General features: G+C 51.6%; 41 protein-coding genes and 3 pseudogenes. 31 read left to right on the top strand and 13 right to left on the bottom strand.

Translation table 11 applies throughout. From position 1 onward, the window contains the following. Positions 1-267: 267 nt before the first annotated feature. Positions 268-1,407, bottom strand: a complete 1,140-nt coding sequence (gene queG / locus EA14781_RS07970) for a tRNA epoxyqueuosine(34) reductase QueG (protein WP_002459968.1) — start codon at positions 1,405-1,407, stop codon at positions 268-270. On the opposite strand from queG, the gene nnr reads away from it, so the two are divergent. The 16 genes and pseudogenes from nnr to EA14781_RS07890 all read left to right on the top strand — a co-directional run bounded on the left by nnr (position 1,406) and on the right by EA14781_RS07890 (position 19,659). After that, positions 1,406-2,953 carry a bifunctional ADP-dependent NAD(P)H-hydrate dehydratase/NAD(P)H-hydrate epimerase gene (nnr, locus tag EA14781_RS07965; protein ID WP_002459967.1) on the top strand — a complete coding sequence of 516 codons (1,548 nt, stop codon included), beginning with the start codon at positions 1,406-1,408 and terminating at the stop codon, positions 2,951-2,953. The two genes, queG and nnr, sit on opposite strands and share 2 nt — an antisense overlap. Further along, on the top strand, positions 2,925-3,386 hold the full coding sequence (gene tsaE / locus EA14781_RS07960; RefSeq protein ID WP_000981968.1) for a tRNA (adenosine(37)-N6)-threonylcarbamoyltransferase complex ATPase subunit type 1 TsaE: 462 nt from the start codon (positions 2,925-2,927) through the stop codon (positions 3,384-3,386). Before nnr ends, tsaE begins: the two co-directional genes overlap by 29 nt. An 18-nt stretch (positions 3,387-3,404) precedes the next feature. Next, positions 3,405-4,736, top strand: a complete 1,332-nt coding sequence (amiB, locus tag EA14781_RS07955; RefSeq protein ID WP_000990280.1) for an N-acetylmuramoyl-L-alanine amidase AmiB — start codon at positions 3,405-3,407, stop codon at positions 4,734-4,736. Positions 4,737-4,745: 9 nt separating this feature from the next. Then, positions 4,746-6,593: a DNA mismatch repair endonuclease MutL gene (gene mutL / locus EA14781_RS07950; RefSeq protein WP_002459965.1), complete on the top strand. Its 1,848-nt coding sequence runs from the start codon at positions 4,746-4,748 to the stop codon at positions 6,591-6,593. Continuing rightward, a complete protein-coding gene (miaA, locus tag EA14781_RS07945; protein ID WP_001280363.1) occupies positions 6,586-7,536 on the top strand; it encodes a tRNA (adenosine(37)-N6)-dimethylallyltransferase MiaA in 951 nt (316 codons plus the stop codon). Before mutL ends, miaA begins: the two co-directional genes overlap by 8 nt. An 85-nt stretch (positions 7,537-7,621) precedes the next feature. Beyond that, complete coding sequence (hfq, locus tag EA14781_RS07940; protein ID WP_001051882.1) at positions 7,622-7,930, top strand: RNA chaperone Hfq; 309 nt, start codon at positions 7,622-7,624, stop codon at positions 7,928-7,930. A 76-nt stretch (positions 7,931-8,006) separates the two neighbouring features. Then, the gene (gene hflX / locus EA14781_RS07935) at positions 8,007-9,287 is read left to right on the top strand and encodes a ribosome rescue GTPase HflX (protein ID WP_000460357.1); all 1,281 of its coding nucleotides are present in this window, start codon (positions 8,007-8,009) and stop codon (positions 9,285-9,287) included. An 85-nt stretch (positions 9,288-9,372) separates the two neighbouring features. Next, a complete protein-coding gene (hflK, locus tag EA14781_RS07930; protein ID WP_000312491.1) occupies positions 9,373-10,632 on the top strand; it encodes an FtsH protease activity modulator HflK in 1,260 nt (419 codons plus the stop codon). A gap of 2 nt (positions 10,633-10,634) precedes the next feature. Continuing rightward, entirely contained in the window at positions 10,635-11,639 is a 1,005-nt protein-coding gene (gene hflC / locus EA14781_RS07925; RefSeq protein ID WP_001232408.1) for a protease modulator HflC, read from the top strand. 79 nt (positions 11,640-11,718) lie between these two features. Continuing rightward, a complete protein-coding gene (locus EA14781_RS07920; RefSeq protein ID WP_001089300.1) occupies positions 11,719-11,916 on the top strand; it encodes a DUF2065 domain-containing protein in 198 nt (65 codons plus the stop codon). Between the two features lie 103 nt (positions 11,917-12,019). Further along, positions 12,020-13,318, top strand: a complete 1,299-nt coding sequence (gene purA, locus EA14781_RS07915) for an adenylosuccinate synthase (RefSeq protein ID WP_000527967.1) — start codon at positions 12,020-12,022, stop codon at positions 13,316-13,318. A gap of 207 nt (positions 13,319-13,525) precedes the next feature. Then, the gene (nsrR, locus tag EA14781_RS07910) at positions 13,526-13,951 is read left to right on the top strand and encodes a nitric oxide-sensing transcriptional repressor NsrR (protein ID WP_001177634.1); all 426 of its coding nucleotides are present in this window, start codon (positions 13,526-13,528) and stop codon (positions 13,949-13,951) included. A 38-nt stretch (positions 13,952-13,989) separates the two neighbouring features. Then, positions 13,990-16,431: a ribonuclease R gene (gene rnr, locus EA14781_RS07905; RefSeq protein ID WP_000076282.1), complete on the top strand. Its 2,442-nt coding sequence runs from the start codon at positions 13,990-13,992 to the stop codon at positions 16,429-16,431. Between the two features lie 180 nt (positions 16,432-16,611). Next, the gene (gene rlmB, locus EA14781_RS07900) at positions 16,612-17,343 is read left to right on the top strand and encodes a 23S rRNA (guanosine(2251)-2'-O)-methyltransferase RlmB (protein WP_001293271.1); all 732 of its coding nucleotides are present in this window, start codon (positions 16,612-16,614) and stop codon (positions 17,341-17,343) included. A gap of 40 nt (positions 17,344-17,383) precedes the next feature. Beyond that, positions 17,384-17,950, top strand: a pseudogene (locus EA14781_RS07895) (glutathionylspermidine synthase family protein); the annotation flags it as partial. Between the two features lie 83 nt (positions 17,951-18,033). Continuing rightward, entirely contained in the window at positions 18,034-19,659 is a 1,626-nt protein-coding gene (locus tag EA14781_RS07890) for an isovaleryl-CoA dehydrogenase (protein WP_002459963.1), read from the top strand. Between the two features lie 126 nt (positions 19,660-19,785). On the opposite strand, the gene yjfN is transcribed toward EA14781_RS07890, so the two are convergent. Next, positions 19,786-20,061 carry a DUF1471 family protease activator YjfN gene (gene yjfN, locus EA14781_RS07885; protein WP_000811568.1) on the bottom strand — a complete coding sequence of 92 codons (276 nt, stop codon included), beginning with the start codon at positions 20,059-20,061 and terminating at the stop codon, positions 19,786-19,788. Positions 20,062-20,239: 178 nt separating this feature from the next. Further along, positions 20,240-20,539, bottom strand: a pseudogene (gene bsmA, locus EA14781_RS07880) (biofilm peroxide resistance protein BsmA). A gap of 181 nt (positions 20,540-20,720) precedes the next feature. On the opposite strand from bsmA, the gene yjfP reads away from it, so the two are divergent. After that, positions 20,721-21,470, top strand: coding sequence for an esterase (gene yjfP, locus EA14781_RS07875; protein WP_000571040.1), 750 nt, complete (start codon positions 20,721-20,723; stop codon positions 21,468-21,470). Here the strand turns inward: yjfP and ulaR are convergent. Continuing rightward, complete coding sequence (ulaR, locus tag EA14781_RS07870; RefSeq protein WP_000133642.1) at positions 21,467-22,222, bottom strand: HTH-type transcriptional regulator UlaR; 756 nt, start codon at positions 22,220-22,222, stop codon at positions 21,467-21,469. The two genes, yjfP and ulaR, sit on opposite strands and share 4 nt — an antisense overlap. A gap of 98 nt (positions 22,223-22,320) precedes the next feature. Further along, positions 22,321-23,385: an L-ascorbate 6-phosphate lactonase gene (gene ulaG, locus EA14781_RS07865; RefSeq protein ID WP_024164655.1), complete on the bottom strand. Its 1,065-nt coding sequence runs from the start codon at positions 23,383-23,385 to the stop codon at positions 22,321-22,323. A 354-nt stretch (positions 23,386-23,739) separates the two neighbouring features. On the opposite strand from ulaG, the gene ulaA reads away from it, so the two are divergent. The 6 genes from ulaA to ulaF are packed head-to-tail and all read left to right on the top strand — an operon-like array spanning position 23,740 to position 28,146. Further along, positions 23,740-25,137 (top strand): PTS ascorbate transporter subunit IIC, encoded by a 1,398-nt coding sequence (ulaA, locus tag EA14781_RS07860; protein ID WP_000404893.1) that lies wholly within the window; start codon positions 23,740-23,742, stop codon positions 25,135-25,137. Positions 25,138-25,152: 15 nt separating this feature from the next. Beyond that, positions 25,153-25,458, top strand: a complete 306-nt coding sequence (gene ulaB / locus EA14781_RS07855; RefSeq protein ID WP_000218362.1) for a PTS ascorbate transporter subunit IIB — start codon at positions 25,153-25,155, stop codon at positions 25,456-25,458. 9 nt (positions 25,459-25,467) lie between these two features. Continuing rightward, positions 25,468-25,932, top strand: coding sequence for a PTS ascorbate transporter subunit IIA (gene ulaC / locus EA14781_RS07850; protein ID WP_000776518.1), 465 nt, complete (start codon positions 25,468-25,470; stop codon positions 25,930-25,932). Between the two features lie 13 nt (positions 25,933-25,945). Next, complete coding sequence (ulaD, locus tag EA14781_RS07845; RefSeq protein ID WP_000056772.1) at positions 25,946-26,596, top strand: 3-keto-L-gulonate-6-phosphate decarboxylase UlaD; 651 nt, start codon at positions 25,946-25,948, stop codon at positions 26,594-26,596. A gap of 9 nt (positions 26,597-26,605) precedes the next feature. Beyond that, positions 26,606-27,460, top strand: a complete 855-nt coding sequence (gene ulaE, locus EA14781_RS07840; RefSeq protein WP_000949518.1) for an L-ribulose-5-phosphate 3-epimerase UlaE — start codon at positions 26,606-26,608, stop codon at positions 27,458-27,460. After that, entirely contained in the window at positions 27,460-28,146 is a 687-nt protein-coding gene (gene ulaF / locus EA14781_RS07835; RefSeq protein ID WP_001170807.1) for an L-ribulose-5-phosphate 4-epimerase UlaF, read from the top strand. The genes ulaE and ulaF overlap by 1 nt, the downstream gene beginning before the upstream one ends. A gap of 128 nt (positions 28,147-28,274) precedes the next feature. On the opposite strand, the gene yjfY is transcribed toward ulaF, so the two are convergent. Further along, the gene (gene yjfY, locus EA14781_RS07830) at positions 28,275-28,550 is read right to left on the bottom strand and encodes a DUF1471 family protein YjfY (protein WP_000492910.1); all 276 of its coding nucleotides are present in this window, start codon (positions 28,548-28,550) and stop codon (positions 28,275-28,277) included. A 326-nt stretch (positions 28,551-28,876) separates the two neighbouring features. Here yjfY and rpsF point away from each other — a divergent pair, with 326 nt between their 5' ends. From rpsF to rplI, 4 genes are read left to right on the top strand one after another with little or no spacing between them, the layout of a single operon-like run. Next, a complete protein-coding gene (gene rpsF / locus EA14781_RS07820) occupies positions 28,877-29,272 on the top strand; it encodes a 30S ribosomal protein S6 (protein WP_001216676.1) in 396 nt (131 codons plus the stop codon). Positions 29,273-29,278: 6 nt separating this feature from the next. Beyond that, positions 29,279-29,593, top strand: a complete 315-nt coding sequence (gene priB, locus EA14781_RS07815) for a primosomal replication protein N (RefSeq protein ID WP_012134407.1) — start codon at positions 29,279-29,281, stop codon at positions 29,591-29,593. Between the two features lie 4 nt (positions 29,594-29,597). Next, entirely contained in the window at positions 29,598-29,825 is a 228-nt protein-coding gene (gene rpsR, locus EA14781_RS07810; RefSeq protein WP_000135199.1) for a 30S ribosomal protein S18, read from the top strand. Between the two features lie 41 nt (positions 29,826-29,866). Then, positions 29,867-30,316 (top strand): 50S ribosomal protein L9, encoded by a 450-nt coding sequence (rplI, locus tag EA14781_RS07805; protein ID WP_001196062.1) that lies wholly within the window; start codon positions 29,867-29,869, stop codon positions 30,314-30,316. A 101-nt stretch (positions 30,317-30,417) separates the two neighbouring features. Here the strand turns inward: rplI and EA14781_RS07800 are convergent, their stop codons facing one another. From EA14781_RS07800 to EA14781_RS07775, 6 genes are all read right to left on the bottom strand, one after another. Further along, the gene (locus EA14781_RS07800; RefSeq protein WP_001033610.1) at positions 30,418-31,695 is read right to left on the bottom strand and encodes an MFS transporter; all 1,278 of its coding nucleotides are present in this window, start codon (positions 31,693-31,695) and stop codon (positions 30,418-30,420) included. A 92-nt stretch (positions 31,696-31,787) separates the two neighbouring features. Beyond that, the gene (locus EA14781_RS07795) at positions 31,788-33,860 is read right to left on the bottom strand and encodes an FAD-dependent oxidoreductase (RefSeq protein ID WP_000080316.1); all 2,073 of its coding nucleotides are present in this window, start codon (positions 33,858-33,860) and stop codon (positions 31,788-31,790) included. Then, a complete protein-coding gene (locus tag EA14781_RS07790) occupies positions 33,857-35,398 on the bottom strand; it encodes an acyl CoA:acetate/3-ketoacid CoA transferase (RefSeq protein WP_001226885.1) in 1,542 nt (513 codons plus the stop codon). The genes EA14781_RS07795 and EA14781_RS07790 overlap by 4 nt, the downstream gene beginning before the upstream one ends. Positions 35,399-35,407: 9 nt before the next feature. Beyond that, positions 35,408-36,184, bottom strand: a complete 777-nt coding sequence (locus tag EA14781_RS07785; RefSeq protein ID WP_001283551.1) for an enoyl-CoA hydratase/isomerase family protein — start codon at positions 36,182-36,184, stop codon at positions 35,408-35,410. Between the two features lie 9 nt (positions 36,185-36,193). Next, entirely contained in the window at positions 36,194-37,036 is an 843-nt protein-coding gene (locus tag EA14781_RS07780; RefSeq protein WP_001205252.1) for a sugar phosphate isomerase/epimerase family protein, read from the bottom strand. Between the two features lie 9 nt (positions 37,037-37,045). Next, positions 37,046-37,837 carry a 3-ketoacyl-ACP reductase gene (locus tag EA14781_RS07775; RefSeq protein ID WP_000843405.1) on the bottom strand — a complete coding sequence of 264 codons (792 nt, stop codon included), beginning with the start codon at positions 37,835-37,837 and terminating at the stop codon, positions 37,046-37,048. Positions 37,838-38,048: 211 nt separating this feature from the next. On the opposite strand from EA14781_RS07775, the gene EA14781_RS07770 reads away from it, so the two are divergent. Continuing rightward, positions 38,049-38,696 carry a TetR/AcrR family transcriptional regulator gene (locus tag EA14781_RS07770; protein WP_024164654.1) on the top strand — a complete coding sequence of 216 codons (648 nt, stop codon included), beginning with the start codon at positions 38,049-38,051 and terminating at the stop codon, positions 38,694-38,696. On the opposite strand, the gene ytfB is transcribed toward EA14781_RS07770, so the two are convergent. Next, positions 38,680-39,318 (bottom strand): cell division protein YtfB, encoded by a 639-nt coding sequence (gene ytfB, locus EA14781_RS07765; RefSeq protein WP_001119461.1) that lies wholly within the window; start codon positions 39,316-39,318, stop codon positions 38,680-38,682. The genes EA14781_RS07770 and ytfB overlap by 17 nt on opposite strands. Before the next feature lie 217 nt (positions 39,319-39,535). Between ytfB and bamJ the strand changes: the two genes are divergently transcribed. The 3 genes and pseudogenes from bamJ to EA14781_RS07750 form a co-directional block, all read left to right on the top strand. Then, the gene (bamJ, locus tag EA14781_RS07760) at positions 39,536-40,156 is read left to right on the top strand and encodes a BamJ family beta-barrel-assembly machinery protein (protein ID WP_000211232.1); all 621 of its coding nucleotides are present in this window, start codon (positions 39,536-39,538) and stop codon (positions 40,154-40,156) included. Between the two features lie 307 nt (positions 40,157-40,463). Next, a complete protein-coding gene (gene cycA / locus EA14781_RS07755) occupies positions 40,464-41,867 on the top strand; it encodes a D-serine/D-alanine/glycine transporter (RefSeq protein ID WP_000228354.1) in 1,404 nt (467 codons plus the stop codon). Positions 41,868-42,133: 266 nt separating this feature from the next. Further along, positions 42,134-42,799 (top strand): annotated as a pseudogene (locus tag EA14781_RS07750) (hypothetical protein); the annotation flags it as partial.

The following is a 42,799-nucleotide window of genomic DNA, read 5'->3' as shown; positions in this document are numbered from 1 at the left end:
TTCTTATCTCAATAAAATATCCACAGCGACGCGATGCGTTATTGTTGGCTTTTGTTGTTTCTGGAAAACTGTTGTAAACAGAGTTATCCACAGGTTCAGGTTAAAATCTTAATTTTAGAAAAGCTTCGTACGGTGAATGGTATTTTCTTAACTAATTGATATATAACTTAAAAATTAAGATTGTATTTTGTCGTATCGATCACTTGACGATTTTTTCCGGCTTGAATTGCAATGCGTTTTTATTTTTATTCACAAGCTGTGGATGAATCAGGCGTCACGCGGCAACCCCTTTTCAATCACTCTCACCAGACGCTGTTTTTTCGGCAATTGCACTTCGACTACGCACGCATTTCGTCTCTCGATTTGCTGCGCAATCGCCCACGCTATGTGCTCATCAAGAAGTGGGTGCTCACCTTTACGGCTTTCCAGCGCTGTCAAAATCGTTTCATCCCAGGGGGCATTGCCTAATGCTACGGCGATATTACGCAGCCAACGCAGGTGACCTATACGGCGAATCGCCGATCCTTCCGTGACTTTTAAAAACGTCTCTTCGCTCCAGGCGAATAACTCAATGAGTTCCGGTGCGTGTAGCGGCTTACGCGGGCTGAAATCGTCTTCTGTCGTGAGTTGCGAATAGCGATTCCACGGGCAGATAAGCTGGCAGTCATCGCAACCGTAAATACGATTTCCCATTAACGGCCGCAGCTCTTCCGGGATAGCCCCTTCCAGTTCAATCGTCAGATAAGAAATACAACGGCGAGCATCGACAGTATATGGCTCGACGATGGCGCCGGTCGGGCAAATCGTCATGCAGGCCACGCATTTACCGCATCCTTCCTCGACCGGTTGATCCACGGGCAGCGGAATATTGACCAGCAATTCACCTAAAAAGAAGAACGAACCAGCTTCGCGATTGAGGACAAGTGAGTGCTTACCTGTCCAGCCCAGCCCCGCTTTTTCAGCTAACGGGCGCTCGAGAATAGGCGCAGAATCGACAAACGGTCTAAAATTCAGCGAAACACAATGTTGCTGAATCATCTCGCCCAGCTTTTTGAGTCGGTTGCGCAGAAGTTTGTGATAGTCACGACCCAGTGCATAACGGCTAACATAGCCGAGTTTGGGATTTTTCAGCGTGCTGGCAAACGCGGCGTTGGCAGGCAGATAATTCATCCGCACGCTGATCACGCGCAGCGTACCAGGCAATAACTCGTGGGGGCGGGCGCGCAGCATACCGTGACGCGCCATCCAGTCCATTTCGCCGTGGTATTGTTTGTCCAGCCATGCCTGTAGTTTGGGCTCGGACTCGCTGAGATCGGTATCGGTAATACCTACCTGCTGAAAGCCCAGTTCCAGCCCCCATTGTTTAATATTTTGCGCTAACTGATTGAGATCGAGGGGCTCTGACATGACGGACCATACAATGAAGAAAAACCCCGTAAGTATACCACACACCGTCTGGCACGCCGACGATATCCGCCGCGGCGAACGCGAGGCGGCAGATGCGCTGGGGCTCACACTCTATGAGCTGATGCTTCGCGCTGGCGAAGCCGCATTCCAGGTATGTCGTACCGCTTATCCTGACGCCCGCCACTGGCTGGTGCTGTGCGGTTATGGTAATAACGGCGGCGATGGCTACGTGGTCGCGCGGCTGGCCAAAGCGGTCGGCATTGAGGTCACGCTGCTGGCCCTGGAAAGTAGCAAACCGTTACCGGAAGAGGCCGCTCTGGCACGTGAAGCGTGGTTAAACGCGGGAGGCGAGATCCATGCGACGAATATTGTCTGGCCCGAGTCGGTAGATCTGATTGTTGATGCGCTGCTCGGCACCGGATTGCAGCAAGCGCCTCGTGAATCCATTAGTCAGTTAATCGACCACGCTAATACTCACCCTGCGCCGATTGTGGCGGTTGATATCCCTTCCGGGCTGCTGGCTGAAACCGGCGCTACGCCAGGCGCGGTGATCAACGCCGATCACACCATCACTTTCATTGCACTAAAACCAGGCTTGCTCACCGGAAAAGCGCGGGATGTTACTGGACATCTGCATTTTGACTCTCTGGGGCTGGATAGCTGGCTGGCAGGTCAGGAGACGAAAATTCAGCGGTTTTCGGCGGAGCAACTTTCTTACTGGCTAAAACCGCGTCGCCCGACTTCGCATAAAGGCGATCACGGGCGGTTGGTGATTATCGGTGGCGATTACGGTACCGCGGGGGCTATTCGCATGACGGGGGAAGCGGCGCTGCGTGCTGGCGCTGGTTTAGTCAGAGTGCTGACCCGCAGTGAAAACATTGCGCCGCTGCTGACTGCACGACCGGAATTGATGGTGCATGAACTGACGATGGACTCTCTTACCGAAAGCCTGGAATGGGCCGATGTGGTGGTGATTGGTCCTGGTTTGGGCCAGCAAGAGTGGGGGAAAAAAGCCCTGCAAAAAGTTGAGAATTTTCGCAAACCGATGTTGTGGGATGCCGATGCATTGAACCTGCTGGCAATCAATCCCGATAAGCGTCACAATCGCGTGATCACGCCGCATCCTGGCGAGGCCGCACGGCTGTTGGGTTGTTCCGTCGCTGAAATTGAAAGTGACCGCTTACATTACGCGCAACGTCTGGTACAACGTTATGGCGGCGTAGCGGTGCTGAAAGGTGCCGGAACCGTGGTCGCCGCGCATCCTGATGTCTTAGGCATTATTGACGCCGGAAATGCAGGCATGGCTAGCGGCGGCATGGGCGATGTGCTCTCTGGTATTATTGGCGCATTGCTCGGGCAAAAATTGTCGCCATATGATGCGGCGTGCGCGGGCTGTGTCGCACACGGTGCGGCGGCGGATGTTCTGGCGGCGCGTTTGGGGACGCGCGGGATGTTGGCAACCGATCTCTTTTCCACGCTACAGCGTATTGTTAACCCGGAAGTGACTGATAAAAAACATGATGAATCGAGTAATACCGCTCCCTGACGAGCAGGCAACGTTAGACCTGGGCGAGCGGATAGCCAAAGCCTGTGATGGCGCCACCGTAATCTATCTGTATGGCGATTTAGGCGCAGGAAAAACCACTTTCAGCCGGGGCTTTTTACAAGCTCTGGGTCATCAGGGTAATGTCAAAAGCCCTACCTATACGCTGGTCGAACCCTATACGCTCGACAACTTAATGGTTTATCACTTTGATTTGTACCGCCTTGCCGATCCCGAGGAGCTGGAGTTTATGGGGATCCGCGATTATTTTGCCAACGACGCCATCTGCCTGGTGGAGTGGCCGCAACAAGGTACAGGTGTTCTTCCTGACCCGGACGTCGAAATACACATTGATTATCAGGCACAAGGCCGTGAGGCGCGCGTGAGTGCGGTTTCCTCTGCGGGTGAATTGTTGCTGGCGCATTTAGCCGGTTAACCTTTGAAAGGTGGCGGGATGATGTATCGCATCAGAAATTGGTTGGTAGCGACGTTGCTGCTGCTGTGCGCGCAGGCTGGCGCCGCGACGCTCTCTGATATTCAGGTTTCTAATGGCAATCAACAGGCGCGAATAACGTTGAGTTTTATTGGCGATCCTGATTATGCGTTTAGTCATCAAAACAAACGTACTGTGGCGCTGGATATCAAACAAACTGGCGTAATACAGGGGCTGCCGTTGTTGTTTAGCGGCAACAATCTGGTGAAAGCTATTCGTTCCGGCACGCCAAAAGATGCACAAACGTTGCGGCTGGTGGTCGACCTCACCGAAAATGGTAAAACCGAAGCGGTGAAGCGCCAGAATGGTAGCAATTACACCGTTGTCTTTACGATTAATGCCGATGTGCCGCCACCGCCGCCGCCAGTGGTTGCCAAACGTGTTGAAACGCCTGCGGTTGTCGCACCGCGCGTAAGCGAGCCAGCGCGTAATCCGTTTAAAACTGATAGCAACCGGACTACTGGCGTCATCAGTAGTAATACGGTAACGCGTCCGGCAGCCCGCACGACGCCTAACACTGGCGATAAAATTGTTATCGCCATTGATGCCGGGCACGGCGGCCAGGACCCCGGCGCTATTGGCCCAGGCGGTACGCGGGAGAAAAATGTCACTATCGCCATCGCCCGTAAATTGCGCACTTTGCTCAATGACGATCCGATGTTTAAGGGCGTTTTAACCCGTGACGGAGACTACTTTATCTCGGTAATGGGGCGCAGCGACGTCGCACGTAAGCAAAACGCCAATTTCCTGGTGTCGATTCACGCCGATGCCGCACCGAATCGCAGCGCGAGCGGCGCTTCCGTATGGGTGCTCTCTAACCGTCGCGCGAACAGCGAAATGGCAAACTGGCTGGAACAGCATGAGAAACAGTCGGAGCTACTGGGCGGGGCGGGCGATGTGCTGGCGAACAGTCAGTCAGACCCGTATTTAAGCCAGGCGGTGCTGGATTTACAGTTCGGTCATTCTCAGCGGGTAGGGTATGATGTGGCGACCAGTATGATCAGCCAGTTGCAACGCATTGGCGAAATACATAAACGCCGACCAGAGCACGCCAGCCTTGGCGTTCTGCGTTCGCCGGATATCCCATCCGTACTGGTTGAAACCGGTTTTATCAGCAACAACAGTGAAGAACGTTTGCTGGCGAGCGACGGTTACCAACAACAATTGGCCGAAGCCATGTACAGCGGTCTGCGCAATTATTTCCTTGCGCATCCGATGCAGTCTGCGCCACAAGGTGCAACAGCACAAACCGCCAGTACGGCGACGACACCAGATCGCACGCTGCCAAACTAAGGATGATTGATGCCAATTCAGGTCTTACCGCCACAACTGGCGAACCAGATTGCCGCAGGTGAGGTGGTCGAGCGACCTGCGTCGGTAGTCAAAGAACTGGTGGAAAATAGTCTCGATGCGGGTGCGACACGTATCGATATTGATATCGAACGCGGCGGGGCGAAACTTATCCGCATTCGTGATAACGGTTGCGGTATCAAAAAAGACGAGCTGGCGCTGGCGCTGGCTCGCCATGCCACCAGTAAAATCGCCTCTCTGGACGATCTCGAAGCCATTATCAGCCTGGGTTTTCGCGGTGAGGCGCTGGCAAGTATCAGTTCGGTTTCCCGTTTGACGCTCACTTCGCGCACTGCAGAACAGCAGGAAGCCTGGCAGGCTTATGCTGAAGGGCGCGATATGGATGTGACGGTCAAACCTGCCGCCCATCCGGTGGGGACGACGCTGGAAGTGTTGGATCTGTTCTACAACACTCCGGCGCGGCGCAAATTCCTGCGCACTGAGAAAACCGAATTTAACCATATTGATGAAATCATCCGCCGCATTGCGCTGGCACGTTTCGACGTCACTATCAATCTGTCGCATAACGGTAAAATTGTACGCCAGTACCGTGCAGTACCGGAGAATGGGCAAAAAGAACGGCGCTTAGGCGCGATTTGCGGCACCGCTTTTCTCGAACAAGCGCTGGCGATTGCATGGCAGCACGGCGATCTCACGCTACGCGGCTGGGTGGCTGATCCGAATTACACTACGCCCGCGCTGGCAGAAATTCAGTATTGTTATGTGAATGGTCGAATGATGCGCGATCGCCTGATCAATCATGCGATCCGCCAGGCCTGCGAAGACAAACTGGGGGCCGATCAGCAACCGGCGTTTGTGCTGTATCTGGAGATCGACCCACATCAGGTGGACGTCAACGTCCATCCGGCAAAACACGAAGTGCGTTTTCATCAGTCGCGTTTGGTGCATGACTTTATCTATCAGGGCGTGCTGAGCGTGCTACAACAGCAACTGGAAACGCCGCTGCCGCTTGACGATGAACCACAATCTGCACCGCGCGCCATCCCGGAAAACCGCGTGGCGGCAGGGCGTAATCATTTTGCAGAACCGGCAGTTCGTGAGCCTGCAGCTCCGCGCTACTCTCCTGCGCCAGCCGCAGGCAGTCGCCAGGCTGCCACATGGCCGAATGCGCAGCCTGGCTACCAGAAACAGCAAGGTGAAGTGTATCGCCAGCTTTTGCAAACGCCCGCGTCGATGCAAAAACCAAAAGCGCCAGAAGCGCAGGAACCTGCACTTGCAGCGAACAGCCAGAGTTTTGGTCGAGTACTGACTATCGTCCATTCTGACTGTGCATTACTGGATCGAGATGGAAAAATTTCTCTTCTATCTCTGCCTGTGGCGGAGCGCTGGTTGCGTCAGGCGCAACTGACGCCGGGCGAAGTACCGGTTTGCGCCCAGCCGTTGCTCATTCCATTGCGGTTAAAAGTCTCAGGTGAAGAAAAATCGGCATTAGAAAAAGCGCAGTCGGCGCTGGCAGAATTAGGCATCGAATTTCAGTCCGATGCGCAGTATGTGACCATCAGGGCCGTGCCTTTACCCTTACGCCAACAAAATTTACAAATCTTGATTCCTGAACTGATAGGCTACCTGGCGAAGCAGTCCGTATTCGAACCTGGCAATATTGCGCAGTGGATTGCACGAAATCTGATGAGCGAACATGCACAGTGGTCAATGGCGCAGGCCATTACCCTGCTGGCGGACGTCGAACGATTATGTCCGCAGCTTGTGAAAACGCCGCCGGGTGGTCTGTTACAATCTGTTGATTTACATCCGGCGATAAAAGCCCTGAAAGATGAGTGATATCAGTAAGGCGAGCCTGCCTAAGGCGATTTTTTTGATGGGGCCGACGGCCTCCGGTAAAACGGCGTTAGCCATTGAGCTGCGTAAAATTTTACCAGTAGAGTTGATAAGCGTTGATTCTGCCCTTATTTACAAGGGGATGGATATCGGAACGGCGAAGCCGAATGCTGAAGAGTTACTCGTCGCGCCGCACCGATTGCTGGATATTCGCGATCCGTCGCAGGTTTATTCGGCTGCTGATTTTCGCCGCGATGCGTTGGCGGAAATGGCAGATATTACGGCTGCGGGGCGCATCCCACTGTTAGTGGGCGGTACGATGTTGTATTTCAAGGCGTTGCTGGAAGGGTTGTCGCCGCTACCGTCGGCGGACCCGGAAGTGCGGGCCAGAATTGAGCAACAGGCGGCAGAGCAAGGTTGGGAGTCATTGCATCGTCAACTTCAGGAGATTGATCCGGTTGCGGCAGCAAGGATTCATCCAAATGATCCACAAAGGCTTTCCCGGGCACTGGAAGTTTTTTTCATTTCGGGTAAAACTTTAACGGAACTGACGCAAACGTCAGGAGACGCTCTACCGTATCAGGTGCATCAGTTCGCCATCGCCCCGGCGAGCCGTGAACTGCTCCATCAACGAATTGAGCAGCGTTTTCATCAGATGTTGGCTTCAGGTTTTGAAGCAGAAGTCCGGGCGCTTTTTGCCCGAGGAGATTTGCATACGGACTTGCCTTCCATTCGTTGCGTGGGGTATCGCCAGATGTGGTCTTACCTTGAAGGCGAAATCTCATACGATGAAATGGTTTATCGAGGTGTTTGCGCCACGAGACAGTTGGCGAAGCGGCAAATAACCTGGTTGCGTGGTTGGGAAGGGGTTCACTGGCTTGACAGTGAAAAACCAGAACAAGCGCGTGACGAAGTATTACAGGTTGTTGGTGCTATCGCAGGCTGAATGTGTACAATTGAGGCGTATCGTGCGCAATTTTTTCAGAATCGAAAGGTTCAAAGTACAAATAAGCATATAAGGAAAAGAGAGAATGGCTAAGGGGCAATCTTTACAAGATCCGTTCCTGAACGCACTGCGTCGGGAACGTGTTCCAGTTTCTATTTATTTGGTGAATGGTATTAAGCTGCAAGGTCAAATCGAGTCTTTTGATCAGTTCGTGATCCTGTTGAAAAACACGGTCAGCCAGATGGTTTACAAACACGCGATTTCAACTGTTGTCCCGTCTCGCCCGGTTTCTCATCACAGTAACAATGCCGGTGGCGGTACCAGCAGTAACTACCATCACGGTAGCAGCGCGCAGAATGCTTCCGCGCAACAGGACAGCGAAGAAACCGAATAAGGTTTCGGGCTGTTTTTTTTACACGGGGAGCCAGCGATCCTGCGTTCCCCGCTGATCTATTTAGAGGGTTATACGCTTGTTTGACCGTTATGATGCTGGTGAGCAGGCGGTACTGGTACACATCTATTTTACGCAAGACAAAGATATGGAAGACCTCCAGGAGTTCGAATCTCTGGTCTCTTCCGCCGGTGTCGAAGCATTGCAGGTGATTACCGGTAGCCGTAAAGCGCCGCACCCAAAGTATTTTGTTGGTGAAGGTAAAGCCGTTGAAATTGCGGAAGCTGTAAAAGCGACGGGTGCTTCGGTCGTTCTTTTTGACCATGCATTAAGCCCGGCACAGGAGCGTAACCTTGAGCGTTTGTGCGAGTGTCGTGTTATCGACCGCACTGGTCTTATTTTAGATATTTTTGCCCAACGTGCGCGTACCCATGAAGGTAAGTTGCAGGTTGAGCTGGCGCAGCTGCGCCATCTGGCTACGCGCCTGGTGCGTGGCTGGACCCACCTTGAAAGACAGAAAGGCGGGATAGGTTTACGTGGCCCGGGTGAAACCCAGCTCGAAACCGACCGTCGTTTGTTGCGTAATCGCATCGTACAGATACAGTCGCGCCTGGAAAGAGTTGAAAAGCAGCGTGAGCAGGGGCGGCAATCGCGTATCAAAGCCGACGTTCCTACTGTTTCGCTGGTGGGATATACCAACGCCGGTAAATCCACCCTTTTCAATCGCATCACCGAAGCGCGGGTCTACGCGGCAGACCAGTTGTTTGCCACCCTCGACCCGACGTTGCGGCGTATTGACGTCGCGGATGTCGGTGAAACCGTGCTGGCGGATACCGTTGGGTTTATTCGCCATTTGCCTCACGATCTGGTGGCGGCGTTTAAAGCCACGTTGCAAGAGACGCGGCAAGCCACGCTGCTGTTGCATGTGATTGATGCGGCAGATGTGCGTGTACAAGAAAACATCGAAGCGGTGAATACGGTTCTTGAAGAGATCGATGCTCACGAGATCCCAACCCTGCTGGTGATGAACAAGATCGATATGCTGGACGATTTCGAACCGCGTATTGACAGAGATGAAGAAAACAAACCGATCCGTGTCTGGCTTTCCGCGCAGACCGGAGCGGGGATACCACAGCTTTTTCAGGCTTTGACGGAGCGACTTTCCGGTGAGGTGGCGCAGCATACATTGCGTTTGCCGCCGCAGGAAGGGCGTCTGAGAAGTCGTTTTTATCAGCTTCAGGCAATAGAAAAAGAGTGGATGGAGGAAGACGGCAGCGTAAGTCTGCAAGTTCGTATGCCGATCGTTGACTGGCGTCGCCTCTGTAAACAAGAACCGGCGTTGATCGATTACCTGATCTAACCGGCGATCGTCTGAAGCGTGGAGTCATATCCTCTGGCGTCGAAAGACTACAGGGATCACCGCATAACAAATATGGAGCACAAACATGGCGTGGAATCAGCCCGGTAATAACGGACAAGACCGCGACCCGTGGGGAAGCAGCAAACCTGGCGGCAACTCTGAGGGAAATGGAAACAAAGGCGGTCGCGATCAAGGGCCACCTGATTTAGATGATATCTTCCGCAAACTGAGCAAAAAGCTCGGTGGTCTGGGCGGAGGTAAAGGCACTGGATCTGGCGGTGGTAGTTCATCGCAAGGCCCGCGCCCGCAGCTTGGCGGTCGTGTCGTTACCATCGCAGCGGCAGCGATTGTCATTATCTGGGCGGCCAGTGGTTTCTACACCATTAAAGAAGCCGAACGCGGCGTGGTAACACGCTTTGGGAAATTCAGCCATCTGGTTGAGCCTGGTCTGAACTGGAAACCGACGTTTATTGACGAAGTCAAACCGGTGAACGTAGAAGCCGTGCGTGAACTGGCCGCATCCGGTGTGATGCTGACGTCGGACGAAAACGTGGTGCGCGTTGAGATGAACGTGCAGTACCGCGTCACCAATCCAGAAAAATATCTGTATAGCGTGACCAGCCCGGACGACAGCCTGCGTCAGGCTACCGACAGCGCCCTGCGTGGGGTTATCGGTAAATACACCATGGACCGCATTCTGACGGAAGGTCGTACTGTGATTCGTAGCGATACTCAGCGCGAACTGGAAGAGACGATTCGCCCGTATGACATGGGGATCACTCTGCTGGACGTCAACTTCCAGGCAGCTCGTCCGCCGGAAGAAGTTAAAGCCGCGTTTGACGATGCGATTGCCGCGCGTGAAAACGAACAGCAATACATTCGTGAAGCAGAAGCGTATACCAACGAAGTTCAGCCGCGTGCGAACGGTCAGGCGCAGCGTATCCTCGAAGAGGCGCGTGCGTACAAGGCTCAGACCATCCTGGAAGCTCAGGGTGAAGTGGCGCGCTTTGCTAAACTTCTGCCGGAATATAAAGCCGCGCCGGAAATTACTCGCGAGCGTCTGTATATCGAGACGATGGAAAAAGTGTTGGGCAATACCCGCAAAGTGCTGGTTAACGACAAAGGCGGCAACCTGATGGTTCTGCCGTTAGACCAGATGCTGAAAGGCGGTAATGCGCCTGCGGTGAAGAGCGACAACAACGCCAGCAACTTGTTGCGCCTGCCGCCAGCGCCTTCCTCCACGAACAGTGGAGTAAGCAACACATCGTCCACCAGTCAGGGCGATATTATGGACCAACGCCGCGCTAACGCGCAGCGTAATGACTACCAGCGTCAGGGGGAATAACGATGCGTAAGTCAGTTATCGCGATTATCATCATCGTGCTGGTAGTGCTTTACATGTCTGTCTTTGTCGTCAAAGAAGGTGAGCGCGGTATTACACTGCGTTTTGGTAAGGTACTGCGTGACGATGATAACAAACCTTTGGTTTATGAGCCGGGCCTGCATTTCAAGATACCGTTTATTGAAACGGTAAAAATGCTCGACGCGCGTATTCAGACCATGGACAACCAGGCCGATCGCTTTGTGACCAAAGAGAAGAAAGACCTGATCGTCGACTCTTACATCAAATGGCGCATCAGCGATTTCAGCCGTTACTATCTGGCAACGGGCGGCGGCGACATTTCGCAAGCGGAAGTGCTGTTGAAACGTAAGTTCTCTGACCGTTTACGTTCTGAAATCGGTCGTCTGGACGTGAAAGACATCGTCACTGATTCCCGTGGTCGCTTGACCCTGGAAGTGCGTGATGCGCTGAACTCCGGTTCTGCGGGTACCGAAGACGAAGTTACTACTCCAGCAGCGGATAACGCCATTGCCGAAGCGGCAGAGCGCGTAGCCGCTGAAACTAAAGGTAAAGTTGCTGCGATTAACCCGAACAGTATGGCGGCGCTGGGTATTGAAGTTGTCGATGTGCGAATTAAGCAAATCAACCTGCCGACCGAAGTATCTGAAGCGATCTACAACCGTATGCGCGCCGAGCGTGAAGCGGTAGCACGTCGTCACCGTTCACAAGGTCAGGAAGAAGCAGAAAAACTGCGTGCGACTGCCGACTATGAAGTCACCAGAACGCTGGCAGAAGCAGAGCGTCAGGGCCGCATCATGCGCGGTGAGGGCGATGCCGAAGCTGCCAAACTGTTTGCTGATGCATTCAGTCAGGATCCAGACTTCTACGCATTCATCCGTAGCCTGCGAGCTTATGAGAAAAGCTTCTCTGGTAATCAGGACGTGATGGTCATGAGCCCGGACAGCGATTTCTTCCGCTATATGAAGACGCCGAACTCCACGACGCGTTAATATAACGATTGCGGTACAGGTAAAAAGCCACCGCATCCTCAGGGATGTCGGTGGTTTTCTTTTTCTATAAGGATAATGAATGAATTCTACAATCTGGCTGGCGCTTGCCCTTGTTTTGGTGCTGGAAGGTTTAGGGCCGATGCTCTATCCACAGGCATGGAAGAAGATGATCTCCGCGATGACCAATTTACCCGATAATATTTTACGTCGTTTTGGCGGTGGACTTGTGGTTGCGGGCGTTGTGGTCTACTACATGTTGAGGAAAACGATTGGCTGAACAAAAAACAGACTGATCGAGGTCATTTTTGAGTGCAAAAAGTGCTGTAACTCTGAAAAAGCGATGGTAGAATCCATTTTTAAGCAAACGGTGATTTTGAAAAATGGGTAACAACGTCGTCGTACTGGGCACCCAATGGGGTGACGAAGGTAAAGGTAAGATCGTCGATCTTCTGACTGAACGGGCTAAATATGTTGTACGCTACCAGGGCGGTCACAACGCAGGCCATACTCTCGTAATCAACGGTGAAAAAACCGTTCTCCATCTTATCCCATCAGGTATTCTCCGCGAGAATGTAACCAGCATCATCGGTAACGGTGTTGTGCTGTCTCCGGCCGCGCTGATGAAAGAGATGAAAGAGCTGGAAGACCGTGGCATCCCTGTTCGTGAGCGTCTGCTGCTGTCTGAAGCATGTCCGCTGATCCTTGATTATCACGTTGCGCTGGATAACGCGCGTGAGAAAGCGCGCGGCGCGAAAGCGATCGGCACCACGGGGCGTGGTATCGGGCCTGCTTATGAAGATAAAGTGGCACGTCGCGGTCTGCGTGTTGGCGACCTTTTCGACAAAGAAACCTTCGCTGAAAAACTGAAAGAAGTGATGGAATATCACAACTTCCAGTTGGTTAACTACTACAAAGTTGAAGCGGTTGATTACCAGAAAGTTCTGGATGATGTGATGGCCGTTGCCGACATCCTGACTTCCATGGTGGTTGACGTTTCTGACCTGCTTGACCAGGCGCGTCAGCGTGGCGATTTCGTCATGTTTGAAGGTGCGCAGGGTACGCTTCTGGATATCGACCACGGTACTTATCCGTACGTAACCTCTTCCAACACCACTGCGGGCGGCGTGGCGACCGGTTCCGGCCTGGGCCCACGTTATGTTGATTACGTTCTGGGTATCCTCAAAGCTTACTCTACTCGTGTAGGCGCAGGTCCGTTCCCGACTGAACTGTTTGATGAAACTGGCGAGTTCCTCTGCAAGCAGGGTAACGAATTCGGCGCAACGACGGGTCGTCGTCGTCGTACCGGCTGGCTGGATACCGTTGCGGTTCGTCGTGCGGTACAACTGAACTCCCTGTCTGGCTTCTGCCTGACCAAACTGGACGTTCTGGATGGTCTGAAAGAGGTGAAACTCTGCGTGGCTTACCGTATGCCGGATGGTCGCGAAGTGACCACCACTCCGCTGGCAGCAGACGACTGGAAAGGTGTAGAGCCGATTTACGAAACCATGCCGGGTTGGTCTGAATCCACTTTCGGCGTGAAAGATCGTAGCGGTCTGCCGCAGGCTGCGCTGAACTACATCAAGCGAATTGAAGAGCTGACCGGTGTGCCGATCGATATCATCTCTACCGGCCCGGATCGTACTGAAACCATGATTCTGCGCGACCCGTTCGACGCATAATCATGGCACGTCCGGCAGATATTTTGCCTGCCGGGCTAACAATGTGATACATTACTGTGTCGGGTTAGCTAATAGAGCTATCCGGCACAGTGTTAAATCCTCGCTTTTTTCCTTCCCCGAACTGAAATAAATTAGCGACACAGCTTGTGGCTGGTTTATCATCAATACAAGTGTATTTTTCCCGATTTCCCTTTTCTTGAGGTTGATGTGCAGTTAACGAGTTTCACCGATTACGGATTGCGTGCGCTGATCTATATGGCGTCATTACCGGAAGGGCGGATGACCAGTATTTCTGAAGTAACTGATGTCTACGACGTCTCCCGTAATCATATGGTCAAAATAATCAATCAACTTAGTCGTGCCGGCTACGTGACTGCTGTTCGTGGAAAAAATGGCGGCATTCGTCTGGGGAAACCGGCGAGTGCTATACGTATTGGTGATGTGGTGCGTGAGCTGGAACCCTTATCGCTGGTGAATTGCAGCAGTGAGTTTTGCCACATAACACCTGCCTGTCGGTTGAAACAGGCACTTTCTAAGGCCGTGCAAAGTTTTCTGACGGAACTGGATAACTACACGCTTGCCGATTTGGTTGAAGAGAATCAACCGCTTTATAAATTATTGCTGGTGGAGTGACGAAAATCTTCATCAGAGATGACAACGGAGGAACCGAGATGTCACAAGATCCTTTCCAGGAACGCGAAGCTGAAAAATACGCGAATCCCATCCCTAGCCGGGAATTTATCCTCGAACATTTAACCAAACGAGAAAAACCAGCCAGCCGTGATGAGCTGGCAGTAGAACTGCACATCGAAGGCGAAGAGCAACTGGAAGCTTTACGTCGCCGTCTGCGCGCTATGGAGCGCGACGGACAACTGGTCTTCACTCGCCGTCAGTGCTATGCGCTGCCGGAACGCCTCGATCTGGTGAAAGGTACCGTTATTGGTCACCGTGATGGCTACGGCTTTCTGCGGGTTGAAGGGCGTAAAGATGATTTGTATCTCTCCAGCGAGCAGATGAAAACCTGCATTCATGGCGATCAGGTACTGGCGCAGCCGCTGGGCGCCGACCGCAAAGGCCGTCGTGAAGCGCGTATTGTCCGCGTGCTGGTACCCAAAACCAGCCAGATCGTCGGTCGCTACTTTACTGAAGCGGGCGTCGGCTTCGTGGTTCCTGACGACAGTCGTTTGAGCTTCGATATTTTAATCCCGCCCGATCAGATTATGGGCGCGAGGATGGGCTTTGTGGTGGTGGTCGAACTGACCCAACGTCCGACTCGCCGTACCAAAGCGGTGGGTAAAATCGTCGAAGTGCTTGGCGATAATATGGGCACCGGCATGGCGGTCGATATCGCTCTGCGTACCCATGAAATTCCGCACATCTGGCCGCAGGCCGTTGAGCAACAGGTTACCGGGCTGAAAGAAGAAGTACCGGAAGAGGCAAAAGCAGGCCGTGTTGATCTGCGCGATCTACCATTGGTTACCATTGATGGTGAAGATGCTCGTGACTTTGACGATGCGGTTTACTGCGAGAAGAAACGCGGCGGCGGTTGGCGTTTGTGGGTCGCAATTGCCGACGTCAGTTACTATGTGCGTCCGCCAACACCGCTGGACAGAGAAGCGCGTAACCGTGGTACGTCGGTCTACTTCCCGTCGCAGGTTATTCCGATGTTGCCGGAAGTGCTCTCTAACGGCCTGTGCTCGCTCAACCCGCAGGTAGACCGCCTGTGTATGGTGTGCGAAATGACGGTTTCATCGAAAGGGCGATTGACCGGCTATAAATTCTACGAAGCGGTGATGAGTTCTCACGCGCGTCTGACCTACACCAAAGTCTGGCATATTCTGCAAGGCGATCAGGAGCTGCGCGAGCAGTACGCGCCGCTGGTTAAGCATCTCGAAGAGCTGCATAACCTCTATAAAGTGCTGGATAAAGCTCGTGAAGAGCGCGGCGGGATCTCATTTGAAAGCGAAGAAGCGAAGTTTATTTTCAACGCTGAACGTCGTATTGAGCGTATCGAACAGACTCAGCGTAACGATGCACACAAATTAATTGAAGAGTGCATGATTCTGGCGAATATCTCGGCGGCGCGTTTCGTTGAGAAAGCGAAAGAACCGACACTGTTCCGTATTCACGACAAGCCGAGCACTGAAGCGATTACCTCCTTCCGTTCAGTACTGGCGGAGCTGGGGCTGGAACTACCCGGCGGTAACAAGCCGGAACCGCGTGACTACGCTGAGCTGCTGGAGTCGGTGGCCGACCGTCCTGATGCAGAAATGCTGCAAACCATGCTGCTGCGCTCGATGAAACAGGCGATTTATGATCCAGAAAACCGCGGTCACTTCGGTCTGGCATTACAGTCTTATGCGCACTTTACTTCGCCGATTCGTCGTTACCCTGATCTGACGCTGCACCGCGGCATTAAGTATCTGCTGGCGAAAGAGCAGGGGCATCAGGGGAATACCACCGAAACTGGCGGTTATCATTATTCGATGGAAGAGATGCTGCAACTGGGTCAGCACTGTTCGATGGCGGAACGCCGTGCTGATGAAGCGACGCGTGATGTGGCTGACTGGCTGAAGTGTGACTTTATGCTCGACCAGGTTGGCAACGTCTTTAAAGGCGTAATCTCCAGCGTCACCGGATTTGGTTTCTTCGTCCGTCTGGACGAGCTGTTTATTGATGGCCTGGTTCACGTCTCTTCGCTGGACAACGACTACTATCGTTTTGACCAGGTGGGTCAACGTCTGATGGGCGAATCCAGTGGTCAGACTTATCGTCTGGGCGATCGCGTGGAAGTTCGCGTCGAAGCGGTTAATATGGACGAGCGCAAAATCGACTTTAGCCTGATCTCCAGCGAACGCGCGCCGCGTAACGTCGGTAAAACGGCGCGTGAGAAAGCGAAAAAAGGCGATACAGGCAAAAAAGGTGGCAAGCGTCGTCAGGTCGGTAAAAAGGTAAACTTTGAGCCAGACAGCGCCTTCCGCGGTGAGAAAAAAGCGAAGCCGAAAGCGGCGAAGAAAGAGGCGAGAAAAGCGAAAAAGCCCTCGGCTAAAACGCAAAAAATAGCTGCAGCGACCAAAGCGAAGCGTGCGGCGAAGAAAAAAGTGGCAGAGTGATCAATACCCTCTTTAAACAGAAGAGGGTCAGATTGCTGGCAAAATGCGCTTTGTTCATGCCGGATGCGGCGTGAACGCCTTATCCGGTCTACATAATTACGCAAATTCAATATATTGCAGAAATCATGTAGACCTGATAAGCGTAGCGCATCAGGCAAAACGTAAACAACGAGTACATTAATGAGCGAAATGATTTACGGCATCCACGCAGTGCAGGCCCTGCTGGAGCGCGCCCCTGAACGTTTTCAGGAAGTCTTTATTTTAAAAGGCCGTGAAGATAAACGTCTGTTGCCGCTGATTCACGCCCTTGAGTCCCATGGCGTGGTTATCCAGCTGGCAAACCGCCAATATCTCGACGAGAAAAGCGACGGTGGCGTACATCAGGGGATTATCGCCCGCGTTAAGCCGGGACGTCAGTATCAGGAAAATGATCTGCCGGATCTGATCGCTTCGCTCGATCAATCTTTCCTGTTGATCCTCGACGGCGTGACCGATCCGCATAACCTCGGCGCGTGCTTGCGTAGCGCGGATGCCGCAGGTGTTCACGCCGTGATCGTGCCGAAAGATCGCTCCGCACAACTTAACGCCACGGCGAGAAAAGTCGCTTGCGGCGCAGCAGAAAGCGTTCCGCTGATTCGGGTGACTAACCTGGCGCGCACCATGCGTATGCTACAGGAAGAGAATATCTGGATCGTTGGTACGGCGGGTGAAGCAGACCATACTCTCTATCAGAGCAAAATGACCGGACGTCTGGCGCTGGTGATGGGCGCAGAAGGTGAAGGTATGCGTCGCCTGACCCGTGAACATTGCGATGAGTTGATCAGCATCCCAATGGCTGGAAGCGTTTCTTCCCTGAACGTTTCGGTTGCGACCGGAATTTGCTTATTTGAAGCGGTTCGCCAGCGCAGCTAGCTTATCTGAATTATGAAAAGCCATCCAGATTTGGATGGTTTTTTTTCAGTGGCTGGAGGATGCGCGACGCAACGGCATTATTCCGCGTGATGCTGATCAGTATAATGCCATTCAGGAGCGTTTGATTTCGCGCTTTAGCGGTTAGAGTGGATGATGCGTGATGATAACGGTCCGCTGTTGCGTAAGCGCCGTGAGCAATGGGTGGAACCACTATGGAAAAGTATTTTGAGCAACAAAGGATTAATGCCGCTGTTATGGCGTTTTTTCCCTGATCATCCCTAATCTTCTTGCGTCCTGGTTCGATGGCGAAAAACCGCAGATTGCCGCTGGCGAAAGCTATGTACGTAAACCGATCTACTCGCGCGAAGGCGGTAATGTCACCATTTTTGATGGTAAAAATAATGTCATTGACTATGCAGAAGGTGACTACGCCGATGAACCGATGATCTATCAGGCGTTTCAACCGCTACCGCGATTTGGTGATAGCTACACGCTGATTGGTAGCTGGGTTGTCGATGATGAAGCGTGCGGTATGGGGATTCGCGAAGATAACACGCTGATAACCAAAGACACCTCACGTTTTGTCCCACATTACATTGCTGGCTAAGAATGTTTTAGCAATCTCTTTCTGTCAGGAATCCGTGGCAGTGACCATACTTAGGGTGACTGCCATTGATGGAGGGAGACACAGTGCACTGGCAAACTCACACCGTTTTTAATCAACCGATACCATTAAATAACAGCAATTTATATCTGTCAGATGGCGCGCTCTGCGAAGCGGTAACGCGTGAAGGCGCGAGCTGGGATAGCGATTTTCTTGCCAGTATTGGCCAGCAATTAGGGACGGCCGAATCCCTTGAATTGGGGCGGCTGGCGAATGTGAATCCGCCAGAGTTGTTACGCTACGACGCCCAGGGACGCCGTCTGGACGATGTTCGTTTTCATCCCGCATGGCACCTGCTGATGCAGGCGTTATGTACTAATCGGGTGCACAATCTGGCCTGGGAAGAAGATGTTCGCTCCGGCGCATTTGTGGCGCGGGCGGCGCGTTTTATGTTGCACGCGCAAGTTGAGGCCGGATCGTTATGTCCGATAACCATGACCTTTGCCGCCACGCCATTGTTGTTACAGATGCTGCCAGCGCCGTTTCAGGACTGGACTACGCCGTTGTTGAGCGATCGCTACGACTCCCACTTATTGCCCGGCGGACAAAAACGCGGTCTGTTGATTGGCATGGGTATGACGGAAAAGCAGGGCGGCTCAGATGTGATGAGTAATACCACTCGCGCGGAACGTCTGGATGATGGTTCTTATCGACTGGTGGGGCATAAATGGTTTTTCTCGGTGCCGCAAAGTGATGCGCATCTGGTGCTGGCGCAAACCACGGGCGGCTTGTCCTGTTTTTTTGTGCCGCGATTTTTGCCTGATGGGCAACGCAACGCGATTCGCCTGGAACGGCTGAAAGATAAGCTGGGCAATCGCTCCAACGCCAGCTGTGAAGTGGAGTTTCAGGATGCCATCGGCTGGTTACTGGGTCAGGAAGGTGAAGGAATTCGTCTGATCCTGAAAATGGGCGGGATGACGCGTTTTGATTGTGCCCTGGGTAGCCATGCCATGATGCGCCGCGCGTTTTCGCTGGCGGTTTATCATACTCATCAACGTCATGTATTTGGCAAGTCGTTAATTGAACAACCTCTAATGCGTCATGTCTTAAGTCGCATGGCGCTCCAGCTTGAAGGACAAACTGCGCTGCTGTTTCGTCTGGCGCGGGCGTGGGATCGGCGTGCCGATGCTAAAGAAGCCCTGTGGGCGCGCTTATTTACGCCTGCGGCGAAGTTTGTAATCTGCAAAAGCGGTATCCCGTTTGTCGCGGAAGCGATGGAAGCGCTTGGTGGTATTGGTTATTGCGAGGAGAGTGAGTTGCCGCGGCTGTACCGGGAAATGCCGGTGAACAGTATCTGGGAAGGTTCCGGCAACATTATGTGTCTGGATGTTCTGCGCGTTCTTAACAAACAAGCGGGCGTATACGATTTATTGACAGAAGCATTTATGGAAGTGAAAGGGCAGGATCGCTATTTTGATCGCGCAGTTCGTCGTTTGCAGCAACAATTGCGCAAACCGGCTGAAGAACTGGGGCGAGAGATCACTCATCAGCTATTCTTACTGGGCTGTGGTGCGCAAATGTTGAAATATGCCTCTCCACCAATGGCGCAGGCGTGGTGTCAGATGATGTTTGATACGCGCGGTGGCGTGCGGTTGTCAGAGCAGATCCAGAATGATTTATTGCTGCGGGCGACTGGCGGCGTGTGTTTGTAAGTGTCAACGCTGGCACGTCTTCTCATGCCTACAGCAGTATTCTGTACTAATGCCATGAAATTTCAGGATCTGTAGGCCGGATAAGGCGCTTGCGCCGCATCCGGCATTGTTCGCAGTTGATGACACTTACGCATACAGTATCGCCTGTACGCGCCAGTTATCAGGCTGCTGGTCTTCATACATGGTAATAATGCGATACCATGATGCGCCTTGTTCATCGGCTTTTAACGCCACGATACGTTCCACATCCTGCGGATCCCCTGAAATATTGCTAACCGAGATCTGACCTATTTCATTCAGGCCCGTCACGCAGTCAGCACTGGCGAATTCGGCAGACTGTGCCATGGCGCTCGTGGGATAAGTCACTAATTGCAGCGAGGGTGAGGCAAGTAATTGTTTCATCGTCAGCTCCATTTTTCGTTTCCCCGCATGTTGCAGGGCATTCCATCGCGGTAATAAACGTCCGGGCTTCCCGCTGGTAGTTTATTGTGCACAGGTAAACGCATAGGGACGCAAAGCAATGTAAAGCTGACTATGTAAGTTGTCTGATTTATTTACGATATAAAATGGCTTGTGAATACTACTGTCCTGTCACGATGGTTTCGTCCACCATGACGACAACGTAATAATCAGCTTTGGCTGCGGCAGCTTTCGCTCTGATTTCTGCTAATGCGTCATCTGGAGAACCTCGAACCATCGTGGTTACCGTACCTATTCGCTGTAGCCCTTGCGTCTGGTCGCGGCGAATTTCTTACGGATGGTCCGTTACTGGCGGTGCTGGCTGTGGCGTACCTTGCAGTGCGCTACAGGCACTTAACATCAATACCAATAATAAACGGGTAAACCGGTAAATAACGCTATTACGTTTCCTGCTAACCATAGTGTAGTGCCTTATTAATTTAACTTTGGGGGAATGTTCCCGAATTGTTACCTGGTACGCGATTTTCGAATGAAAACGTGGCGAAAGCGTAACCTATATCTCAACATTATGAATCAATACTGTCGGCAGAAACTTGTACTAAGGATTTCTTCATGTCATACCAGACTAAAAGGAGAGACAGATGATTGAATTAGAATCACGAGTACTGGCAGATATTCCTGTTCTTCATGCTTGTCCTGCCGGGCAAAAAGAGACACCGCTACTATGTGTGATTTTTTATCACGGCTTTACTTCATCCAGCCTGGTTTATAGCTATTTTGCTGTCGCACTGGCGCAGGCTGGCTTACGGGTAATAATGCCGGATGCGCCCGATCATGGTATCCGTTTTAGTGGTGATGCATCGCGACGACTCAAACAATTCTGGCAAATTTTGCTGCAAAATATGCATGAGTTCACTGCGTTACGTGCGGCAATTATTGAAGAAAACTTGCTGCTTGATGAACGTCTGGCGGTCGGTGGCGCGTCGATGGGAGCGATGACGGCGCTTGGGATTGCAGCTTGCTATCCATCTGTGAAATGTACTGCCAGTATGATGGGATCTGGCTATTTCACATCGCTTGCCCGTTCTCTGTTTCCACCGTTGCAGCCTGAAACGCCAGCACAGCAAAATGAATTTAATAACATTATTGCTCCACTGGCAGAGTGGGAAGCGACAAACCGCCTGGACGAACTGGGAAGCAGGCCACTGCTGTTATGGCATGGCCTTGACGATGATGTTGTGCCTGCCAAGGAATCACTACGTTTGCAGCAGGCATTAAGAGAAACGGGACGAGATAAACAATTGACCTGTTCGTGGCAGCCAGGCGTCCGTCACCGCATTACGCCTGAGGCGCTGGAGGCTGCTGTGATATTTTTCCGCCAGCATCTTTAAACGCGCAGAATGCTGACCCCTTGCGCTTCCAGTTGTTGCAGGATTTCCGGGTTAGCATTTTTGCCGGTGATCAACATATCGATTTGATCGGCGCGGCTAAAGAGCATACCCGCGCGTTCACCAATCTTGCTGCTATCGACCAGTACGACCAGTTTTCCTACCACGCTCAGCATCTTCTGTTCTGCCATCGCCGTCAGCATATCGGTTTTATACAACCCTTCAGCGGTCAACCCTTTGCCGCTGGTGAACATCCAGTGCCCGGCGTAGAGGCTATTTTCGCTACCCTGCGGACTTAAAGTGATGGACTGACTTTTGTTGTATTGCCCGCCCATGATGATCACGCTGTCGTGTTCCTGATCGATCAGATAATTCGCCAACGGTAGATAATTAGTGATGATTTGCACTGGCTTGCCGCACATTTCTCGCCCGAGCAGGAACGCAGTAGAACCGCAGTTGATGACCACGCTTTCGCCCGGATTCACCAGTTGTGAAGCTGTTTTGGCGATACGAACTTTTTCGTCGTGGTTTTGCGCCTGGTGTAGATTCATTGGCGTCCAGCGCGGGCGCTGTTGAGTAATGGCTTCTGCGCCGTTGCGCACTTTTTTCAGTTTGCCGCTTTCGTCGAGTTTATTGATGTCGCGTCGCGCGGTAGCAGGCGAAATCCCCAGACGCTCAACGACTTTCTCTACGGTCACAAAGCCCAATTGTGCGAGCATTTCCAGGAGGATTTGATGTCTTTGTGCTTCAGTCATGAGCTATTCCGATAAAATTTGATTTTTTTAGATGATATTTGAAATAGCCAGGAAATACTACGCCGGATAGCGCCGTGCTACCCGGCATAAACAACAAATTACAGGAACGATTTGAACGGCAGATCCGGTTCAATGGTGAAGCAATCATCGAAACCACGCGGATAGTGATACTCGAGGTTATCTTTATCTAACGGCCAGGTAAATTTGCCGCCAACCTGCCAGATAAACGGCTTGAAGCCATACTTCAGACGATCTTTTTTCATCTCCCACAGCACGCGGATCTCTTGCGGATCGGCCTGGAAGTTTGACCAGATATCGTGATGGAATGGGATCACCACTTTCGTATTCAGCGCTTCTGCCATGCGCAGGATATCGGCGCTGGTCATTTTGTCAGTAATACCGCGCGGGTTTTCACCGTAAGATCCTAAAGCCACGTCGATCTGATGTTCGTTGCCATGTTTCGCGTAGTAGTTGGAATAGTGAGAGTCGCCACTGTGATACAGGGAGCCGCCTGGCGTTTTGAACAGATAGTTCACTGCGCGATCGTCCATGCCATCCGGCAGGACGCCAGCCGCTTTTTGATCCGCAGGCAGGGTGATCAATGCAGTACGGTCAAATGCGTCAAGTGCATGAATTTCTATATCTTTCACTTTAACCACATCGCCGGGTTTCACCACGATGCAGCGTTCTTTCGGTACGCCCCAGCCAATCCACAGATCCACGCAGGTTTTCGGACCGATGAACGGTACGTCGTCAGCGCAGTTTTGCATCACGGCGGCAGCAACGTTCACGTCAATATGATCATTGTGATCGTGAGTAGCCAGTACGGCGTCGATCTGGCGAATCGCAAACGGATCAAGGACAAACGGTGTAGTACGCAGGTTTGGTTGCAGTTTTTTCACGCCGGCCATGCGTTGCATCTGATGGCCCTGTTTCATCAGCGGGTTACCGTGACTTTGTTTGCCGGTGCCGCACCAGAAATCGACGCACACATTGGTGCCGCCTTCTGATTTCAACCAGATCCCGGTACAACCGAGCCACCACATCGCAAATGTGCCTGGTGCAACCCGCTCCTGTTCAATTTCTTCGTTCAGCCAGCTACCCCACTCCGGGAAGGTGCTCAGGATCCAGGATTCACGGGTGATACTTTTCACTTTACTCATCGCCATTTACCTTCATGGTTGTTCAATTTGAATCAGTTTGTGATTGGTTTTGATTAATCCTGACACTATTTTTTCAGGAAGGCAATGACCGTTTTTTGGGTTTTTGCCAGAAGAGTTGTTGCTGATTTTGGGCAATGTAAGATTTAATGGAGTAGGGAAAATGTTTAACTAAATGAATTTAAATGAATAAATTTGACGTTGTGTGAGTTCCATACTTTTACGATGGAATTATTTGCGTGTCTCGTCACAATTAATCATATTTAATCTTGTTGTGATTACTTCTGAAAATTAGAGTGAGGGCACAACATTCTGGGTGTGCGGAATACTCAGCTACCTCTTCTTCAGGAGATCGTGATGGAGATCCTCTACAGCATCTTTACCGTGTTTTTTAACCAGGTCATGACCAATGCCCCATTACTGCTGGGTATTGTGACCTGTCTGGGTTACATCCTGCTGCGCAAAAGTGTCAGCGTTATTATCAAAGGTACGATAAAAACCATTATCGGTTTCATGTTGTTACAGGCGGGATCTGGGATCCTGACCAGCACCTTCAAACCGGTGGTGGCAAAAATGTCGGAAGTTTACGGCATCAACGGCGCTATCTCAGATACTTACGCATCAATGATGGCAACCATCGAGCGTATGGGCGACGCCTATAGCTGGGTAGGTTATGCAGTGCTGTTGGCACTGGCGCTGAATATCTGTTACGTGCTGTTGCGTCGTATTACTGGTATTCGCACCATTATGCTGACGGGCCATATCATGTTCCAGCAAGCGGGGCTTATCGCCGTCACGCTGTTTATTTTTGGCTACTCCATGTGGACAACCATTATCTGCACCGCAGTTTTGGTTTCACTCTACTGGGGGATTACCTCCAACATGATGTACAAGCCGACTCAGGAAGTGACGGATGGCTGCGGTTTCTCCATTGGTCACCAGCAGCAATTTGCTTCGTGGATCGCTTATAAAATTGCGCCTTACCTGGGAAAAAAAGAGGAAAGCGTTGAAGATCTCAAACTGCCGGGCTGGCTGAATATTTTCCATGACAATATCGTCTCCACGGCGATTGTGATGACCATTTTCTTTGGCGCCATCCTGCTCTCGTTCGGTATTGATACCGTTCAGGCGATGGCAGGCAAAGTGCACTGGACTATCTATATCCTGCAAACGGGTTTCTCCTTTGCGGTCGCGATCTTCATCATTACTCAGGGCGTACGCATGTTTGTGGCGGAACTCTCTGAAGCGTTCAACGGTATTTCCCAGCGTCTTATCCCCGGCGCGGTTCTGGCGATTGACTGTGCGGCAATTTATAGCTTCGCGCCGAACGCCGTAGTCTGGGGCTTTATGTGGGGCACTATCGGGCAGCTAATTGCGGTCGGTATCCTGGTTGCTTGCGGCTCTTCCATTCTGATTATTCCTGGCTTTATCCCGATGTTCTTCTCCAACGCCACCATTGGTGTATTCGCTAACCATTTCGGCGGCTGGCGGGCGGCGATCAAGATTTGTCTGGTGATGGGGATGATCGAAATCTTTGGCTGTGTCTGGGCGGTGAAACTCACTGGTATGAGTGCCTGGATGGGCATGGCGGACTGGTCAATTCTGGCTCCGCCGATGATGCAGGGCTTCTTCTCCGTCGGTATTGCCTTTATGGCCGTCATCATCGTTATTGCCCTAGCGTATATGTTCTTCGCTGGTCGCGCGCTGCGTGCAGAAGAAGAGGCAGAAAAACAACTGGCAGAGCATTCTGCTTAACAAGGAGTTTTGATTATGACCGTACGTATTCTGGCTGTGTGTGGCAACGGACAAGGCAGTTCCATGATCATGAAAATGAAAGTGGACCAGTTTTTAACCCAATCAAACATTGACCACACGGTAAATAGCTGCGCGGTTGGCGAGTACAAAAGCGAGTTGAGCGGTGCGGATATCATCATCGCTTCTACCCATATCGCAGGAGAAATCACCGTGACCGGCAACAAATATGTGGTGGGGGTGCGCAACATGCTCTCGCCTGCTGACTTTGGTCCAAAACTGCTGGAAGTGATCAAAGAGCATTTCCCGCAGGACGTGAAGTAAGGACGCGCCATGAAATTACGTGATTCGCTGGCTGAAAATAAATCCATCCGTCTGCAGGCCGAAGCTGAAACCTGGCAGGAGGCGGTAAAAATCGGCGTTGACCTGCTGGTGGCGGCAAATGTGGTAGAGCCACGTTATTACCAGGCGATTCTGGATGGCGTTGAACAGTTCGGCCCTTATTTCGTTATCGCTCCGGGGCTGGCGATGCCGCACGGACGGCCAGAAGAGGGAGTCAAAAAAACTGGATTTGCTCTCGTCACGCTGAAAAAACCGCTGACGTTCAACCACGATGATAACGACCCCGTGGACATCCTCATCACCATGGCGGCGGTCGATGCCAACACGCATCAGGAAGTGGGCATCATGCAGATCGTCAATCTGTTTGAAGATGAAGAGAATTTTGACCGTTTACGCGCCTGCCGCACCGAGCAGGAAGTGCTTGATTTAATTGACCGCACCAACGCGGCTGCTTAAGAAGGAATTGAACATGTCATTACCAATGCTGCAAGTCGCGCTGGACAACCAAACGATGTCTCACGCGTATGAAACCACACGTCTGATCGCCGAAGAAGTCGATATTATCGAAGTGGGAACCATCCTTTGTATGGGGGAAGGCGTGCGTGCGGTTCGCGATCTGAAAGCGCTCTATCCGCACAAAATCGTACTGGCTGATGCCAAAATCGCTGATGCGGGAAAAATTCTTTCTCGCATGTGTTTTGAAGCCAATGCGGATTGGGTCACTGTGATTTGTTGCGCGGATATCAACACCGCGAAAGGTGCACTGGAAGTCGCCCATGAATTTAAAGGCGATGTACAGATTGAGCTGACAGGGTTCTGGACATGGGAACAGGCGCAGGCGTGGCGCGAAGCGGGCATTCAGCAGGTGGTTTATCATCGCAGCCGCGATGCGCAGGCGGCAGGTGTGGGTTGGGGCGAGGCGGATATTACGGCTATTAAGCGTCTTTCTGATATGGGTTTCAAAGTCACCATTACTGGTGGTCTGGCGCTGGAAGATCTGCCGCTGTTCAAAGGGATTCCGATTCACGTCTTTATTGCGGGTCGCAGCATCCGTGATGCGGCATCTCCGGTCGAAGCCGCACGTCAGTTCAAACGCTCCATCGCTGAATTGTGGGGCTAAGGAGCGGATATGTTGTCTAAACAAATCCCGCTTGGCATATACGAAAAAGCGCTCCCCGCCGGGGAGTGCTGGCTGGAACGGCTGCAACTGGCAAAAACGTTAGGCTTCGATTTTGTTGAGATGTCGGTAGATGAAACTGATGAGCGCCTTTCGCGCCTCGACTGGAGCCGCGAGCAGCGTCTGGCGCTGGTAAGCGCCATTGTCGAAACTGGCGTGCGCGTGCCGTCTATGTGCCTTTCCGCCCATCGCCGTTTCCCGCTGGGCAGCGAAGATGACGCGGTGCGGGCACAGGGGCTGGAGATTATGCGTAAAGCCATTCAGTTCGCCCAGGACGTCGGCATTCGCGTGATCCAGCTGGCGGGCTATGACGTTTACTACCAGGAAGCCAATAACGAAACGCGCCGTCGTTTTCGTGACGGTCTGAAAGAGAGCGTTGAGATGGCAAGTCGTGCGCAGGTGACGCTGGCGATGGAGATCATGGATTATCCGTTGATGAATTCCATCAGCAAGGCGCTGGGCTACGCGCACTATCTTAACAACCCGTGGTTCCAGCTCTACCCGGATATCGGCAACTTATCGGCGTGGGACAACGACGTGCAGATGGAGTTGCAGGCTGGAATCGGGCATATCGTCGCGGTGCATGTGAAAGACACCAAACCTGGCGTCTTTAAAAACGTGCCGTTTGGCGAAGGCGTGGTGGATTTCGAACGTTGTTTTGAAACGCTCAAACAGAGTGGCTATTGCGGGCCGTACCTGATTGAGATGTGGAGCGAAACGGCGGAAGACCCGGCGGCAGAAGTGGCGAAAGCGCGCGATTGGGTGAAAGCGCGCATGGCCAAAGCAGGCATGGTGGAGGCGGTATAATGCAAAAGCTGAAACAGCAGGTGTTTGAGGCCAACATGGATCTGCCGCGTTACGGGCTGGTGACCTTTACCTGGGGCAACGTCAGCGCCATTGACCGCGAACGCGGGCTGGTGGTGATCAAGCCCAGCGGTGTCGCCTACGAAACCATGAAAGCGGACGATATGGTGGTGGTCGATATGAGCGGTAAGGTGGTGGAAGGGGAGTATCGTCCGTCTTCCGACACTGCGACGCATCTCGAACTCTACCGTCGTTATCCGTCGCTTGGTGGTATTGTCCATACCCACTCCACTCATGCCACCGCATGGGCGCAGGCGGGGCTGGCGATCCCGGCGTTAGGCACCACGCACGCCGATTACTTCTTTGGCGACATCCCGTGCACGCGCGGATTAAGCGAAGAAGAGGTGCAGGGTGAGTACGAACTGAATACCGGCAAAGTGATTATCGAAACGCTGGGTGGCGCCGAGCCGCTGCATACGCCGGGAATTGTGGTGTATCAGCACGGGCCGTTCGCCTGGGGGAAAGATGCCCACGAAGCGGTGCATAATGCGGTGGTGATGGAAGAAGTGGCGAAAATGGCGTGGATTGCGCGCGGCATTAACCCGCAGCTTAGTCCCATCAATAGCTATTTGATGAATAAACACTTCATGCGTAAGCACGGACCCAACGCTTATTACGGGCAAAAGTAAAACACGCGCTGCGGAAATTTCCTTTTTCGGGAGATAACTGGTCTGATTCCGCAGCCGTTTTTCAAAAAAAGCCCCCGGTGAAGGGGGCAATGCAAACTATGGCAATGTTTCGTTGGTTATACCTGGTGCTAGCGATAAATATCCGCGCTGGCGTGCATGTTGCCGTTGCTCCCCGGTTCCCGCATCAGAATCACGTGGTAGTACGTTGCGCCTCGCGCATCAGTCTCTTCGTTCAGTGCCTGACGCGCTTCGCTTTCAGTGGCGAAGTTATGATTGATATAAATCACGCCTAAGCTCTGTACATCATCTATATTTCTGGCCTGGTGGTTATTAATTTCAATGGCTGCTGATGCATTCGCACTTAGCAAAAGCACAGCCAGAAGGGCTAAAACACGGCTGAACATAGATACCTCCTCGACGGCTGTCTCTGTGTGCTCTCCTCTTTAGCGATCTTCTGATTTAATTTTAACCACTGATGACAGAGGTGATGGTGACCATTTCTGATGCAGTTGTTCAAAAAAACACCTTAATGAGATGTGATGAACTTCAAATCAGCGAGTTAGTCCTGTTTAGTGAAAGATCAGATTTATTTGTCGGCTGGCCTTGAGTTTGGCGGGGTATGTCAGTACTATAACGCGTCATTTTTCAGCCGACCTTTAACACGTTCCTTGCCTCCCCGGGATTCGGCTGACCCAGACAGGAGGCTGAATAATCCGTAAGGAGCAATTCGATGCGTCATTACGAAATCGTTTTTATGGTCCATCCTGACCAGAGCGAACAGGTTCCGGGCATGATCGAGCGCTACACTGCTGCCATCACTGGTGCAGAAGGCAAGATCCACCGTCTGGAAGACTGGGGCCGCCGTCAGCTGGCTTACCCGATCAACAAACTGCACAAAGCACACTACGTTCTGATGAACGTTGAAGCGCCGCAGGAAGTGATCGATGAGCTGGAAACTACCTTCCGCTTCAACGATGCCGTTATCCGCAGCATGGTTATGCGTACCAAGCACGCTGTTACCGAAGCATCTCCGATGGTTAAAGCGAAAGACGAGCGCCGCGAGCGTCGCGATGATTTCGCAAACGAAACCGCAGATGATGCTGAAGCTGGGGATTCTGAAGAGTAATTTCTGATGACCAACCGTCTGGCGTTGTCCGGCACCGTGTGCAGGATGCCCCTTCGAAAGGTCAGTCCATCAGGAATTCCTCACTGCCAGTTCGTGCTTGAGCATCGTTCTGTGCAGGAGGAAGCCGGTTTTCACCGGCAGGCGTGGTGCCAAATGCCCGTTATTGTTAGCGGACACGAAAACCAGGCCATTACTCACAGTATAACGGTCGGCAGTCGCATAACCGTTCAGGGGTTCATTTCATGCCACAAGGCAAAGAACGGTCTGAGCAAAATGGTTTTGCATGCCGAGCAGATTGAATTGATAGATTCTGGAGACTAGCCATATGGCACGTTATTTCCGTCGTCGCAAGTTCTGCCGTTTCACCGCGGAAGGCGTTCAAGAGATCGACTATAAAGATATCGCTACGCTGAAAAACTACATCACCGAAAGCGGTAAGATTGTCCCAAGCCGTATCACCGGTACCCGTGCAAAATACCAGCGTCAGCTGGCTCGCGCTATCAAACGCGCTCGCTACCTGTCCCTGCTGCCGTACACTGATCGCCATCAGTAATCGGTCACGGTCCATTAATACGACTTTGAGAGGATAAGGTAATGCAAGTTATTCTGCTTGATAAAGTAGCAAACCTGGGTAGCCTGGGTGATCAGGTAAACGTTAAAGCGGGCTATGCTCGTAACTTCCTGGTACCGCAGGGTAAAGCTGTTCCAGCTACCAAGAAAAACATTGAATTCTTCGAAGCACGTCGCGCTGAACTGGAAGCTAAACTGGCTGAAGTTCTGGCAGCAGCTAATGCTCGCGCTGAGAAAATCAATGCACTGGAAACTGTTACTATCGCGTCTAAAGCTGGCGACGAAGGTAAACTGTTCGGTTCCATCGGTACTCGCGACATCGCTGACGCTGTAACTGCAGCTGGCGTTGAAGTGGCTAAGAGCGAAGTTCGTCTGCCGAACGGCGTTCTGCGTACCACTGGCGAACACGAAGTGAGCTTCCAGGTTCACAGCGAAGTATTCGCGAAAGTGATCGTAAACGTAGTCGCTGAATAATTCGTTATTCAACGAGACGTAAAAACGCCGACCTTGTGTCGGCGTTTTGCTTTATAGAGAAAGCGTTACAACTGGCAGTATAACACCCTGATATCTATCAATTAGCTTGTTGCTAACTGTACGTGCGGTTCTTCATCTTTAACTTTGATAAGCGTCCACAGTGCAATGGCACCAATAATGTCAAAGAAAGCCAGCGCAATAAAGAACGGTGCGAAGCCGATAATGTGAACGAATGCCCCGATGAACAGGTTGAAAATCAACTGACCGCTCCATGCACAGGCTCCAGCCATACCCACAGCGGTAGCCACTTCGTCTTTTTTGAACAGATCGCTGCCCAGAGTTGCTGCAACAGTAGAAAGACATTGATGCGAGAACGCGCCAATACTAATCAATAACACAGCAATGTAGGGATTTTCTACAATACTCACCAGACCAATAGTCATCATAATAACGGCTGCGATAGTGAAGGTTATTCTTCGTGAGTTAATTAAACTCACGCCGCGATCGTGGAAGAACTTCGCGACAAAACCACTGGCTAAACAGCCGAGATCGCCCAGCAGGAAAGGTAGCCAGACGAACATGGCAATTTCTTTCAGGCTAAAATGCAGCGTTTCGACGAAGAAAATTGGCACCCAGAAGTTAATGGTTCCCCATGCCGGGTCAGCGAGAAAACGCGCGATGCCAATCCCCCAGAAATTACGTTGGCTGAGGATATGCTTGATTGAGGTTTTTTCTTTCTTATCTGTTTTAAGATGCTGTTCTTGTCCTGATTCAATATACTGGCGCTCTTCATCAGAAAGGCGTTTGGCATCTTTCGGATCTTTATAACAAAAGAACCAAAATAAAGCCGCGAGCAAAGCAAGGCTACCTGAGACAATAAACGCAAATTGCCAGCTATGAAACATAATGCACCAGGCAATTAGCGGTGGAGCAAGCATCGCGCCGAGTGAGGTGCCCATATTGAAAACACCTGTCGCCACGCCACGCTCTTTTGCCGGGAACCATGTAGATGCTGTTTTAACACCCGCTGGAATTGCTGACGCTTCGCTGAAACCCATCAGGGCACGCATAAATGCCAGACCTGACCATGTTCCGGTCAGTGCATGGCCCATTGTCGCCAGGCACCAAATTGCGGCACATATCGCAAAACTTAACTTCAGACCCACGGTATCAATAAAGAAGCCCATTACCGGTTGCCCTAATGTATAGGCCAACTGGAATGCACTGACAATCCATGAATATTGCTCTTTAGTTATTCCGGTTGTCTCCATAATCGTTGGAGCCGCAATACCTAACGCCGTTCTGTCCAGATAATTGATTACAGTGATAAAGCATACGAGGGCAATCATATGCCACCGGTAATTCTTTATTTTATTCATGTTTAACCCTTTTAATTATATTAATAAACCCTGGTTGTTGGTAATTCCGTGTAATAGGTAATAAAAATCAAGTGCAGAGGAAATATTGAAAATTATTGTGTGTAAATTTCTCCCTTTAAAAAGTCTGGCCAGTTTTTTTCAAAGTAAATACCATTAATACGCGGTTGTTCACGTAAAGATTTCACTTCGGTAATAAAAAAACCTTGCGAATATTGAATCGTTAATTTGTGATTTTTGTCTTCAGCGAGTTCAGAGCGAAAACGCCATTCTTCTATTGCGCCGCGACGAGTTTGTGGTAGACATTCACCTTGTGGATCAATAACCATCCGCGCCCCGCGACTACCGCCACCAGCGTCAATATAATGCGTTAATTGTGTTAATACGGCAGCCGAAGTAAGAGACATATGCCGCCACATAAACAGTTCGGCAATTTCCCCCACATGGCGGATCGATAAACCATTTTGTTGGACGAATTCACTTAGTAGCAGAGAGTCGCGGTTGGCGTGACGAACTTTATCGGCATGACAAATAAATCCAGCGTAATCAGACATTCGTGCCTGGATTTTTTCTTTCACTGCCGCCAGTGCCATTCCGTTCTCGTTTGCCAGCGCCTGAGTAATGATCTCTCTGACAGTAGACAACGGCGAGGCTGCCAGTTGTGCAATGTCCCCATTAACAGACCGCTTTTGTGTGCAACCAATAAAACGCGCCAGACGAACAGCAAAAACCTGTCCGGCATTCAGTGCTGCGCCACCAGGTCGGGTAACGCCGTGAGTTCCGGCCACTTCTCCCACCGCAAAACAACCGGGCAGGGAGGTTTGCCCCCAGATATCCACCTCAATGCCGCCATTCATGTGCTGATTGTTCATCGCGAATTGCAATGGCTGTGCGGTGAGATCGTAACCGTGCATCTTATACAGCGAGATAGACAGCGGATTCATTCGTTGCAGGCGTTCGATGGGTGATGGTGCCAGAGCGTTGTTATTTTCCAGATACGCGCGAACGTCGTCGTCCAGTCGCTCTAATGAGAACGGCAAATCACCTGGCACTGTTTCAGGATTGCGATTGAAATCCATAAAAACCTGGCGACCGCGTTGTTGTTCCTGCGCTACCGCCATATCCAGCAAGCTTGAACCAAAATCCATCACTCGTGTGGCGTGGAACGGCCACTGATAGCCTTTACGGAAGATGTTTGAAGCCAGTTCCTGGGTGGTGCGATAGTCATCCGCGAGGAAGTTATACTCGTTGCCCTCGGCATCTACGGAATAGATATATGGGATCACCTGTACATAGGTGCCGGACAAATTCCACGGAAACGTGCTGCGCGGCGTGCCAATACCAAACTGGCTTTCGGTCAGATTGGTTAGCGTCAAACCTTCCTCCAGTGCCAGTCCCAGCGAGCCGAAACATTTATGTGGATAAACACTGTCACGATAAAGTTCGCCTGGTCCGCCCGTTGCCAGTACCACATTGGGCGCAGTCACAATTGCCAGCCCCCACGGGTTATGGGGGCGGGAACCGGTTGCGAGAATAGCTCCTGCCACGCGATCTTCGCCATTCTCTCCGCACTGATGCAGGAGCTTAATCACCGTTGCACTGGTCAGTAGTGGAATGGCGAGGCGCTGTACTTCTTCCAACAGCACTTTCACCATCAGACGAGATGTGCGCGGCCCACAGGAGGTTGCACGCCCGGCTTCGTCATGGTCGGTTTGATAACGAAGAATCGCGCCATAGCGATCTTCCGGCAATTCCAGACCAAGATATTGCAACCCGCCAAGAGTGTGCAGAGAACCGACCGCCTCGACATAAGCGGTGTCGTGATCCATCGCCCCACCGCTCGCCAGTGCCTTTGCCAGTTTGGTGAAGTTGTCACCGTTGCCCGCGGTAGCGGCGGTAAACAGTGTTTGTTTATCGGAGCCAGAACATGCCGATGTCCCCATATATAACCCGGCGGTGGCGATCAGCACATTTTGCTGACGACGCTTTAGTTCGACAGCCGCTCGTAGCCCGGCAGCGCCGCTACCAACCACCAGGGTATCAACTTGCCAGAGTGGATAATCTACACCGTCCACCGCAACAACCACGGTTGGCTCTGCCTGCGCAAAACCCTTTGGGAAAGTGACATGCGTCAGCGAATCGAGGATGGCGTCATCAAGCTGGCTCATGCATCCTCCATTGGCGTAAACAGGCTGCTTTCCATCAGACGTGGTTGCCTGATAATCGGACGGAAGGCCATGAACGGTAAAATGTCGCGGTCAATGTCCACGCCAGGGGCGATCTCAATTAATTCAACGCCTTCTGTCGTTAACCGGAATACTGCACGTTCGGTGATGTACAGCACTTCCTGGCCGCTTTTCTGTGCGTAGGCGGCGCTAAAGGTGATTTTTTCCACCTGGGTAACCAGTTTAGGGATTTGACCTGACTGGGCGATATGCAAGCCATCAGGTGTTACATCAATCTTGCTGCCTTTGGCGTCAAACGTACCGCAGAACACCACTTTACGGGCGTTTTGCGCAATTTCGAGAAATCCACCAGGGCCGATCAGATTGCCATTGAGATGTGAGACGTTGACATTACCGTGCTGATCCATCTCGCCCATGCCGAGGAAAGTAATGTCGATGCCGCCACCGCTGTAAAACTCGAATTGATCGAGTGATGGAATAATGGCATCGGCGTTACGGGCACAACCAAACAGGGCATCATCCAGCATCATACCGTTATGTACGCCCTGTTCTACGCTCAGCCATAAACTTTGATAAGGCACGCCTTCGCGCAGCGCAACCCCAGGAATACCGCCTGGAATACCGAAACCAAAGTTGGTTGAAGCGCCAGCCACCAGTTCGCGTGCTGCCCGGCGAGCAATCAGGCGACGCACCGGATGACTGACGAGTTCGATAGCGTCGTTAGAGCTCAGACGGCGATGCTGACCGCTGATGGTCAGGTCGTAACCGCCAAGATAGGTTTGCGGTTGTTCGCGGTGTTCAACGATACCATCGACCAGAATCCCCGGTAGCTTGACCTTGCGAGGTTCAATGGCGCCAGCTTCCAGCACATCGCGGACCTGTACGAATACTTTGCCGCCGCTGTTGTGTGCTGCCAGCGCCATCGAATAGCTATCCATATCAATAGCTTCTTCTTCGAGGCTGACGTTGCCACGCGGATCGGCATAAGTGCCGCGTAAAATGGCGTAGTCCACTTTGAATGGGCGATAGCGGAGTTTGGTTTCACCATCAATTTCAATCAGTTCTACCAGATCGTCGATGGTGCATTCATTCGACTTTCCGCCGCCATTGCGCGGATCTACAAACGATCCCAGCCCAACGTGGGTAAACAGCCCTGGACGTCCGGCGCCGATTTCCCGCAGCAATGCCTGAATTACGCCGCCCGGGAAGCAGTAGGCTTCAATGGCATTGTTTTTCACCAGTTCCTGCATTTTGGGTGACCAGGTAAAGTGCCCGGCAATGATGCGTTTGAGCATATCTGCATGAGCGAAGCGGTTCGTACCCTTGCTGTCGCGATCGCCAATACCCAAAGAATGGATCAGCGTCAGGTCACGCGGGTGTCCGGTTTGTAGAAAACGAGCTTCAATAGCTGCCAGAATATGGTCAGCTTCCACCATGCCGCCGCCGTTACCGCTAATGGCAATGGTTGCGCCGTCCTGAATTTGCGCCGCCAGTGCCTCGGCGGTTGATATCTTACGCATACAATTTCCTTATTGATTATGGAAGCTTACGCTGCTTTTTTCGGCAAATGCGCGCGTCGCCTGCTGGCAATCCTGAGTAGCGGACATTAACCCTGCCAGTAACTGGTGGGAGTAATCGGCGTGTTTATTTTCCAGGGCCAGAATCAGTTGCTTGATGTGTGCCAGCGCCACCGGACCACATTTTTCCAGCTGGGCGAACTGGTTCGCCATCCAGCTTTCCACCTGTTCTTTTTCCACCACTTCATCAATTAAATTCGCTGCCTGAGCTTCCTGCGCCGTCAGGCGTTTACCCAGCATCAGCATATGGCGACCAACCACCGGGCCAACCTGATTAAGCACGCGCTCAATGCCCATCCAGCCTGGCACCATGCCGAGGATCACTTCAGGATTAGAGAATTTCGCGTGGGGGCGAGCGATACGAATATCGCAGCACAAAGCAAGTTCAATACCGCCACCGATGGTGTGTCCGTTGAGATTCGCAACCGTTAATTGGGGCAAATTGCGCAGGCGATTAAAAACGTCATTACCGCGTTTAATCCATTTTCTACCCATATCTAATGGCGAATAGGCTGACCACGATTTGATATCGCCGCCCGCACAAAAGAATTTATCGCCGGTTGCAGTTAATTCGACTAATCGTAATGTGGTGTCGTTTTCAATTTCATTTAAATAATGGTCGAGAGATTCGATCATTTCTTCATTAATAGCATGACATTTATCTTCACGGTTCAATGTCAGGCGGCAGGAAGCCGCCGCTCTGCTGAACAGAACGGGTTGGTCACTCATGATCATTCCTTAACAATAATGCGCGATGCGATCGACGCTAATATCCAGCGTGCGGTTAATATCTTGCTGCCACCAGTACGGTGAGAATATTTCCAGTTCAATAGCGCCATTAAATCCGGCGTTTTCGACTAACCGACGAATCGACGGAATATTAATAACGCCATCCCCCGGCATTCCCCGGTCATTGACCAGATCGGTGGTCGGCACCAGCCAGTCGGAAACATGAAACGCGAGAATACGTTTTCTGGCGCGCAGGAGCTGACTGGCGAGATCCGGGTCCCACCATACGTGGTAGACATCTACCGCCACGCCGAGAGCAAATTCACCATCGGGATCGAGTTCATCACACCAGTCCAGCGCCTGATGTAGCGTGCACAGACAAGAACGATCGGCAGCAGTCATCGGGTGCAGCGGTTCCAGCGCAATTGGCACGCCAACCTCTTTCGAATGTGGCAGCAACTGGCGAATCCCTTGTTTCACCTGTTCCCGTGCTTCATACAGATCTTTAGTGCCCGTTGGCAGACCGCCAACCACCTGCATGTAACAGGCAGCGTTCAGTACAGCGGCGTCGTCCAGCGCCCGGCGGTTATCGTCAACCGCCTGCTTGCGCTCTGCCAGCGTCGGCGCAGTGTAGTAGGTGCTGCGGCACAACCCGGAAACGTCCATATTGCTGGCGCTAAGCTGGCGAGCGATCTGTTGGATATTTTCGCCCTGCAACTCTCTGCGCCAGGGGGCGATCGCGCCTATACCGCGTGCGGCGCAGGCATCAATGATGGCGGGCAACGGCGTTTTATAGCCCAGTGTCGCAGTATTGATGCTGAATAAATCCGGGCGTTGCAAAAGATCTCTCATGATTCAGCCTCAGAAGCGTGGCATACTTAAGCCGCCGTCGATGGCGACCGCCTGACCACAGGTGTAAATCAGTTTGCCTTCTGCCATCGCACGCACGGTGGAGGCAATATCAGCCGGATAGCCCCAACGCCCCCACGGCACCAGACCTTTGGCAATCAATTCGTCGTAATAGGCGGTTGCCGGAATCGTCATATCGGTTTTGATTAAACCAGGACGGATTTCATAAACGCCAATCTGTTCTTCACAAAGGCGAGCGGCAAACAGGCGGGCGGCAGCTGAGACGGCGGTTTTGGCTATGGTGTATTCGCCGCGATTCATCGCCAGCATGATGGCGTTAATGGAGCTGACAAAAATAATCGAACGGTGCGGCAGTTCCGATTCTGGTTTGGGTTGTGCCAACAGGCGCTTGCTGAAAGCCTGGGCGAGAAAGAATGGTGCGCGAGTGTTGATGGCAATGTTTTGGTCGAAACTGTCTGGTTCTAGGTCGAGAATATCGCCGCGTTTTTTCACGGAAATTCCGGCGTTGTTGAGTAAACAGTCCAGACGCCCCCACTGATTTTGCGCCGCGTTGAGCATCTCTTCATGCAGGGAAAGATCGCCAACATCGGCAGGAAAGCAAATAACTTCCACGCCTTCTGCCATACATTCCTGTTGTGTGGCATGCAGTTTTTCAACGCTGTCGGCATCAGGACGATCGTTAATCAACAGGTTAAATCCGCTACGGGCAAGCTCCAGTGCACAACCCTTTCCAATGCCGCGTGCGGCTCCAGTGATGACAGCAACAGGACGAGTGGATTTCATTCATTAATCCTCTTTTTTGAATATTGTTTCCTTAAGTGATGGTTAGCTTGCGACTAGTTAATAAAAAGATCAACCATCTGGTTGGTTGGACTGCGATGGTGATCACAGGGCATTTGATAACTCGATGAAAGACAATGTTTTTGCCTTTTTGCTGTCGCTGAAATCAAATACGGTTATGATAGTCATCATGAAGAAAGCGTGGGGAAACGTTATGTATCTTGATACCAGCAACGTACAAAGCCTGAAGGAAAAGCTGTTGTTATGTGCGGTTAATGAATTTGCCGAGTATGGTTATGAAGGGGCAAGAGTCGATAATATCGTAAAGGCTGCGGAGTGCAGTAAACAAACGGTTTATCATCATTTTGGTAATAAAGAAAATTTATTTATCGAAGTGCTGGAATATACCTGGAATGATATTCGACAAAAAGAAAAATCCCTTGATGTCTCAGGACTCCCGCCACAAAAAGCCATTGAGAAAATCATCGATTTCACCTGGGATTATTATATTGACAATCCCTGGTTTTTAAAAATTGTACATAGTGAAAACCAAAGTAAAGGTGTGCATTATGCAAAATCTCAGCGCCTTCAGGATATTAATCACGCGCACTTACAGTTAATGGAATCCTTATTAGCTGAAGGAAAGAAACGTAATATTTTTAAATCAGATATTGACCCATTACAGGTGAATATTAATATTGCCGCGCTTGGGGGGTATTATTTGATCAACCAACATACGCTTGGACAGGTTTATCACATCAGTATGGTTTCAGCGCAGGCACTGGAAGCCAGACGTAAGGTCATCAAAGAAACGATCCTTAGCTGGCTTCTGGTTGACCCTTCATCTACCGCGCACGAATAAAACTGCCATCCGGCTGGCGGGTAAACAGGACCTGTTGATTATTCCCCGTATCAATGGTTAAGCCCGTCACCACGCCGCTGGCGTTCTGGCGGATTTTCACCATCTGCCCATTTTGCAAATTACTTAGCGGCTTGCCCGCGCCTTCTACCTGCGCCATGGCATACACATCGGTAGGAGGTAGCCCGTGATCGCGGAACAATTGGGCGAGTGTTTTGCCAGGTTCCACACGATAAGAGCGCCATTGATTGTCAATGCCGCTGTCTGACTGGAATGGTTGCGTCTGTGTGGTTTGCGGCTGCTCTTCCGGTTGACCTTCCTGTATTGGTTCAGGGGCGACCGGAGCCACTTGATCTGGATCGTTCTGTGGGGTGACCAGTTGTGCCCGTAGCTGCTCTTCCGTCGGCGGTTGTGATTGCGACTGAATATCCAGTTGTGCTTCACGCGTCACCACCGGCGCATTGGGCGTATCATCAGATGGGAGCAGAAAACCGACCGCTAAAACAATGGCGGCAATAATGATCCCCCGGCGATGCATCGGTGGCAGCGGGTCCATGAAGCGAAAGTTGTCCGGCGCGTGCCAGACTTTCTCCAGGGTTGGTTTTAGTTCAAAGCGCCCGGGCATGGTTTCCTCCTGCTCCGCGTCTTGTTCCTCAATCATAGCCTATGAATAAGCTAACGCTATGATGTCCGTGGTAAACCCGCCTTTATTATATTCATACGGGATATTGCTATTGTTTCTTTTTCCCCGTGATTTGTCATCATTCCCGCGACAAAGTTTTACCCGAAGAAGTGTGGCTGATATGCTGCCCGCTACTTTATACCCTAAGAAAGGAAATACGATGACCACCCCAACTTTTGACACTATCGAAGCGCAGGCAAGTTACGGCATTGGTTTGCAGGTAGGGCAACAACTGAGTGAGTCTGGTCTGGAAGGGCTGCTGCCAGAAGCGCTGGTTGCAGGCATTACCGATGCGCTGGAAGGTAAACATCCGGCTGTTCCGGTTGATGTAGTGCACCGCGCGCTGCGTGAAATCCACGAACGAGCTGATGCCGTTCGTCGCCAGCGTTTCCAGGCGATGGCTGCCGAAGGTGTGAAATATCTTGAAGAAAACGCCAAAAAAGAAGGTGTTAACAGCACTGAATCTGGCCTGCAATTCCGCGTGATTAACCAGGGCGAAGGTGCCATTCCGGCACGTACCGACCGCGTTCGTGTTCATTACACTGGTAAACTTATCGACGGTACTGTATTTGACAGCTCCGTTGCTCGCGGCGAGCCGGCTGAATTCCCGGTGAATGGCGTGATTCCCGGCTGGATTGAAGCATTGACCCTGATGCCAGTTGGTTCGAAATGGGAACTGACTATCCCGCAGGAACTGGCTTATGGCGAGCGTGGCGCTGGTGCGTCCATTCCTCCATTCAGCACCCTGGTGTTTGAAGTCGAACTGCTGGAAATTCTCTAAGCAGCGCATTCTGTTCCCCTCACCGCAGAGGGGAACAAGTATTCAGTAATAACCCCTTCCATTTGCCAGATAGCGCTATTTTATGTTGCAAACACCACGTAAGGGTGTATTTTTGTGAGTTGTTTCGCATTATCATCGTGATATGACACCCACTTTAAACATAAAATTAACATTAGATCTAAATCTTAGTATTCATCCCGCTTATTCTTACCTAATATCGATGAGTCCCGATACAGAATCGTCGTATCATAAACCGACAAAAGGCCGTAGAGCCTGAACAACACAGACAGGTACAGGAAGAAAAAACATGGTAGATCAGGTAAAAGTCGTTGCCGATGATCAGGCACCGGCTGAACAGTCGCTACGGCGCAATCTTACAAACCGACATATTCAGCTTATAGCCATTGGCGGCGCCATTGGTACGGGACTGTTTATGGGCTCTGGTAAAACTATCAGTCTTGCCGGGCCGTCGATCATTTTCGTTTATATGATCATCGGTTTTATGCTTTTTTTCGTGATGCGGGCAATGGGGGAATTGCTGCTTTCAAATCTGGAATACAAGTCTTTTAGTGATTTCGCATCCGATCTACTGGGCCCCTGGGCTGGCTATTTCACTGGCTGGACCTACTGGTTCTGCTGGGTGGTTACTGGAATGGCGGACGTCGTCGCCATCACCGCCTATGCCCAATTCTGGTTCCCTGAGCTCTCAGACTGGGTTGCCTCGCTGGCGGTGATTGTGCTGTTGCTGACGCTGAACCTTGCCACCGTGAAAATGTTCGGTGAGATGGAGTTCTGGTTTGCGATGATCAAAATCGTCGCCATCGTGTCGCTGATTGTCGTCGGCCTGATTATGGTAATGATGCACTTCCAGTCACCGACCGGCGTGGAGGCGTCGTTTGCGCATTTGTGGAATGACGGCGGCTGGTTCCCGAAAGGCTTAAGCGGCTTCTTTGCCGGATTCCAGATAGCGGTTTTCGCTTTTGTGGGGATTGAGCTGGTCGGTACAACGGCTGCGGAAACCAAAGATCCAGAGAAATCACTGCCGCGCGCGATCAACTCCATTCCTGTTCGCATCATCATGTTCTACGTCTTCGCGCTGATTGTGATTATGTCCGTGACGCCGTGGAGTTCTGTCGTCCCGGAGAAAAGTCCGTTTGTTGAACTGTTTGTGCTGGTGGTGCTGCCTGCAGCGGCAAGCGTGATTAACTTTGTGGTTCTGACCTCTGCGGCTTCTTCTGCGAACAGTGGCGTTTTCTCTACCAGCCGTATGTTGTTTGGTCTGGCGCAGGAAGGCGTTGCGCCGAAAGCGTTCGCAAAACTCTCTAAACGTGCAGTACCCGCGAAAGGGCTGACCTTCTCTTGTATCTGTCTGCTCGGCGGTGTGGTGATGTTGTATGTGAATCCAAGCGTGATTGGCGCGTTCACGATGATCACGACCGTTTCGGCGATTCTGTTTATGTTCGTCTGGACGATCATCCTCTGCTCATACCTGGTGTATCGCAAACAACGTCAGCACCTGCATGAGAAATCTATCTACAAGATGCCGCTCGGCAAGTTGATGTGCTGGGTATGCATGGCGTTCTTTGTGTTTGTTCTGGTGTTGCTGACGCTGGAAGATGATACCCGCCAGGCGCTGCTGGTGACCCCGCTGTGGTTTATCGCGCTGGGGCTGGGCTGGTTGTTTATTGGTAAAAAGCGCATGGCGAAGTAATGTTGCTAAGACACCTGCGGGTGTCTTTCCGGCTGCAAAATTGCCTGATGCGCTACGCTTATCAGGCCTACAGAACCTCTGCAATATATTGAGTTTGCGTGCTTTTGTAGGCCTGATAAGGCGTTTACGCCGCATCCGGCATGAACAAAGCACACTTTGTCAGCAATCTCTTTTATCTTTATACATTCCTAAAAATATTTCCCGTTATCGACAACCCTCAGGCGCGGGCTTACCGTGAATATTTGCTACTTGTTGCAGAGTTCACTATGGTTACGCGCAGTTGGTTATTAATCGCCGCATTACCGCTCTCCATTTCACCTTCCTGGGGCGCAGATTTTTATTACCGCCAACAGGAGAAAGGCACGGTTTATGTTGCCGAACAGAAGGGTGAAAAAGATGAGATCCTCTCCGAACTACCGGACGTTAACTTTTCCCGTCTCTGGCGCATTGCCAATTTAGCCAATAAACAAGATTGTCGCTTACTGTCCGATTTTAATCCCGATAAGTTCGATTGTGATGGTGAGGGAGATTGCCAGCATACCTGGTTAACTGATGGACGCTCTGTCCTGTGGGCTGGCAAAGTCCTGAAAAATCCGTCCGGTAAACCTAATGTTGATGCCGCCAGTTTTCAGGCATTCGGCGCTTTCGCTGCTGATAAACGCAGTATCTATTTTGACGGTCAGCGTACCGATGATAATAGCGGTGATAAGCAGGTGGATATGTCATCGCTGGCAGAGACCGAAATCTGGAATTTACTGCGTGATAAAAATAGCCTTTGGCATAAAGGTCGCTGGCTGGGTCATGCTGATGGATTTCAAATATTACGGCATGATTCAGCCCTGCAATTTGTTGTGCTGACTGATTCGCAGGTAATTGTTAACGGCACGTCGCTACCTGCTGATAGTAAAACTTTTCAGATTATCCGTTGGGTG

The organism is Escherichia albertii NBRC 107761 = DSM 17582, assembly GCF_000759775.1.
In the GTDB taxonomy this organism is placed as follows: domain Bacteria; phylum Pseudomonadota; class Gammaproteobacteria; order Enterobacterales; family Enterobacteriaceae; genus Escherichia; species Escherichia albertii.
Note: the sequence above shows the minus strand (reverse complement) of the source record. Positions and strands in the feature narration are given on the sequence as shown.

Excerpts from the sequence above, each read along its gene's own strand:
- nnr (WP_002459967.1), top strand. The coding sequence starts at position 1,406 with ATGACGGACCATACAATGAAGAAAAACCCCGTAAGTATACCACACACC.
- queG (WP_002459968.1), bottom strand. The coding sequence starts at position 1,407 with ATGTCAGAGCCCCTCGATCTCAATCAGTTAGCGCAAAATATTAAACAA.
- tsaE (WP_000981968.1), top strand. The coding sequence starts at position 2,925 with ATGATGAATCGAGTAATACCGCTCCCTGACGAGCAGGCAACGTTAGAC.
- amiB (WP_000990280.1), top strand. The coding sequence starts at position 3,405 with ATGATGTATCGCATCAGAAATTGGTTGGTAGCGACGTTGCTGCTGCTG.
- mutL (WP_002459965.1), top strand. The coding sequence starts at position 4,746 with ATGCCAATTCAGGTCTTACCGCCACAACTGGCGAACCAGATTGCCGCA.
- miaA (WP_001280363.1), top strand. The coding sequence starts at position 6,586 with ATGAGTGATATCAGTAAGGCGAGCCTGCCTAAGGCGATTTTTTTGATG.
- hfq (WP_001051882.1), top strand. The coding sequence starts at position 7,622 with ATGGCTAAGGGGCAATCTTTACAAGATCCGTTCCTGAACGCACTGCGT.
- hflK (WP_000312491.1), top strand. The coding sequence starts at position 9,373 with ATGGCGTGGAATCAGCCCGGTAATAACGGACAAGACCGCGACCCGTGG.
- hflC (WP_001232408.1), top strand. The coding sequence starts at position 10,635 with ATGCGTAAGTCAGTTATCGCGATTATCATCATCGTGCTGGTAGTGCTT.
- EA14781_RS07920 (WP_001089300.1), top strand. The coding sequence starts at position 11,719 with ATGAATTCTACAATCTGGCTGGCGCTTGCCCTTGTTTTGGTGCTGGAA.
- purA (WP_000527967.1), top strand. The coding sequence starts at position 12,020 with ATGGGTAACAACGTCGTCGTACTGGGCACCCAATGGGGTGACGAAGGT.
- rnr (WP_000076282.1), top strand. The coding sequence starts at position 13,990 with ATGTCACAAGATCCTTTCCAGGAACGCGAAGCTGAAAAATACGCGAAT.
- rlmB (WP_001293271.1), top strand. The coding sequence starts at position 16,612 with ATGAGCGAAATGATTTACGGCATCCACGCAGTGCAGGCCCTGCTGGAG.
- yjfN (WP_000811568.1), bottom strand. The coding sequence starts at position 20,061 with ATGAAACAATTACTTGCCTCACCCTCGCTGCAATTAGTGACTTATCCC.
- yjfP (WP_000571040.1), top strand. The coding sequence starts at position 20,721 with ATGATTGAATTAGAATCACGAGTACTGGCAGATATTCCTGTTCTTCAT.
- ulaR (WP_000133642.1), bottom strand. The coding sequence starts at position 22,222 with ATGACTGAAGCACAAAGACATCAAATCCTCCTGGAAATGCTCGCACAA.
- ulaG (WP_024164655.1), bottom strand. The coding sequence starts at position 23,385 with ATGAGTAAAGTGAAAAGTATCACCCGTGAATCCTGGATCCTGAGCACC.
- ulaA (WP_000404893.1), top strand. The coding sequence starts at position 23,740 with ATGGAGATCCTCTACAGCATCTTTACCGTGTTTTTTAACCAGGTCATG.
- ulaB (WP_000218362.1), top strand. The coding sequence starts at position 25,153 with ATGACCGTACGTATTCTGGCTGTGTGTGGCAACGGACAAGGCAGTTCC.
- ulaC (WP_000776518.1), top strand. The coding sequence starts at position 25,468 with ATGAAATTACGTGATTCGCTGGCTGAAAATAAATCCATCCGTCTGCAG.
- ulaD (WP_000056772.1), top strand. The coding sequence starts at position 25,946 with ATGTCATTACCAATGCTGCAAGTCGCGCTGGACAACCAAACGATGTCT.
- ulaE (WP_000949518.1), top strand. The coding sequence starts at position 26,606 with ATGTTGTCTAAACAAATCCCGCTTGGCATATACGAAAAAGCGCTCCCC.
- ulaF (WP_001170807.1), top strand. The coding sequence starts at position 27,460 with ATGCAAAAGCTGAAACAGCAGGTGTTTGAGGCCAACATGGATCTGCCG.
- yjfY (WP_000492910.1), bottom strand. The coding sequence starts at position 28,550 with ATGTTCAGCCGTGTTTTAGCCCTTCTGGCTGTGCTTTTGCTAAGTGCG.
- rpsF (WP_001216676.1), top strand. The coding sequence starts at position 28,877 with ATGCGTCATTACGAAATCGTTTTTATGGTCCATCCTGACCAGAGCGAA.
- priB (WP_012134407.1), top strand. The coding sequence starts at position 29,279 with ATGACCAACCGTCTGGCGTTGTCCGGCACCGTGTGCAGGATGCCCCTT.
- rpsR (WP_000135199.1), top strand. The coding sequence starts at position 29,598 with ATGGCACGTTATTTCCGTCGTCGCAAGTTCTGCCGTTTCACCGCGGAA.
- rplI (WP_001196062.1), top strand. The coding sequence starts at position 29,867 with ATGCAAGTTATTCTGCTTGATAAAGTAGCAAACCTGGGTAGCCTGGGT.
- EA14781_RS07800 (WP_001033610.1), bottom strand. The coding sequence starts at position 31,695 with ATGAATAAAATAAAGAATTACCGGTGGCATATGATTGCCCTCGTATGC.
- EA14781_RS07795 (WP_000080316.1), bottom strand. The coding sequence starts at position 33,860 with ATGAGCCAGCTTGATGACGCCATCCTCGATTCGCTGACGCATGTCACT.
- EA14781_RS07790 (WP_001226885.1), bottom strand. The coding sequence starts at position 35,398 with ATGCGTAAGATATCAACCGCCGAGGCACTGGCGGCGCAAATTCAGGAC.
- EA14781_RS07785 (WP_001283551.1), bottom strand. The coding sequence starts at position 36,184 with ATGAGTGACCAACCCGTTCTGTTCAGCAGAGCGGCGGCTTCCTGCCGC.
- EA14781_RS07780 (WP_001205252.1), bottom strand. The coding sequence starts at position 37,036 with ATGAGAGATCTTTTGCAACGCCCGGATTTATTCAGCATCAATACTGCG.
- EA14781_RS07775 (WP_000843405.1), bottom strand. The coding sequence starts at position 37,837 with ATGAAATCCACTCGTCCTGTTGCTGTCATCACTGGAGCCGCACGCGGC.
- EA14781_RS07770 (WP_024164654.1), top strand. The coding sequence starts at position 38,049 with ATGTATCTTGATACCAGCAACGTACAAAGCCTGAAGGAAAAGCTGTTG.
- ytfB (WP_001119461.1), bottom strand. The coding sequence starts at position 39,318 with ATGCCCGGGCGCTTTGAACTAAAACCAACCCTGGAGAAAGTCTGGCAC.
- bamJ (WP_000211232.1), top strand. The coding sequence starts at position 39,536 with ATGACCACCCCAACTTTTGACACTATCGAAGCGCAGGCAAGTTACGGC.
- cycA (WP_000228354.1), top strand. The coding sequence starts at position 40,464 with ATGGTAGATCAGGTAAAAGTCGTTGCCGATGATCAGGCACCGGCTGAA.